This is a genomic window from Lysinibacillus sp. NPDC097214, assembly GCF_050277945.1.
Lineage (GTDB): Bacteria > Bacillota > Bacilli > Bacillales_A > Planococcaceae > Lysinibacillus > Lysinibacillus xylanilyticus_B.
On record NZ_JBNNSS010000001.1, the window covers coordinates 634,388 to 692,058 of the forward strand.

Annotated in this window: 54 protein-coding genes and 1 riboswitch (2 of these 55 running past the window's edge); of the genes, 8 read left to right on the forward strand and 46 right to left on the reverse strand. The window is 38.1% G+C overall.

Annotation, left to right across the window (positions count from 1 at the left end):
• From ACQKMI_RS03070 to ACQKMI_RS03080, 3 genes are all read right to left on the reverse strand, one after another.
• Nucleotides 1-61 carry the 5' end (the start) of an AraC family transcriptional regulator gene (locus ACQKMI_RS03070; protein WP_427487168.1) on the reverse strand. The gene continues 812 nt to the left of window position 1, outside the view, so the window shows 61 of its 873 coding nt (coding positions 1-61); its start codon is at nucleotides 59-61; the stop codon falls past the left edge of the window.
• A gap of 312 nt (nucleotides 62-373) precedes the next feature.
• Nucleotides 374-1,462, reverse strand: a complete 1,089-nt coding sequence (locus tag ACQKMI_RS03075; protein WP_427487169.1) for a M42 family metallopeptidase — start codon at nucleotides 1,460-1,462, stop codon at nucleotides 374-376.
• Nucleotides 1,463-1,558: 96 nt separating this feature from the next.
• Nucleotides 1,559-2,044 carry a dUTP diphosphatase gene (locus ACQKMI_RS03080; protein ID WP_427487170.1) on the reverse strand — a complete coding sequence of 162 codons (486 nt, stop codon included), beginning with the start codon at nucleotides 2,042-2,044 and terminating at the stop codon, nucleotides 1,559-1,561.
• A 103-nt stretch (nucleotides 2,045-2,147) separates the two neighbouring features.
• Between ACQKMI_RS03080 and ACQKMI_RS03085 the strand changes: the two genes are divergently transcribed.
• On the forward strand, nucleotides 2,148-2,543 hold the full coding sequence (locus tag ACQKMI_RS03085; RefSeq protein WP_427487171.1) for a sigma-w pathway protein ysdB: 396 nt from the start codon (nucleotides 2,148-2,150) through the stop codon (nucleotides 2,541-2,543).
• An 80-nt stretch (nucleotides 2,544-2,623) separates the two neighbouring features.
• Here the strand turns inward: ACQKMI_RS03085 and ACQKMI_RS03090 are convergent, their stop codons facing one another.
• The 27 genes from ACQKMI_RS03090 to ACQKMI_RS03220 form a co-directional block, all read right to left on the reverse strand.
• On the reverse strand, nucleotides 2,624-2,884 hold the full coding sequence (locus ACQKMI_RS03090) for a DUF1294 domain-containing protein (protein ID WP_427487172.1): 261 nt from the start codon (nucleotides 2,882-2,884) through the stop codon (nucleotides 2,624-2,626).
• 85 nt (nucleotides 2,885-2,969) lie between these two features.
• On the reverse strand, nucleotides 2,970-3,329 hold the full coding sequence (gene rplT / locus ACQKMI_RS03095; RefSeq protein ID WP_053592414.1) for a 50S ribosomal protein L20: 360 nt from the start codon (nucleotides 3,327-3,329) through the stop codon (nucleotides 2,970-2,972).
• A 58-nt stretch (nucleotides 3,330-3,387) separates the two neighbouring features.
• Entirely contained in the window at nucleotides 3,388-3,588 is a 201-nt protein-coding gene (gene rpmI, locus ACQKMI_RS03100) for a 50S ribosomal protein L35 (protein WP_004226312.1), read from the reverse strand.
• A 31-nt stretch (nucleotides 3,589-3,619) separates the two neighbouring features.
• Nucleotides 3,620-4,123 (reverse strand): translation initiation factor IF-3, encoded by a 504-nt coding sequence (gene infC / locus ACQKMI_RS03105; protein WP_024363824.1) that lies wholly within the window; start codon nucleotides 4,121-4,123, stop codon nucleotides 3,620-3,622.
• A gap of 971 nt (nucleotides 4,124-5,094) precedes the next feature.
• The gene (thrS, locus tag ACQKMI_RS03110; protein WP_427487173.1) at nucleotides 5,095-7,026 is read right to left on the reverse strand and encodes a threonine--tRNA ligase; all 1,932 of its coding nucleotides are present in this window, start codon (nucleotides 7,024-7,026) and stop codon (nucleotides 5,095-5,097) included.
• Nucleotides 7,027-7,578: 552 nt separating this feature from the next.
• The gene (gene dnaI, locus ACQKMI_RS03115) at nucleotides 7,579-8,517 is read right to left on the reverse strand and encodes a primosomal protein DnaI (RefSeq protein ID WP_427487341.1); all 939 of its coding nucleotides are present in this window, start codon (nucleotides 8,515-8,517) and stop codon (nucleotides 7,579-7,581) included.
• 2 nt (nucleotides 8,518-8,519) lie between these two features.
• Nucleotides 8,520-9,902, reverse strand: a complete 1,383-nt coding sequence (locus tag ACQKMI_RS03120) for a replication initiation and membrane attachment family protein (protein ID WP_427487174.1) — start codon at nucleotides 9,900-9,902, stop codon at nucleotides 8,520-8,522.
• 15 nt (nucleotides 9,903-9,917) lie between these two features.
• Nucleotides 9,918-10,388 (reverse strand): transcriptional regulator NrdR, encoded by a 471-nt coding sequence (nrdR, locus tag ACQKMI_RS03125; RefSeq protein ID WP_049667519.1) that lies wholly within the window; start codon nucleotides 10,386-10,388, stop codon nucleotides 9,918-9,920.
• A 203-nt stretch (nucleotides 10,389-10,591) separates the two neighbouring features.
• A complete protein-coding gene (locus tag ACQKMI_RS03130; protein WP_427487175.1) occupies nucleotides 10,592-11,614 on the reverse strand; it encodes a glyceraldehyde-3-phosphate dehydrogenase in 1,023 nt (340 codons plus the stop codon).
• Between the two features lie 1,006 nt (nucleotides 11,615-12,620).
• Nucleotides 12,621-13,214 carry a dephospho-CoA kinase gene (gene coaE, locus ACQKMI_RS03135; RefSeq protein ID WP_427487177.1) on the reverse strand — a complete coding sequence of 198 codons (594 nt, stop codon included), beginning with the start codon at nucleotides 13,212-13,214 and terminating at the stop codon, nucleotides 12,621-12,623.
• Between the two features lie 13 nt (nucleotides 13,215-13,227).
• Nucleotides 13,228-14,100 (reverse strand): bifunctional DNA-formamidopyrimidine glycosylase/DNA-(apurinic or apyrimidinic site) lyase, encoded by an 873-nt coding sequence (mutM, locus tag ACQKMI_RS03140; protein WP_427487178.1) that lies wholly within the window; start codon nucleotides 14,098-14,100, stop codon nucleotides 13,228-13,230.
• A gap of 12 nt (nucleotides 14,101-14,112) precedes the next feature.
• On the reverse strand, nucleotides 14,113-16,740 hold the full coding sequence (gene polA / locus ACQKMI_RS03145; protein ID WP_427487179.1) for a DNA polymerase I: 2,628 nt from the start codon (nucleotides 16,738-16,740) through the stop codon (nucleotides 14,113-14,115).
• A gap of 205 nt (nucleotides 16,741-16,945) precedes the next feature.
• Nucleotides 16,946-17,377 carry a DNA polymerase I gene (locus ACQKMI_RS03150; protein ID WP_427487180.1) on the reverse strand — a complete coding sequence of 144 codons (432 nt, stop codon included), beginning with the start codon at nucleotides 17,375-17,377 and terminating at the stop codon, nucleotides 16,946-16,948.
• Between the two features lie 470 nt (nucleotides 17,378-17,847).
• Nucleotides 17,848-18,858 (reverse strand): protease modulator HflC, encoded by a 1,011-nt coding sequence (gene hflC, locus ACQKMI_RS03155; protein ID WP_427487181.1) that lies wholly within the window; start codon nucleotides 18,856-18,858, stop codon nucleotides 17,848-17,850.
• Nucleotides 18,858-19,862, reverse strand: a complete 1,005-nt coding sequence (gene hflK / locus ACQKMI_RS03160) for an FtsH protease activity modulator HflK (protein WP_427487183.1) — start codon at nucleotides 19,860-19,862, stop codon at nucleotides 18,858-18,860. The genes hflC and hflK overlap by 1 nt, the downstream gene beginning before the upstream one ends.
• A gap of 180 nt (nucleotides 19,863-20,042) precedes the next feature.
• Nucleotides 20,043-20,756: an LrgB family protein gene (locus tag ACQKMI_RS03165; protein ID WP_427487184.1), complete on the reverse strand. Its 714-nt coding sequence runs from the start codon at nucleotides 20,754-20,756 to the stop codon at nucleotides 20,043-20,045.
• On the reverse strand, nucleotides 20,753-21,121 hold the full coding sequence (locus ACQKMI_RS03170) for a CidA/LrgA family holin-like protein (protein ID WP_323649074.1): 369 nt from the start codon (nucleotides 21,119-21,121) through the stop codon (nucleotides 20,753-20,755). The genes ACQKMI_RS03165 and ACQKMI_RS03170 overlap by 4 nt, the downstream gene beginning before the upstream one ends.
• A 367-nt stretch (nucleotides 21,122-21,488) precedes the next feature.
• On the reverse strand, nucleotides 21,489-23,024 hold the full coding sequence (gene pnpS, locus ACQKMI_RS03175; protein WP_427487185.1) for a two-component system histidine kinase PnpS: 1,536 nt from the start codon (nucleotides 23,022-23,024) through the stop codon (nucleotides 21,489-21,491).
• Nucleotides 23,021-23,737 (reverse strand): response regulator transcription factor, encoded by a 717-nt coding sequence (locus ACQKMI_RS03180; protein WP_427487187.1) that lies wholly within the window; start codon nucleotides 23,735-23,737, stop codon nucleotides 23,021-23,023. Before ACQKMI_RS03180 ends, pnpS begins: the two co-directional genes overlap by 4 nt.
• 52 nt (nucleotides 23,738-23,789) lie before the next feature.
• Nucleotides 23,790-24,230, reverse strand: a complete 441-nt coding sequence (locus tag ACQKMI_RS03185) for a MaoC/PaaZ C-terminal domain-containing protein (protein WP_323649193.1) — start codon at nucleotides 24,228-24,230, stop codon at nucleotides 23,790-23,792.
• 428 nt (nucleotides 24,231-24,658) lie between these two features.
• Complete coding sequence (locus ACQKMI_RS03190; protein ID WP_427487189.1) at nucleotides 24,659-25,054, reverse strand: hypothetical protein; 396 nt, start codon at nucleotides 25,052-25,054, stop codon at nucleotides 24,659-24,661.
• 167 nt (nucleotides 25,055-25,221) lie between these two features.
• Nucleotides 25,222-26,220, reverse strand: coding sequence for an anti sigma factor C-terminal domain-containing protein (locus tag ACQKMI_RS03195; RefSeq protein ID WP_427487191.1), 999 nt, complete (start codon nucleotides 26,218-26,220; stop codon nucleotides 25,222-25,224).
• The gene (locus ACQKMI_RS03200) at nucleotides 26,213-26,716 is read right to left on the reverse strand and encodes an RNA polymerase sigma factor (RefSeq protein WP_427487193.1); all 504 of its coding nucleotides are present in this window, start codon (nucleotides 26,714-26,716) and stop codon (nucleotides 26,213-26,215) included. The genes ACQKMI_RS03195 and ACQKMI_RS03200 overlap by 8 nt, the downstream gene beginning before the upstream one ends.
• Before the next feature lie 259 nt (nucleotides 26,717-26,975).
• On the reverse strand, nucleotides 26,976-27,914 hold the full coding sequence (mdh, locus tag ACQKMI_RS03205; RefSeq protein WP_427487195.1) for a malate dehydrogenase: 939 nt from the start codon (nucleotides 27,912-27,914) through the stop codon (nucleotides 26,976-26,978).
• A 174-nt stretch (nucleotides 27,915-28,088) separates the two neighbouring features.
• Nucleotides 28,089-29,351, reverse strand: coding sequence for an NADP-dependent isocitrate dehydrogenase (gene icd, locus ACQKMI_RS03210; RefSeq protein ID WP_427487197.1), 1,263 nt, complete (start codon nucleotides 29,349-29,351; stop codon nucleotides 28,089-28,091).
• A gap of 80 nt (nucleotides 29,352-29,431) precedes the next feature.
• Nucleotides 29,432-30,547, reverse strand: a complete 1,116-nt coding sequence (citZ, locus tag ACQKMI_RS03215; RefSeq protein WP_427487199.1) for a citrate synthase — start codon at nucleotides 30,545-30,547, stop codon at nucleotides 29,432-29,434.
• A gap of 59 nt (nucleotides 30,548-30,606) precedes the next feature.
• Nucleotides 30,607-30,765, reverse strand: coding sequence for a hypothetical protein (locus ACQKMI_RS03220; protein WP_427487200.1), 159 nt, complete (start codon nucleotides 30,763-30,765; stop codon nucleotides 30,607-30,609).
• 71 nt (nucleotides 30,766-30,836) lie between these two features.
• Here ACQKMI_RS03220 and ACQKMI_RS03225 point away from each other — a divergent pair, with 71 nt between their 5' ends.
• The gene (locus ACQKMI_RS03225) at nucleotides 30,837-31,766 is read left to right on the forward strand and encodes an AI-2E family transporter (RefSeq protein WP_427487342.1); all 930 of its coding nucleotides are present in this window, start codon (nucleotides 30,837-30,839) and stop codon (nucleotides 31,764-31,766) included.
• Here ACQKMI_RS03225 and ACQKMI_RS03230 read toward each other — a convergent pair.
• From ACQKMI_RS03230 to ACQKMI_RS03255, 6 genes are all read right to left on the reverse strand, one after another.
• Nucleotides 31,750-32,139 (reverse strand): FxsA family protein, encoded by a 390-nt coding sequence (locus ACQKMI_RS03230; protein ID WP_427487201.1) that lies wholly within the window; start codon nucleotides 32,137-32,139, stop codon nucleotides 31,750-31,752. The genes ACQKMI_RS03225 and ACQKMI_RS03230 overlap by 17 nt on opposite strands.
• A gap of 482 nt (nucleotides 32,140-32,621) precedes the next feature.
• Nucleotides 32,622-34,382, reverse strand: coding sequence for a pyruvate kinase (gene pyk, locus ACQKMI_RS03235; protein WP_427487203.1), 1,761 nt, complete (start codon nucleotides 34,380-34,382; stop codon nucleotides 32,622-32,624).
• A 28-nt stretch (nucleotides 34,383-34,410) separates the two neighbouring features.
• Nucleotides 34,411-35,370 (reverse strand): 6-phosphofructokinase, encoded by a 960-nt coding sequence (gene pfkA, locus ACQKMI_RS03240; RefSeq protein ID WP_427487205.1) that lies wholly within the window; start codon nucleotides 35,368-35,370, stop codon nucleotides 34,411-34,413.
• 286 nt (nucleotides 35,371-35,656) lie between these two features.
• Nucleotides 35,657-36,613 carry an acetyl-CoA carboxylase carboxyltransferase subunit alpha gene (locus tag ACQKMI_RS03245; RefSeq protein ID WP_427487206.1) on the reverse strand — a complete coding sequence of 319 codons (957 nt, stop codon included), beginning with the start codon at nucleotides 36,611-36,613 and terminating at the stop codon, nucleotides 35,657-35,659.
• The gene (gene accD, locus ACQKMI_RS03250; protein ID WP_427487208.1) at nucleotides 36,606-37,454 is read right to left on the reverse strand and encodes an acetyl-CoA carboxylase, carboxyltransferase subunit beta; all 849 of its coding nucleotides are present in this window, start codon (nucleotides 37,452-37,454) and stop codon (nucleotides 36,606-36,608) included. The genes ACQKMI_RS03245 and accD overlap by 8 nt, the downstream gene beginning before the upstream one ends.
• 21 nt (nucleotides 37,455-37,475) lie before the next feature.
• On the reverse strand, nucleotides 37,476-38,117 hold the full coding sequence (locus ACQKMI_RS03255; RefSeq protein ID WP_427487210.1) for a FadR/GntR family transcriptional regulator: 642 nt from the start codon (nucleotides 38,115-38,117) through the stop codon (nucleotides 37,476-37,478).
• Between the two features lie 229 nt (nucleotides 38,118-38,346).
• On the opposite strand from ACQKMI_RS03255, the gene ACQKMI_RS03260 reads away from it, so the two are divergent.
• A complete protein-coding gene (locus ACQKMI_RS03260; protein ID WP_427487211.1) occupies nucleotides 38,347-38,616 on the forward strand; it encodes a hypothetical protein in 270 nt (89 codons plus the stop codon).
• A gap of 116 nt (nucleotides 38,617-38,732) precedes the next feature.
• Here the strand turns inward: ACQKMI_RS03260 and dnaE are convergent, their stop codons facing one another.
• A complete protein-coding gene (gene dnaE, locus ACQKMI_RS03265) occupies nucleotides 38,733-41,816 on the reverse strand; it encodes a DNA polymerase III subunit alpha (RefSeq protein WP_427487212.1) in 3,084 nt (1,027 codons plus the stop codon).
• A 385-nt stretch (nucleotides 41,817-42,201) separates the two neighbouring features.
• Entirely contained in the window at nucleotides 42,202-43,143 is a 942-nt protein-coding gene (locus tag ACQKMI_RS03270) for a DHH family phosphoesterase (protein ID WP_427487213.1), read from the reverse strand.
• Between the two features lie 90 nt (nucleotides 43,144-43,233).
• Here ACQKMI_RS03270 and ACQKMI_RS03275 point away from each other — a divergent pair, with 90 nt between their 5' ends.
• Nucleotides 43,234-43,539, forward strand: coding sequence for a YtpI family protein (locus ACQKMI_RS03275; protein ID WP_427487214.1), 306 nt, complete (start codon nucleotides 43,234-43,236; stop codon nucleotides 43,537-43,539).
• A 99-nt stretch (nucleotides 43,540-43,638) separates the two neighbouring features.
• Here ACQKMI_RS03275 and ACQKMI_RS03280 read toward each other — a convergent pair whose 3' ends face one another.
• Together ACQKMI_RS03280 and ACQKMI_RS03285 are read right to left on the reverse strand one after the other, a co-directional pair.
• Nucleotides 43,639-44,946 (reverse strand): DRTGG domain-containing protein, encoded by a 1,308-nt coding sequence (locus tag ACQKMI_RS03280; RefSeq protein WP_427487215.1) that lies wholly within the window; start codon nucleotides 44,944-44,946, stop codon nucleotides 43,639-43,641.
• A gap of 152 nt (nucleotides 44,947-45,098) precedes the next feature.
• A complete protein-coding gene (locus ACQKMI_RS03285) occupies nucleotides 45,099-45,782 on the reverse strand; it encodes a metal-dependent hydrolase (RefSeq protein WP_323649113.1) in 684 nt (227 codons plus the stop codon).
• A gap of 274 nt (nucleotides 45,783-46,056) precedes the next feature.
• Between ACQKMI_RS03285 and ACQKMI_RS03290 the strand changes: the two genes are divergently transcribed.
• On the forward strand, nucleotides 46,057-47,145 hold the full coding sequence (locus tag ACQKMI_RS03290) for a M24 family metallopeptidase (RefSeq protein WP_427487216.1): 1,089 nt from the start codon (nucleotides 46,057-46,059) through the stop codon (nucleotides 47,143-47,145).
• A gap of 700 nt (nucleotides 47,146-47,845) precedes the next feature.
• On the opposite strand, the gene ald is transcribed toward ACQKMI_RS03290, so the two are convergent.
• Nucleotides 47,846-48,961, reverse strand: a complete 1,116-nt coding sequence (gene ald / locus ACQKMI_RS03295) for an alanine dehydrogenase (protein WP_427487217.1) — start codon at nucleotides 48,959-48,961, stop codon at nucleotides 47,846-47,848.
• A gap of 389 nt (nucleotides 48,962-49,350) precedes the next feature.
• Between ald and ACQKMI_RS03300 the strand changes: the two genes are divergently transcribed.
• Entirely contained in the window at nucleotides 49,351-49,800 is a 450-nt protein-coding gene (locus tag ACQKMI_RS03300; protein ID WP_323649118.1) for a universal stress protein, read from the forward strand.
• 823 nt (nucleotides 49,801-50,623) lie between these two features.
• Here the strand turns inward: ACQKMI_RS03300 and ACQKMI_RS03305 are convergent.
• The 5 genes from ACQKMI_RS03305 to mbcS form a co-directional block, all read right to left on the reverse strand.
• Nucleotides 50,624-51,553 carry a class I SAM-dependent methyltransferase gene (locus ACQKMI_RS03305; RefSeq protein WP_427487218.1) on the reverse strand — a complete coding sequence of 310 codons (930 nt, stop codon included), beginning with the start codon at nucleotides 51,551-51,553 and terminating at the stop codon, nucleotides 50,624-50,626.
• Nucleotides 51,554-51,642: 89 nt separating this feature from the next.
• The gene (gene tpx, locus ACQKMI_RS03310) at nucleotides 51,643-52,146 is read right to left on the reverse strand and encodes a thiol peroxidase (protein WP_197144681.1); all 504 of its coding nucleotides are present in this window, start codon (nucleotides 52,144-52,146) and stop codon (nucleotides 51,643-51,645) included.
• A 339-nt stretch (nucleotides 52,147-52,485) separates the two neighbouring features.
• The gene (locus ACQKMI_RS03315; protein WP_427487219.1) at nucleotides 52,486-53,103 is read right to left on the reverse strand and encodes an RDD family protein; all 618 of its coding nucleotides are present in this window, start codon (nucleotides 53,101-53,103) and stop codon (nucleotides 52,486-52,488) included.
• Nucleotides 53,104-53,115: 12 nt separating this feature from the next.
• The gene (gene sppA / locus ACQKMI_RS03320) at nucleotides 53,116-54,129 is read right to left on the reverse strand and encodes a signal peptide peptidase SppA (protein ID WP_427487221.1); all 1,014 of its coding nucleotides are present in this window, start codon (nucleotides 54,127-54,129) and stop codon (nucleotides 53,116-53,118) included.
• 215 nt (nucleotides 54,130-54,344) lie between these two features.
• Complete coding sequence (gene mbcS / locus ACQKMI_RS03325) at nucleotides 54,345-55,934, reverse strand: acyl-CoA synthetase MbcS (protein WP_427487222.1); 1,590 nt, start codon at nucleotides 55,932-55,934, stop codon at nucleotides 54,345-54,347.
• 240 nt (nucleotides 55,935-56,174) lie between these two features.
• Nucleotides 56,175-56,273, forward strand: a riboswitch (TPP riboswitch).
• Nucleotides 56,274-56,359: 86 nt separating this feature from the next.
• Between mbcS and thiM the strand changes: the two genes are divergently transcribed.
• Nucleotides 56,360-57,115, forward strand: a complete 756-nt coding sequence (gene thiM / locus ACQKMI_RS03330) for a hydroxyethylthiazole kinase (RefSeq protein WP_427487224.1) — start codon at nucleotides 56,360-56,362, stop codon at nucleotides 57,113-57,115.
• Nucleotides 57,115-57,671 carry the 5' portion of a bifunctional hydroxymethylpyrimidine kinase/phosphomethylpyrimidine kinase gene (gene thiD / locus ACQKMI_RS03335; protein ID WP_427487225.1) on the forward strand. Its footprint extends 268 nt past the window's final position, so only the first 557 of its 825 coding nucleotides appear in the window; it begins with the start codon at nucleotides 57,115-57,117; the stop codon falls past the right edge of the window. Before thiM ends, thiD begins: the two co-directional genes overlap by 1 nt.

The following is a 57,671-nucleotide window of genomic DNA, read 5'->3' on the forward strand; positions in this document are numbered from 1 at the left end:
CGCTCAGATGGCTTTCAATATAATCTTCGGATTTGTTCACCAATCGAATGTATTCATCCATGTCTTCACTCCAATCAAGTCTTTTATTCATTATAACACTGGAACATCTATTCAAAATCTTACGATACAAGTACGAACATTATTTTCTATGCGTTCCCATTACAGAAGAAGCCAATGAGAACAACATTAAAAGTGTATCTTTCTTCTAAGCTGTTTGTGTGAATTCTTCCTCTTTCTTTTGAGCTTGAATCGCCAAAATTTTCTTATCAACGTCAATATTTATACCTTTCTTCGGTCTAACCAACGCAAAAAGCCTCCTAACATTTTTGTTAGAAGGCAAAATTATTGTATATCTATTTAATTCTTTCCATGCTTAGTCAAAAATAATTTTATTCACTGCATCACGGTCTAATTTTTTAATAACTTCCACCATTAATTTTACAGCATTATCGTAATCATCACGATGTAAAATGCCTGCATGTGAGTGGATGTAGCGTGTTGCAATACCAATTGATAGTGCAGGTATACCATTTGCAGTTACGTGGATAGAACCGGCGTCTGTACCGCCACCAGCCATTGCCTCGAATTGATATGGAATATTGTGCTCATCAGCCACATCTAATACGAATTCACGTAAGCCACGGTGTGAAACCATTGATGCATCGTAGACAACAATTTGTGGACCAGCACCCATTTTACTAGTTGACTCTTTTGGAGTTACCCCTGGTGTGTCTCCTGCTACACCTACATCGACAGCAAATCCGATATCTGGTTGGATTTTATGCGTAGCTGTTTTCGCACCACGAAGTCCTACTTCCTCTTGAACATTCCCTACAGAATAAAGGATGTTCGGATGTTTTTCATTTTGCAATGCTTTCATAACATCAATGGCAATTGCACAACCAATGCGGTTATCCCATGCTTTTGCTAATAAGTATTTTTCGTTTTTCATCACATTAAATTCGAAATATGGTGTTACCATATCGCCAGGACGTACGCCCCATTCAAGGACTTCATCTTTTGAAGCTGCACCAACATCGATAAACATATCTTTAATATCTACCACTTTATTACGCACATCTGCTGGTAAAATATGAGGTGGCTTTGAACCAATTACCCCAATGATTTCTTCGCCTTTACGTGTTGTAATTGTTACACGCTGCGCAAGCATAACTTGGCTCCACCAGCCACCTACAGTTTGGAATTTGATGAATCCTTTGTCATCGATTTGAGTAACCATGAAGCCTACTTCATCTAAATGACCTGCAACCATAATTTTAGGGCCATTTTCATCGCCAACTTTTTTAGCAATGACGCTGCCTAAATTATCTGTTTCAACTAAGTCTGCATATGGTCCAATGTATTTTTTCATGACCTCACGCGGTGCACGTTCATTACCTGCAATACCATTCGCATCTGTTAAATCTTTAAACATTTGTAGTGTTGAATCTAGCTGTGTCATCCTTTTACCTCCCGACTCTTGTATCTTCTCTATTATACTTCGTTTACCGAAATATTCCTAGCTAAATCGTCAGAAAATTGGTGTATTTCTTACACTTTAATATCCTGAGCGCTGGCGATTATAATTTTCTTCATTTTTCTCTATATATGCCGCAACAACATCCTCAAACGAAAAGCCTAGATTAAACGCAAGCAATCCATAGCATTGCCAGATCGCTAAGTATCTATCCTCTGTTGGTTGACTAATAAAGCTTAAAATATAGTCTTGTGTCATTAAAAATGTCTCTGTTAAATCTCTCTTCTCTTCAATCACAGGCCATTTTTCTATCGCTGTATAACCTTTTAATAGGCCAAGCGATAATATAAAATGAATAGAATCTACATATTCCTCTAAAATCACATCTCGCTCTGAAGCTCCCTTTGTGCTCCAAAACTTAAAGCAACGTGTCTCATTTGCAAGTTCGGCTAGCTCTACCATTAAGGCTAAACCTTTTTCTTTAAATACATCACGTTCAATATTTTGTGTTTTTTCGATGAAATCATCAAGCTCTTTTTGCATTTTAAACAATTTTTGTAAATTCATTTTTTTCTCCTAAATTTCTTAAAAATATTTCTATAAAGTGAAACTAATTGTCCCTTACAATCGTATAGGAAGGAATAACCTTTCTTCAAGGGGGAAATTAAAAATGTTGCCGTTACTTATTCGTCTTGCTGTTATTACGCTTATTATCTATGTATTTTATAAAGCGATTCGTTATATAACCGATCCTAAGCGAAAACTTGATGAAGCCTATGAAAAAGGCCAATATTATTTTTATGATGACGTCAAAAATGTTCGAAAGAATTTCTTTATCTCTTATAAGGGTGCTCTTTTCGAAGGTGAAAAATACCTCGGCACGACTAAAGATGCCTTCGAGGTTGTGACGATTTTTGTTGGCGCCCGTGACGCCGCTACACTGCAGGGTTTTACGAAAAGAGACTTTGAATACCTACAGCAAGAAATTCTATTGAACTATCCGAACGCAAAAATAAATTGGAAGCAACCCATTGAAAAGCTTATGCACAACACATCCTCAGAATGAGGATGTGTTTTTATTTATCGGAATGTTTTCGAGTTTTATCGGAACATTTTCCGGTTTTATCGGAATATTTTCGAGTTTTATCACCATATTTGTACTATGATAAAAATTTGAACAGCTGCTAGCAGTGGGAAACCAAATGCAAAGCTGTTATGACGTGTTTTATGACGGAATAAATACATTCCTAGCACGCCACCTACTGCACCCCCAGCAATTGCTAATGTAAATAACGTACGTTCTGCGATACGCCATTCATGTTTTTTTGCTTTTGATTTATCTATGCCCATCATAACGAGCAGGACTACAGAAACGATCGCCATATAAGCTAATAATGCTTGCCCCATTGAAGTACTCCTTTTTATTTTCTATTTACTACTACTCTAACACAAAAAAAGACTGACGGATAAATCCGTCAGTCTTTGTCAAAAATTATTTAGCTACTGCTTTTTTCGCAGTGTCTGCTAATTGAGTGAATGCTGCTGCATCAGTTACAGCTAGATCAGCTAACATTTTACGGTTAACTTCGATACCAGCAACTTTTAAACCGTGCATTAAACGGCTGTATGAAAGACCGTTCATGCGAGCTGCTGCGTTGATACGAGTGATCCATAATTTACGGAAATCACGTTTTTTCTGACGACGGTCACGGTATGCATATTGACCTGACTTCATTACTGCTTGGTTAGCAACTTTATATAATGTATGTTTAGAACCGTAGTAACCTTTAGCTAATTTCAATACTTTTTTACGACGTTTGCGCGTCACTGTTCCGCCTTTTACGCGTGGCATATGAATTACCTCCTGCTTTTCATTAAAAAATGAATATTAGTTATTTTGTGTAGTCAAATTATTTCATGTAAACAAGTAATGATTTGATGCGTTTGAAGTCACCAGATGAAACGATGTTTGCTTTACGTAGGTGACGTTTTTGTTTTGTAGATTTGTTTGCGAATAAGTGGCTTCCATAAGCACGGTCGTATTTTAATTTACCTGAACCCGTTTTTTTGAAACGTTTCGCAGCTCCACGGTGAGTTTTCATTTTTGGCATGTCGAATTCCTCCTAAACTGTTCGTCTAATATTATTTCTCGTTCTTTGGTTGAAGAACTAAGAACATGCTTCGGCCTTCCATCTTCGGTTTTTGTTCAACCGTAGATACTTCAGCACAAGCTTCAGCAAAACGATCTAACACACGTTGACCAATGTCTTTATGTGTAATCGCACGACCTTTGAAACGTAAGCTACATTTAACTTTATCACCTTTTTCAAGGAATTTAATCGCATTACGTAGCTTCGTTTGGAAATCATGCTCATCGATTGTTGGGCTCAGACGAACCTCTTTCATTACGATGACCTTTTGATTTTTACGAATTTCACGGTCTTTCTTTTGCTGTTCAAACTTAAATTTACCATAGTCCATGATACGAGCGACTGGCGGCTTGGCTTGAGGGGCCACAAGGACAAGATCCAAGTTTACACGAGTGGCGATTTCTAGCGCTTCGTTACGTGTCTTTACACCAAGCTGGTCACCATTGTGATCGATTAATCGAAGTTCACGTGCGCGAATGCCTTCGTTTACATACATGTCTTTGCTAATAGTAATCCACCTCCAAGTAGTTGTCGCGAATACATGGTTTGGGCAAAGCCTTGCCCGGTTGAACGGTACATCATCTTGTCATGTCCATAAAAAAAGGACGGACATTTTTGAAGATGTCCGCCCGCTATATGTGCATGCGCAAGTCTGCGCAAAACAATTCAACGTGTCATACCTGTTCACAGCCCAAGAGCGTTGTATCAGGTGAGAAGCGGGCAGCCTCTACTTCAACCACAAACTTTGTATTCATTAACCTTAATTATATTAACATGTACTTTTATAAGCTGTCAAATGTTTTTTAGTTTATTTCTAAAACAATTTCGCCTTGGCGTAATTGCGTCCGGATTTTGAATTGTGCTAGCACAATTCAAAATCCGTGACATCCGCCGGAGGCTTTATCTTCATTCAGTCTGAGTTTGGATACACACTAAAAAGGAACCACATACCCATTTATCTCTACACCTTTAGAGGTGGGAATCTTCTTCTGAATGAAGATAAAGTAACCTAAAAACTTTTAATCTAAACTATTGTAATGTTTTTCATCATAACGTGAGGTTGATTTCCGTTCCGGCCGGGCGCTTTGTTGCTGACGCTTCGCTTTCGCACAGAGCAAAGCTTCCTGGGGGCGTCCGATGAGCCGCTTAGGGCAACAGGATGTTGGTCACGAAGGCGTTTTCACAGGACGTGATGCTCTTAGCCTTCGTTCCCCTATTTGCTCGCTCCAGGGTCTCGGGCCAACACGATGTTGGTCACGAAGGCGTTATCACAGGATGTGATGGTTTTAGCCTTCGTTCCTCTATTGCTAATCCCCAAGGAGTCGCCCAGCCTTAACGAAGATCAACTTATATAAATGGCATACGATTTAACAAATGTCATCCAAAACTTTTGGTGATTTTGCTCGGCGAATCGAAGTCTAATCATTTTTGAATCTGATCGAATATTCGCCGGCAAAATTACGAATATTATTTTGTGATTTCTGCTTTAATGTTGGCTAAGAAGTCTTGGAAGCTAATTGTTTCTGAATCTTTTGAGCCATAACGACGTACGTTTACGCCACCAGCCTCTACTTCTTTGTCTCCGATAACAAGCATATACGGGATTTTTTTCATTTGTGCTTCACGGATTTTGTAGCCTAGTTTTTCTTCACGGTCATCCATTTCAACACGTAAGCCTGCTGCAGTTAATTGCTCTTCAATTTGTTTTGCATAATCAAAGTGTGCTTCGTTTGAAACTGGGATAACTTCAACTTGTACTGGAGCTAACCATGTTGGGAATGCACCTTTGTACTCTTCGATTAAGAAGGCAACGAAGCGTTCCATTGTTGATACTACACCACGGTGAATAACAACTGGACGATGTGGTTTACCGTCTTCTCCTACATAAGTTAAGTCAAAGCGTTCTGGTAATAAGAAGTCAAGCTGAACTGTTGATAAAGTTTCTTCTTTACCAATTGCAGTTTTTACTTGTACGTCAAGTTTAGGACCGTAGAATGCCGCTTCACCTTCTGCTTCAAAGTAATCTAAGCCAAGCTCATCCATTGCCTCTTTTAACATGCTTTGTGCTTTTTCCCACATTGCATCGTCGTCGAAGTATTTTTCTGTATCTGCTGGGTCACGGTAAGATAAACGGAATGAGTAATCCTTTAAATCGAAGTCTTTGTAAACTTCTAAAATTAATTGTACTACCTTTTGGAATTCGACTTTAATTTGGTCTGGACGAACGAAAATATGTGCATCATTTAAAGTCATCCCACGTACACGTTGTAAACCTGAAACAGCACCTGACATTTCATAACGGTGCATTGTACCAAGCTCTGCAATACGTAATGGTAGGTTACGATAAGAATGCATGCTGTTTTTGTACACCATCATATGATGCGGGCAGTTCATCGGACGCATAATTAATGTTTCATTGTCCATTTCCATTGGTGGGAAAATAGAATCTTGGTAATGATCCCAGTGACCAGAAGTTTGGTACAGCTCTTTAGAACCAAGTACTGGTGTATAAACATGCTTATAACCAAGCGATAATTCTTTATCTACAATATAGCGCTCAATTACACGACGGATTGTCGCACCGTTTGGTAGCCATAGCGGTAAACCTTGACCAACTTTTTGAGAAGTTGTAAATAACTCTAATTCTTTACCGATTTTACGGTGATCACGTTCTTTTGCTTCTTCAAGCATTTGTAGGTGATGTTTTAATTCTTCTTTTTTAAAGAATGCAGTACCATAAATACGTTGTAGCATTTTGTTATCTGAGTTACCTCTCCAGTAAGCACCCGCTAATGAAAGAAGTTTGAACTCACGAAGCTTGCCAGTCGATGGTGCGTGGATACCACGGCAAAGGTCGAAAAATTCACCTTGATGGTAAATAGAAACTTGTTCATCGGCCGGAATCGCTTCAAGTAATTCTAATTTATATTCATCGCCGATTTCTTCATAGATCGCTTGTGCTTCTGCACGGCTAACATTTTTGCGCTCTATCTCTAGGTTTTCAGCGATAATTTTTTTCATTTCTTTTTCAATTGCAGGTAAGTCTTCAGCAGTGATTGGTGTTGGTGAATCGATATCGTAGTAGAAGCCACCTTCAATAACTGGACCGATACCAAGTTTAACATCTGGGAATAAACGTTTAATCGCTTGTGCTGTTAAGTGTGCAGTAGAGTGACGTAAGATTTCCAGTGCTTCCTCATCATCCTGTGTAATAATTGAGATTGTTGAATCCTCTTCAATTGGTGTTTTTAAATCGACTAAGACACCATTTACTTTACCCGCATATGCCTTTTTACGAAGTCCTGGGCTAATTGATAATGCTACGTCATCAGTAGATGTACCTTTTGCAAATTCCTTTACAGCGCCATCTGGGAAAGTTAATTTAATCATATCTGACATTTTTTACACTCCTTATAGTTTTGTTGTGATGCTTGATTGAAGTTCAAGAATCCCGGAATTGATCCTCATTCAATAGGTGTTTGGACATCCACTGAAAAGGAACTACATCCGCATTCACTTCACCACTATTTTCCACTGAACAAACATAAAAAAGCTCCGTCCCTATGAAAGGGACGAAGCGTATGCTCGTGGTTCCACCCTTCTTCCTTCCGACTTTTTATAGTCAGACGAAGCTCAAGGCTAGCTAACGGGCTAGGGACCGGCGAAAGATTATCCCTTTCGCTGCTCAGTAGGTAGTAAATAGTGTGCTCAAACTAGGAAGCTTACAGCCAATGACTTCCCTCTCTAAAAGCCTTACACAAAATTCATGTCCTCATCAATGCATTTAATCAATTATGCCTCGGCATAATCCGGAGGCTTTTACTTTTTCAGCAAGTGTTTTTTGTAGCGAAAGCGAAGCATCAGCTACAAGTGTTTGAACACCGATTGAAAGAAGTTAATTATTATATGTGACAGTATACGCTCGATTGTCATAAAATGCAACTGCCAATCTTACATACGTCTATTTTTCCCACTCATTTTAATCGGCTCTGTCAAGGCTTTGATACGTTCCATAACACGTCCAGCCTTCACGACCTCAATGTCACCTTTTTGTGACTGTGCTAAATGATGCTCCAACTCATCGTAATTAAAATTAGATGTAATGAATGTTGGCAATTGCTCTGCCATGCGGTAATGGAAAATAGTCCCCAAAATTTCATCTCGCGTCCAAGCAGTCATTGTTTCGGCTCCTAAATCATCAAGCATTAGTACTGGTGCCTTTTTCACATAGTCTATTTTTTCATGCAATGTGTTGTCGCCAATTGCATTTTTCATTTCTCGTAAAAATTCAGGCACGAAAACTACAACTGACTTTACTTTAGCCTTCGCAAGTTCATTAGCTAATGCGCCTAGCACAAAAGATTTCCCCACGCCAAATTGACCATATAAATAAAAGCCCTTAGCAGGCAAATTCCCTGTATCTAGTACATTTTGAACAAAATCAGCCGCACGGTTTGCAATGTCAATACGTGTATGATCATCAATAAATAAATCACTTATAGTAGCTTGTAGCACATCCTTTGGCATATGCATACTTGCTATCATATTAGCAACATCTCGGCGCTCATCTTCACGTATCTTTTGCTCGCATCGTACATAATCAATTTCAACAGTACTCCTTACTACACGTAAAGTAGGTAAAAAACCTTTTAAGTAATTTGTACAACTTTCTGTATTGTCACAGCCACAGCAGACTGTAGATTGGCTAATAAATTCATGGAGCTTCGGTAAATTACGTTCAACCGCATCATAGCTTAACTCATCCATATGCTCAGCTAAAAACTCTTGCACACGAGGGTTTTCTAAAATCTCTCGACGCATCGCTTCATATCGTTCTTGAAATGATGGTACAGAAATTGCTCTTTTTAATGGTCCATTAATCGGTTCGATTGTCATTCACCTACCTTATTTTGAATATTACCTAATTTTTCTAATATCTTTTGTCTTTCCTTTTCAAAATCAGTAGTGTCAGTATTCGTTGTATCTTTTAATACTTCCTCTGATTTTTCATTACGCTTATAAAACCAATCTGGCACTTTTTCCTCTCGGCGATTTTTTGTATAAGAGTTCTTTTTTGCCGAAGACTGGGGTTTATTTTTCCACGTAGTGTACTTATCATGCTCTTTACGTGCTAGCTCCATTGCTTCTTTTGCTGTTTGAATATTTTTACGTACCCAATGATCCGCAATCGTTTCCACATATTTCTTAGGTAGCTTCATATCAGTTGTTAGCATTACATATTCCAGAAGAGCATTAACAACCCCTACTGGCATTCCATGCTGGACAATTAAACTCTCAGCAAGCTGTACGGAGGTCTGTAGAGGTTCTTTGCCATTATTGATATCTCGCAGCACTTGCACTGGGGGAGTCGTCTCTAAATATTGCTGAAGCTCCTGATCCTTCGTTTTTTGGCCTGATTCTTCTATGGCTGACGGCTCACTCACTCTAGCGAGCTTTGGTGGTTCTTTTGATACCGTTAGCTTATAAAAATCCGCAGCAGCCTTACGTAAACGTTCCAGTGAAATACCTAGATCATCATCTAATGCCAGAATCACTACTTTTTGCATATCAAGTGCCGTTAAGCGGTATAAAAATGCTAATTTCGCTATTGTTTCACGCACCTCAAATGTTAGTAAGCTAGCCGGTACTAGTTGCTCCGATAAGCCCGCTTGCAGCAATTCAAAGTCAAACTGGTCAAAATAAAACGGATATATCTTTTGCTGTGTATCCTTACGACTAGTATCAACTTGTAAATCATCTGGAATCCTTGTACTTACAGGCTTGAAAACATCAATGAAGGCACGCGATACATCTTTAAATTCTGCATCTCTCGCAGAAGGAATAAAACGCTGACGTAACTTCCGATAAGCTTGCTCCCCAATTTTACTAAACAAAAACATCGACAGCAGTGGGTCTTTCATAAAACTATCCGCATCAAGTGGACGTATCAGCTCATATAAAAAGCTTCGCTCGTCATCATCCTCTTTTTTCCATGTGCGTAACAAGCCAATTGCTTCAAGCGCAATTCGTGCTTCAAATACTTTTCCAATTGGAAGCCCTAGCACATTCATTAAATAATAATGTGTCATTTGCTGCTTTGGCATTTGCTCAGCCTCTGCCCATAATGTTAAATAAAGGCTGATTGGTTCCGCTCCAATTAAAGGCTGATAAAAAAGCGTTACTAATTGACGCTCCTGCGTAGAAAGTGCATGAGGTAGACGAATGTCAAAAGAATCAGCAGGCTGTAATTCCTTATACAAATGGATCAACGTCATTCCCCTCTCTGTTTCCTATAATTTCTGCTCTGTCTGGCGTTGGATAATTTCTTTAATTTCTTCAATAAAGACATTGATATCCTTAAATTGACGATAAACCGATGCAAAGCGCACATACGCAACCTCATCGATTTTCGCTAAGCGATCCATTACCATTTCTCCTACATCCTCAGATCGGACTTCAGAATTCCCAATACGGCGAAGATCTTTTTCAATAGACATTACTAGTCCTTCAAGTACTTCAAGAGAAACAGGTCGTTTTTCGCAAGCACGAATAAGTCCACGAAGTACCTTTTCACGGCTAAATTCTTCTCGTGAACCTTCTTTTTTCACTACAACTAACGGTGTCTCTTCAATTTTTTCAAACGTTGTAAAGCGGAAGCCACATGACTCACATTCACGACGTCTACGAATTTCTTTATTATCATCAACCGGCCTCGAATCCACAACACGCGTTCCGTTAAATTGGCAAGATGGACATCTCATATATTTACTCTCCTGATTTCACAACAATTTAATATTTCTATTATAACAAATTTCCTATGTATAAGAAAAGCGCATTGACGCTAGTGTGCTCATGATAAACCTTGAAAGTAGAAAGTACAAGCGTAGATTCTGCAATCTAATAAAAAAAGCACATTGAAATCACTTGGATTTCAATGTGCTTAGTTTAATGATTATGATTATAATTAAGCATTAACCGTTTCTAATGCTTTTGCCACTTTTTTCACAAGATCTACAACGCGTGCTGAATAACCCCACTCATTGTCGTACCAAGCAAGTACTTTCACTTTACGGTCACCCATTACCATTGTAGAAAGTCCATCTACTGTAGAAGAGTAAGTTGTTGTATTGTAATCAGAAGATACTAGAGGCTCAACTGAGAAGTTTAAGATACCTTTCATTGGACCTTCAGTAGCTGCCTTAACGAATGCAGCGTTGATAGAATCTACAGTTACGTCTGTGTTTAAATCAACTACTAGGTCAACTAATGATACGTTTGGTGTTGGAACACGAAGTGCCATACCATGAATTTTGCCTTCTAATTCAGGTAACACTAACTTTAATGCTTTGGCAGCACCTGTAGATGTTGGAATGATTGATTGTGCGCAACCACGTGCACGACGTAAATCTTTATGTGGATTGTCTAAATTCTTTTGGTCATTTGTATAAGCGTGAACTGTTGTCATTAATCCGTTTTCGATACCAAATGTGTCATTTAACACTTTAGCAACTGGTGCTAAGCAGTTTGTTGTACAAGAAGCATTTGAAATAACATCATGTTTTGCGATATCAAGTTTCTCATCATTTACACCTAAAACAATTGTTACGTCCTCGTTTTTACCAGGTGCTGTTAAGATAACTTTCTTTGCGCCTGCTTCTAAGTGCATTGCTGCTTTTTCACGATCATTAAATTTACCAGTTGCTTCAATAACGATATCCACACCCATTGTTGCCCATGGTAATTTTAATGGGTCGCGTTCGCTAATAATTTGAACACGTTTACCATTTACAATTAAAGCATCGCCTGCAGGCTCCACTGAACCTTCGAATGTTCCGTGATTTGTGTCATACTTAATCAAATGTGCTAACGTTTCAGCTGGATAGCTAGCGTTAATTGCAACGATATTTAAACCTTCTTGCACGATCGCTTGGCGGAAAACCATACGTCCAATACGTCCGAAACCATTAATAGCAACTGATACTGTCATTTATAAAATCCTCCTGTGAGTCATACTCAAATTAATTATATACTTTATGGTGATTAGTATAACACAATTTCAAAAAAGATGAACATTATATATTCATAATATTAAAGTTCTTATTTTCTGAAAAATAAGAACGCCTAAATTAGTCCTTATTATGGTATAAATCCATAAAAAGATGCATAACAAAGTGTTCTTGCTTCGCATTTAATAGTGAATGTTGTGGCACATTAAATAAGGTGATTTCCGTTCCAGGCTACTCGCTTTCCTGTGGGCGAGCGTCGAGCCGCTTCCTCCGCTAAAGGAACGAAGGCTAAATGCGTCACGTCCTGTGACAATGCCTTCGTGACCAACATCATGTTGGCCTCAGGGTCTCGCCTGTCTCGCTTTCCCACGGGAGTCGAGTAGCCTTCCACTCCAATCAGCAATAGCGTAGAATTTTTATAAATTTTATTCATTTCAAAAGTAAACACTATCGCTACTCACCTTAATCGAACAGAAAAGACTTATAACAATAAAGCAATTGCAACCTGCTATTGCCAACGCAATGTTTCGTTTTTTCCAAAACCGCTGTAGTTTCGTTTTATAATTATAAATTAAAGTACCATGTCAGAAGATACACGCTATGTGAAATGGTTGATTGAAGTGGAGGCTGGGCGACTCCTTGGGGATCAGCGATATAGAGGAACGAAGGCTAAAAGCATCACGTCCTGTGATAACACCTTCGTGACCAACATCGTGTTGGCCCGAGACCCTGGAGCGAGCAACGCGAGTGAAGCGGCTCATCGGACGCCCCCAGGAAGCTTTGCTCTGTGCGAAAGCGTAGTGTTAACGTAGCGGCAGCAACAAAGCGCCCAGCCGGAACGGAAATCAACCTCTCGTTTTGCCGAAAAGTCATACTATTTTTAATGTGACACCTTAATTTCATTGATTCAATAGTTTTCCAAGAATATAAAATGCGTAGCAATATGTCATTGCTACGCATCGAATGATTTTATAGATTTTTAATTAATTATAATATGTCCCAGTATGTCAGGATTTTTTTCAGTTGTTGCTCTGTTTGTTCTAAATTTTCATTGTTGTAAATAACCGCATGAGCACCTTTTTCTTTGACTGACATAGGTAACTGAGAATGCATTCGAGCTAGTGCATCTTCCTTCGATAAGTTGTTACGCTCCATTAATCGACGGAGCTGCACCTCTTCACTAACCGATACCACGATAATACGCTCGACAAAATGCTGTAACTTACTTTCAAATAAAAGCGGAATATCCATCACAACATGCTTTTCTCCGGCCTCTATATACGCATCGCGCTGGCGTAACATTTCCTTGCGAATAGCAGGATGCATAATATCATTTAACATTTTACGCTTTACAGGTTCGTGAAAAATAATATCGCCAAGCTTAACACGATTTAAACTCCCGTCTTCTAGCAATATATCTTGTCCAAAATTTTCAGCTATTAGCTTTAAAGTCTCCGTTCCTGGTTCAACAACATCACGCGCTACTATATCTGCATCGACAATCGGTAAACCAAGTGCTGTCATCATTTTTACTACTGTACTTTTTCCGCTCGCTATACTTCCTGTTAGTCCGATAATCATAGTTAAATCCCCTTTAATGTTGACAATTTGGGCAAAAGACTGATGTGCGCCCACCTATCGTCATTTGGCTCGTTGCAGTTCCACACGTTGGACACATCTTCTTTCCATACATCTGCAGTCGATTCTGCATACTTCCAGCCTCACCATTTATATTACGGTAATCTGAAATTGTTGAACCTCCTGCTTCAATGCTTTGGCGTAAAATAGCGACAATCGCCTCGAATAATGCACGCTTACGCTTTTCACTGATACGGTTCATTGTGCGGGCCGGATGAATTTTTTGCGCAAATAATGCTTCTGTTGCATAAATATTGCCGCAGCCCGAAATGACCTGCCCATCCATAATTACATCCTTAACGGCCTTTTTCTCATATTTCGGCAACTTTGATTTCGCAATAAAATAATCACATGCTATTTCATCGAATGGCTCTGGTGCCATTTTTGTTAATGGTGCATGATCCTCAATTTTAGTTAAAAAACGTAGTTCACCAAAGCGGCGTATATCTGAATAAATTAAATAGCCACCATCTACCATTTGAAATGTAGCATGAATATGCTTTTTAAATTTCGCCTCTTGGATTTCCTCAGGTGAATTTACCACAAACCAAGCACCCGTCATCCCTAAATGACTAACAAGCACATAAGGGACATCTTCCTTCAGTAAATGAAAAAAGATGTATTTCGCACGTCGTTCGATGGTTGTAATCGTCATTTGAGACAACGATATTTCAAATGCATCAGGCTCAGCTTGCTTCACGATACATTGCTTTCCCTCCCCAAAGGAAAAACGAATAATTTCTGATAGTTGAACTTGTTGAATTGTCCGCCCTTCAATTTTAGGTTTTAATGCCTGGACGACACCTTCAACCTCTGGTAATTCAGGCATTTTAACCTCTCCTTACTTTGCTTCGTACCAAGTTGCACCGTAATTAAAATCTACTTTTAATGGTACTGAAAGCTCGATTGCAGTCTCCATAACTTCTGGTACTATTTTTTCAAGCAATGCAATCTCCTCTTTAGGTGCTTCAAATATTAATTCATCATGCACTTGTAAAAGAATTTTTGCCTGCATATTTTCTTTTTTCAAACGAGCATCCATATCAATCATTGCTTTTTTAATAATATCAGCTGCACTTCCCTGAATTGGCGTATTCATAGCAGTACGCTCTGCAAAGCTTCGTAGATTGAAGTTCGAGCTCGTAATGTCAGGTAAATATCGACGTCTATTTAAAATCGTTGTCACATAACCATTAAACTTCGCATCTTGGACGATATCATCCATATATTGTTTCACACCTGGGAAACTTGCAAAATACTTCTCGATAAATGTAGCCGCTTCCTTACGAGTAATATCCAAGTTTTGTGATAAGCCATAATCACTAATCCCATAGACAATACCAAAGTTCACCGCTTTTGCAGCGCGACGCATATTACTATCGACCTCTTCTGCTGAAACATGGAAGACATCCATTGCTGTACGTGTATGAACATCCATACCTTCACGGAAAGCTTCAACTAAATTTTCATCGTTCGACATATGGGCTAATACACGCAATTCGATTTGCGAATAATCGGCAGAAAATAATATCCAATCTTCATTCGATGGCACAAATGCCTGACGAATTTTTCGTCCTTCTTCTAAACGAATCGGGATGTTCTGCAAATTCGGATCCGTTGAGCTTAAACGTCCAGTAGCTGTTAATGCTTGCTGGAATCGAGTATGCACTTTTCCATCCTCTGTATGGATTTCCTTTAGCAAGCCCTCGATATAAGTTGACTGTAATTTTCCAAGCTGACGATACAAAAGAATATGCTCAATAATAGCATGCTCTGGTTTTAATTTTTCCAAGACATCTGCTGCAGTGGAATAGCCTGTTTTCGTCTTTTTAATAACAGGAAGGCCAAGTTTATCAAAGAGAATAACACCTAATTGCTTTGGTGAATTAATATTGAAGGTTTCTCCTGCTTCAGCATAAATTGCTTGTTCGATAACAATTAGCTTGTCATTTAATTCCTGACCCATTTTCTCTAATGTGGCACGATTGACCGTGATACCCTCACTTTCCATTTCCCCTAAAATAGAGGCAAGCGGAAGTTCTAAGTTTTTATAGAGTTCGAACTGTTCATTTTCCTTTAACAATGCCTCAAGCTTTGGCTGTAAAGACCACACAGCAAAGGCTTTGCGGCTGGCATGCTCAGCGAGTGCATCAATGGCTGGTATAGCTCGTTTCGCCCCTTTACCATAAACGGTCTCATTTGCCTGCACATTACGATAGCCCAGTTCTTTCGCAAGAGTTGCCACATCATCTCCACTTAGCGCAGGATTATTAATATAAGACGCAAGTAATAAGTCAAATTCCACACCAGCTAAATGTATTCCCGCACGTTTTAACGCAGCCTGAGATGCTTTTGAATCAGACATGTACTTTATTTTTGTAGCATCTTCTAACCAGAGGCGAAGGACATCGGATTTAGCCGCAAGATCAAACGGCACGTACATTGTTTTCGCTCCATCTGTTAGTGCAAAACCTAGTTGCTGACATGTATGATAATGCTCGTCCTCTAACTCTAAGTGCACTGCCATTACATCTTTTAAATGCTCTTGCTTTACTTCTTGCACAATTTCATAGTCAAAAGGCGCTTGTTCCTCTTCTTGGACAGTAAAATCACTTTTATCTAGTAATGATTTAAAACCAAGCTCTTGCCATACACTAATTAATTCTTCCTCATTCGGACCATTATAAACAAGATCAGAAAGCGTTATATCAATCGGTGCTTTTGTAAAAATAGTAGCTAGCTTTTTACTCATTAATGCCTGTTCTTCATTGGCAACTAATTTTTCTTTCATTTTAGAAGCCTTCACCGTATCCATTGCCGCATAAAGTGACTCCACCGAACCATGTTCTTTCAGTAATTTAACAGCCGTTTTTTCACCGACACCTGGTACACCAGGGATATTATCTGAAGAATCCCCCATTAAACCTTTCATATCAATAATTTGCCCGGGCGTTAAGCCGTATTTTTCTGCAATAAAGGCTGGTGTATTTTTTTCAATTTCAGTAATACCTTTTTTCGTAATGTATACTGTTACTTGCTCAGTCGCGAGCTGTGTTAAGTCACGATCTCCCGATACAACGACGACATCCATATCGTGTGACGAAGCATCTTCGGCAAGTGTCCCTATAATATCGTCCGCTTCGTACAATTCAAGCTCATATCGCTTAATACCATAAGCATCGATAAGCTTACGTATATACGGGAACTGCTCAGATAATTCTGGTGGAGTCTTTTGTCGACCACCCTTATATTCCGTAAATGTCTCATGACGGAAGGTTGTCTTACCCGCATCAAAGGCAACCAAAATTTTCGTTGGTTGCTCTTCCTCTAATATTCTTTGTAACATTGTTGTAAAGCCGTACACTGCATTCGTATGAATTCCACTATCATTCGTCAATAATGGCAACGCAAAAAAAGCGCGATATGCTAAACTATTGCCGTCCAATAATAGCAATTTTTCCTTTGTCATGATTTTATCCTCCTGCGTTTTCGTCTTCTTAATTGTAAAACGAAAACGTATGTTTGAAAATGCCTCTTCCATTTACTTTATCGAGAAAACGGTTATTTTACCAATCATAACATTGAAAATCACCAAATTTCCTACATCAATAACTTAACTCAGGATTGACTACAAAAAAAAAGCCAATCACTCATTGTAATTGACTTTTCCGATATTATTCACTAGCTTTACTTGTTTTTTCTTTACGATAGAAAATCTCTTCATATATGACTGTCAAAATAAAGGCATTCATAAACGCAAATACTAAAAATAATGGCATACCACCAAGCTGTGGATGTGTAAGCTCTGTATCGAACACCATTACAGTGCTGATTTGCGCTAAGAAGATAATAAAGCCAATCCCTACTTGCCATATAGGACGTTTAACCTTGCGTTTCTCGTACAAAAATATTCTTTTAAATATCTTGCGTATATCCTCAGCAATGACTAAACCTAATAAAAACAAAATGACAAAAAATACTGGTATATGATAAACACTTTTTGTGATCCATGCAAAATCTGATAGACGGAAGAAAAGTGTAAATAACGATGCAATACTACAGGCTATCCCTAAATTTTGGAGCCACTTGCTAATTTGCAACTTCACAACTATTACCCCCATTTTTTATTTTTCAACATTATCATTCTATCAGATTATTGTCATATACGAAACACAAAATTATAAATTTCTATCATTTTTATAAAATATCATTGATAACTGAAAGGTTTTTTAAAAAATATGATTAAAAATACCTAAAATCATACTATAAAGGCTCCTCACCATAACGTAGAGTTGATTTCCGTTCCGACTGGGCGCTTTCCTGGGGGCGTCCGATGAGCCGCTTCGCTTCGCTGCAGGGTCTCATCTGTGACGCTGATCCCCAAGGAGTCGCCCAGTCTCCACTCCAATCAACTTATATAAATATTGCTATTCATTAAACAACCCTTCCACAAAATAGTAATAATTATATAAAAACACCACACAAAACTTCTTGTCAGTTTCATGAATAGTGTAAAAAAGCCGTCTCAAAAAAATTGAGACGACTTCATATACTTATCCCTGCAAGAATAATAGTATTATTTTATATAGCCAGATAATATTTTTGCATATGGTGAAGTAGATGGCAAAATAATGACCGTATCTTCACCTACAGTTTTCTTATATGATTCTAATGTACGGTACAATGAATAGAATTCAGGATCTTGTGAGAACGATTTATTGTAAATCTTAGCTGCTTCTGCTTCACCTTCCGCTTGAATCAATGCTGCATCCTTTTTCGCTGTTGCGAGCATTTCTTGAACTTGTTTATCTGTTTGTGCTTCAACACGACGTTTCTCAGCATCACCTTCAGATAGGTATTTCTGTGCGATTGATTCACGATTTGAAATCATATTCGTAAACACGGATTGCTCATTCTCAGTTGGCAAGTCGATACGACGCAGACGAACATCCACTACTTCAATTCCATATTTATCGTTTGAGAGCAATTCATTAACACGTTTTGTGACTTGGTCATTGATACTACCACGCGAAGAGTTTTCGTCGTTTATAATCTCCTTATATTCTATTCGACCAAGCTCTGAGCGAATAACTGAATAGATAAACTCTTCCATACGTGTTTCAACTTTTTCTATTGTTCCTGCATTGGAAATTAATTGCTTTGGATCTGTGATACGCCAAACTGCATAATTATCAATGATTATTCGTTTTTTATCCTTTGTATTAATTTCCTCTTCAGAAATTTCATAAGTCATTTGGTTTTTTGGAAGCTTTGTGACGCTTTGAATAAATGGAACCTTTATTTTCAGGCCAGGCTCACTCTGAAACTTCACTACTTCCCCAAACTGTCTAACAACTGCGTATTCGGATTCTTTAACAATATAAACATTCACAAATACTATAATAGCCATGGCGAAAACGGCAGTTAAAGTGACAGCAAGAGAAATATATTTTTTGGGATTCATCGGGCTTTTTTTCGACATTTTAATTACATTATCCTCTGTATTCCCTTCTTTCGAAGCAGTATTTTTGGATTTACCCGATAAAAAATTCAGGAATTTTTCAAGATCCTTATTTTTTTGATCCATTAGTTACCGCTCCCTTCTTTTTTCTCTTTTGGTGTTTCCTGTGTCGTAGTTGTTTCCTGTGTTGTAGGTGTCTCCTGTTTTGCAGGTTGCAATGCTTGAAGAGGCAAGTATTTCATTGTATTCCCATCATCATTCATAATATAAATTTGTGCTTTAGGTAATACATTTTCAAGTGTTTCCAAAATTAAACGCTCGCGTGTAATCTGTTGATTGCCCTTATATTGCTCATACATTTTATTAAAGACAGCTACATCCCCTTGAGCCTGTTCAATACGCGCTGTTTTTTCACCTTCCGCCTTCGAGATAATTGCATCCTTTTCACCTTGTGCTTCACTAATTCGCTGATTCTCATATTTTTCTGCTTGATTTATTTTTGTATTCTTCATTTCTCGTGCGTCTGTAACAGCTGTAAAGGCTGCTCGCACATCTGCATTCGGTAATTCAACATCCTGTAGTTTTACCCCTAAAACACTTATACCTATATCGTATTTTTCAATAAGAGAAACGAGTAAATCTCGTGATTTTGCTTCTATGTCTGCTTTTCCTTCAGTTAACGCAGCATCGATTTTGGAACTTCCGATAATGGAGCGAATCGCACTCGACGTAGCGCTATGTAATATTTTTTCTGGATCTTGTGAGCTGAATAAAAACTTGTTCGGTTCTGTAATCTTCCATTGAACTACAAGGTCTGTTAAAACAATATGCTCATCCCCTGTAATCATTTTTGTTTCGGCATCATAAGCTTCCAATTCCCCATCTTTATTTTGCTTATAGCCGAACTGCAAACTAAATGTTTCCTTCGATAAAACCTCAACCGATTGTACAGGCCAAGGTAACTTAAAATGTAAACCCGGTTCTGTTACTGTATCATCAGCACGACCGAACGTAATGACAACTGCTTGTTCTGATTCATCTACCGTGTACCACGATGTAAATACAGCAACAAGTGCAACAATAGCAAAAATCCCAAGTCCCACCATCATTAGTGACCTTTTCACACTCATGTCTAATCCTCCCTTAAGCTTAGTACTATTGTATACGGGACACTTACCGAAAAGTTTCAAAATATTTTAATAAACTAACACTTTATTTTAGGCAGTTTGACATAAGGAACAATATGGAGCTCACCAAACGTTTATGAACTGGTCCTCCGTCTAAATCCAAAAAAAATATCCTGTTACCAATTAAGGCAACAGGATATTGACAACTAGATGTTCAAATGCTGGGAAAAAGGTTGTTGATAAAACAATGCTAATTAATGCCGCTACAATCATAGCAAGACTCGCAAAAGTACCTTCAAGCTCACCAAGTTCAAATGCTTTAGAGGTACCTGTGCCATGTGCTCCCATTCCTAACATTAACCCTCTAGAGGATGGTCGATGGAAACGACATACTTTAATCACTAACGGTGCTATGAGACTCCCTAAAATACCAGTTACCATAACGAAAACAGCAGTAAGCGTAGGAGAGCCACCAATCATATTGGAAATGTCCATTGCTATTGGTGTAGTAACTGAACGTGGAACTAAGCTATGCACAAGCTCATTATTTAATCCAATTACTACGGCAATGATAAATGAAGATGTAATGGCAACGGCTGAGCCAACTGCAATACTTAGAAAAATTTCAAAAGCATGTTTCTTTAATAGATTAAAATTTTTATAAATTGGTACCGCAAACGCAACTGTTGCTGGTCCAAGTAAATTTGATAAAATACCGGCTCCTGCAGTATAGGATTTATAAGATGTACCCGTTAGTAACAAAATAATAATGACCACTAACGGTGTGATCAGTATAGGTGTTAACCATTCCTTCTGATACTTTTTATAAAACATTTTACTACTATAAAAAACTGCCATAGTACCTAGTAAACTTACTATAGCTATTAAAAAGCTCATGCAGTATCACCTTTCTTTCGTTGCCCTAGCAATTGTGCTGTGAAACCTGTTGCAAACATGACAACTATGGCACTCAATACAATAACAAGAACAGCTTTCACACCTTGCACACCGAATAATGCAGTATAATCGATTACTCCGATTGCAGATGGAATGAAAAATAGTAATAGTTCACTAAGTAATAAACCTGCACCTAGCTCAATCCATTCAAGCTTAATAATATGAAACTGCAAAAGTAAAAACAATAAGACTAGTCCAATTATGCTCCCTGGAATCGGCAAGTGAAGTAGGCGTGCAATGCTATTTCCAACAAATAAAATTACATAAAGATAGCCGATTTGCACGATACTATTGACGATTTTCATGGTCATCCTTCTCTCTTTTTTATCCAGCTTTATCGGTCAGAATATAGATCTCTTCTAAATAAGTACTGACCATATAAGCCTGATTTGTTCATCTAACTAGTATCGCTACTTATTAGTTGAACATTATGCTACTATACTTTACACCTATTTGCGTTACGTGTAAAACAGAAAAAGAATCTATTACCAAAAAGTTTGGTAATAGATTCTTCCTATTGGCGATAACTAATCAACACAATTAAAAAATCTTCTTATTATATATAAAGATTTTTTAGGCTATTTTAAAGTCTTAACAATTATATAGGGGGTTTCTACTGACAAGTATACGACCCCATTGTGAATTTAAAATTGTGCTATTGTAAAGAATTCGTTAATTTTTCGGAATCATGACAATCATTTTTGTCCCTACACCAACTTCACTTTCTACCTGAATGCGACCATGATGCGCCTCTACTAGGTGCTTCACAATAGCAAGCCCTAAACCTGTCCCCCCAGAATTCCTACTTCGCGCACGATCCACACGGTAAAAACGCTCAAAGACACGAGCAATTTCATGCTTTTCAATCCCTATACCTTGGTCTTCTATTTCAAGAATGCCGTGCGTTTCATTTTCCTTTAATCGAATCGTAACGGTTGTATTTTCTGGAGAGTACGTAATGGCATTGGTAATTAAATTAGTGACAATTTGAATAATACGATTAGCGTCACCCATAACTTGAACATCACGTTCTATATCAACATAAAAGCTCATATTTTTCTCATCTAGACGAGGTCCTGTCAGCTCTGCCCCACGTATAAGGACATCTTGCAAGCCCATCGGCATAATATTAACGGTAAAACCATGCTGTTCAATTTTCGATAACTCTAATAAATCCTGGATAAGCATCTGCAGACGGTTACTTTCTTTATAAATGATCTCTAAAAAAGATAGGAGCATTTTTTCATCCTTATACGCACCATCCAGTAATGTTTCAGAAAAGCCTTTAATAGATGTAATAGGTGTACGCAATTCATGGGATACGTTTGCTACAAAGTCCTTACGAATTTGCTCTAAACGAACAAGCTCCGTAATATCATGCATAACGATAACGACACCAAGCCATCGACCATGATCTCCTATAACAGGTGCTCCGTACACTTCCTTATTATATAGCTCCTGTTGGACCTCCATTTTAATTTGTTGTCGATAAGGCATTTCTGTTAGAAACACATGGTCGATAAATTGCTCTAATGATTTAGGTAAGCCTATTGTACGAAAAACTTTCCCTTGTACATCGTCAATTTGCATACCGAAACGCTCTAAAAATACACGGTTCACGATAGATATATTTCCCTCACGTCCAATCATCATGAGGGAGCTTCCCATGTTTTCAATTAACGTTTTAAGCCTTTCCTCTTCTACCTCGCGAATCGTCGTTATATCCTGTAAATTACGCGCTAAAATATTGATGGAGTGACTAAGCGGCATCATGCGTGCATGCTCATTTTCATGGGCACGAGCACGATAATTTCCCTTCGCCAACTCAAGTGCTGTATCTGTCACGTTATCAATAGGTGCAGTGAAATTTCGAATCATATAGCGACTTACAATAGCCATCAACATAAGCGCTATGATAAATAGAATCGCTAGCACTACATAAAGTCGTGCATGAACAGTCGATAATAGAGAATCTTTAGTCTCAATGTTTTGCGCAGCATATAGCGCCTCTTTATCTTCCTTAGATAGTTCAATCTTTCGTTCATCTAATATTTGGTTAGTAGATTCTTGCATCTCTACACTAGCCTGCTCGTTGTACTGTTCTATATAAACAGGAAAAAGCTGACCTATTACAATCATTAGGACAGCTAATATCGTTCCAAGCAATAGCATGAATGTCAAGAATAAGCGGTTGCTCATTGATTTCATGTCGTTTTCGGCTCCTCGAATTTATAGCCAAGGCCGCGAATTGTTTTGATGAATATCGGCTTACGGCTATTTTCCTCGATTTTATCGCGAAGGTGGCTTATATGCACATCCACAATTCGAGTATCGCCAGCAAAATCATACTTCCATACAGCACTTAATAGCTGATCACGCGTTAAAACACGGTTTTTATTTTCAAGTAAATAAATGAGTAGCTCAAATTCCTTTGGTGTAAATTCCAGTGCTTCATCTTGTAAAAACACTTCAAAACGCTCTGGAAAGACACGTAATTGTCCAAATTCATACATTTTCTCTTGTGGCCCATTCCTATCTTCAGCCACTACGTTTTGTGTAAAACGTCTTAAAACAGCCTTTACCCGCGCTAACACTTCGCGTGGACTAAAGGGTTTCGTCATATAATCATCTGCCCCTAGCTCTAGACCAAGTACTTTATCGAACTCGTCATCCTTTGCTGTTAGCATAATAATAGGTGTATTCATACGTTGTTGACGAATTTGCTTACAAACCTCCATACCATCAAGTCTTGGAAGCATCAAATCTAATAAAATTAAATCTGGCTGTAAGTCAATTGCCTTATCAAGACCCTCTTGACCATCTGCAGCTGTTTCTACAACATATCCAGCCTGCTCTAAATTATATTTCAATAATGTCGCAATAGAAAATTCATCTTCAACTACTAAAATCGTTTTTGTCATGTGTAATGCCTCCGTTAGTGATTTGAAACCCCCATTTCAAATCTCAAGACGTCTATAAAGTAAGTGGTGGTGTCACCAGTAAAGTACCTTCAATGACAAGCTGCTTTTGCTCATTATATGAGTGTACAGATACAGTAATCGTATTTTGTAATTTATTTACTTCTGTTACCTCTAAAAGAGTATCAAATAATTCATAATGATAGAGCGGTCCTAAATATTTTATATGTTGCTCAATAATTCGTGCACCTGGTCCAGGAATATACTTTGACACAGCTGAAGTAATAATGCCATTTAACATGATTGTTGGTACGATTGGCTTTTGAAAAGGTGTCATTGCAGCATAATCATGTTGAATATAAAGTGGATTATTATCATTCGTAAGACCTAAATAAAGCAATAAATCCTTATCTTCTATCTTTTCGGTTATATGAATCTTCTCGCCAACTGTAATTTCATCAATAGTGAGACCAAGCTTACTGTTTTTTTGAAGCAATAATACGCCAACCCCTTTTCTATCATATACCTTCATAGTATCAATTTTATTCCAAAAGTACAACGAAAAGCAGAATAACCATTTTATCTTTAGCAAATGTTTTCTGTGCGAAAGCGTAGTGCAACGTAGCGGCAGCAATAAATGTTTTCTACAATGAAAACAAAGGGCAGCTACCTTTACGCCAAGGCGAAATTAATTACAGTTTTTTACCGTAACTTGGGTTGATTCCTGTTCCAACTTGGCGATATCCTGGGGGCGTTCAGCAGAAATGAAGATCAACTTATTTACTTAGCAAACGTTTTAACAAATTGTCTCCTCAACTCTTAAGCAATGGCACCATCCAAAATAAAAGAAACCACCTCATATGAGATGGCTACCTCGTAATTGTTATTTAAAGCACTTGTTTGTTGAATAAGATTTGTAAGGACTTATTCCTCTTCAACTTTAAGATTTTTATAGAAGTCATCAATAATTGAATGAATATCTGGCTCTGTATAATAGTAATGACCATTTACTTCATTTAAAGAAAATGAAAAAGTAATTTCTTCATCTCGGTAAAATGCAATAGAATATGTGAACCCACTCTTATCGTCTTGGTTTTCTTCTGGTATAAACTGAATGTCCTTTATTTCGCTTAAAAAATGATCAATAATATTTTTATCATTGATGACTTTTTTATATCCTGTACTTCCATCAATTATTTTAATTTTAGTTACATCTTCAAGCTCGTCCTCATAAAATTCAGGAAGTGTTTTTGTTTCTAAACCGCAACCAGCTAAAAGAAAAAATAAAAACAAAGGTATCAATAGCTTTTGAGCATTCATTACACCCCCCCTCGTATTTAAAGCATGTATTTTATTTAAATTTCGCTATTGAAGTAAACTACTCCTTCTGTTTATGTAATAAAAGGCTCTACTCAGTAAAGCCCCGTTTCACTCAATTGTTGAATGTCTTTTTTATAGGAAAGCTACCTTATGGCCTTTCAAGTCCCCTATTTTCGATTAGATATTACCCCAAATGTAGATGCTTTAATGTATGTTTGTCCTTGTAATGACTCCAATTGCTTTGGCGTGCCAGATACTACGGCCCCAATAATTTTCACATCACTACTATCCAGGGTTCCATTTTTCCCGATTAAAGATTGATAAACTTGGTTTATTTCCCACTGAAAGTTCTTCCTTCCTCGAAGATACTCAATGTTTGAAATAAAGGTGTCAACCCCGCTTGGAGAACGTCGTACTTTTGGTTTTGATTGCTCTGATTGAAATCCATAAATGAACGGAGATTTAGCTCCAATAGTACCTTGGCTTTGCTTCATAAAATTCAATCCTTCCCCTGTAAAGGTATCTACCCACCACCAATCTACTTGCACATTAGAAGGTAACTTGCTTTTAATGTCGTCAAAGCTATATGCATTATCAAAAGATATTGCTAGTTCTACTAAAGTATTTTCTTCCAATTGATTGAGTTCACTGATACTGTCTTTATAAACATCGTATGAAATCTTAGGATGATAAAAAAACATTTCTCTATCGCCAGTGTATTCATTAAAATGTTCAATTTGATTTGATTCTGCTAGTGATTCTGAACATTCTATTTGGATTGTGTCCGAAATGTAATCATGTGAAATAGTTCCGAATAGATTGTAATCACTTTCGAGAGGTTCCCAAATATAAGGTCTATTCTTATCTCCAAGTACCTTATATGTTGTTGCTTTTATTTTCCCTCCGAACAAATTATCATCAAACATCTGTTTGCTAATTTGAACATTTGGGGAACTAATTTGGTTATAGAACCAAATATCATCCATTACTTCCACGGCACTATTTAATGATAAATTCCTGAGATTGTACCATACTGCTACTAGAACAATTGGCGTAACGATAATCGATATTCCGATAATTTTTATCGTTGACCAAAACTTCGCCTTTCTCATTATTTTTTTCGTCTGTTTTTCATCAAATAAAAAATTATTTTGTTCTTTATTCATAATCAGTGTCCTCCTTAAATCGTTCAGTAAATTCTTCCCTAGCACGTCTGACATGCGTTTTTAGTGTGTTTTCATTCTTATTCATGAGGGCTGAAATTTCTTTGTACGATAATCCCAGCTCATATTTCAGGACTAATAATTCCTGATGCAAGGTGGATAGCGTTTCAAGCGTGTCTCGGATGTCCTGTAATTTTTCTTTTTTTAGGACCTGAATCTCAGGCATGTTAATCAATACTGTCAATTGAACTTCATCAAATTCGGTTGTTGGATGGCGCTTTTCTTTTCTCTTGAGATCATAAAACTGATTGGTGGCCACACGATATAACCAACTCATTACTTTGTCTGATTGAATTCCATTTTTATGTAATAAAAATTTATAACATGTATCTTGTACGATATCCTCTGCATCCTCATGGGCTAATCCACGTTTTCTCAAATAACGGTATAATATGGTCCCTGCTTGCTGCAAAAATTCATTCATTGATTGCTTGGCCATGACTACCTCCCTTCTGCCTATACAACGCAGAACTCTAAGAAAAGTTTACATATTATAAAAAATCCCTCATAAATTATTTTGTTTACCAAAAAAATACAAAAAAGAAGGGAACTTATGCTACTCATCTCTATTTTCCGGTATCCCGTATTTTGTAAGAACATCTTATTTTGTCGCATTATTTGCCCTACTTTTTGATACTTAAATACTCAAAAAAAAAAATCGAGTAGGAATGAATCCTACTCGATTTCATAAACTTTTATTAAGCTAAAACTTTCATAACATCGCGGACTGCTTCTGCCGATTTATCTAAAGCTGCTTTTTCATTGTCTGTTAATTCAAGTTCAAAGATTTTTTCTACACCATTTGCACCTAATAATGTCGGAACACCTAGGTATAAATCATTGTAGCCATATTCGCCTTCTAAGTATGCAATAGATGGAAGTATACGTTTTTGGTCTTTAATGATAGCTTCCGCCATCTCAATAAGCGCCGCTGAAGGAGCATAATATGCAGAACCATTACCAAGAAGGTTAACGATTTCAGCGCCACCTTTACGTGTTCGGTCAACAATCTCTTCAAGACGATCTGCTGGGATTAATGATTCTAATGGAATACCACCAGCGAATGAGTAGCGAGTTAGTGGCACCATTGTATCACCATGTCCACCTAAAACAAAACCTGTGATGTCTTTTACTGAGATATTAAGTTCTTCAGCTACAAACGCACAGAAACGAGCCGTATCGAGTACACCTGATTGACCTATTACACGATTTTTTGGGAAACCAGTTTCTTTGAACACTGTGTAAGTCATTGCATCAACTGGGTTTGTAAGTACGAGGATTGTTGCATTTGGTGAGTATCTAGCAATTTCCTTGGAAACAGCTTTCATCACATCTTGGTTAATTTGAACAAGATCGTCACGGCTCATACCTGGCTTACGAGCAACACCAGCAGTGATAATTACTACATCAGAATCTGCAGTATCCGCATAATTAGAAGTTCCTTTAACATAAGAATCATAACCTTGCACTGGTGCAGCTTCCCACATATCAAGAGCTTTACCTTTTGTTGGGTTTTCAGCTTGAGGGATATCCACTAACACTACATCACCAAGTTCTTTTTGAGCTGCTAAAAATGCTGCAGTAGCGCCTGTAAAACCGCTACCGATTACTGAGATTTTTTTTCGTTTCAGAGACATTCGAATACGCTCCTTTAAAATTAGGTTTTATATTTTAAAAAAAGGAGGAGAATAAATTCTCCTCCCTCGATTAAACAAGTTCATCGTAAATATTTTATTAAATTTACATTTCACCCTAATTATATCGGCAGAATATACTTCCGCTTTAACTAAAATTTCTATTTAAAATAGAAATTATAGGTTTTTGATTAATTCAGTAGCGAATTCTGAACATTTTACTTCTGTAGCGCCGTCCATTAAACGAGCGAAGTCGTAAGTTACAACTTTAGAAGAGATTGTTTTCTCTACAGATTTAGTAACCATGTCAGCTGCTTCTTGCCATCCTAAGTGCTCAAGCATTAATACGCCTGAAAGTAATACTGAAGATGGGTTTACTTTATCTTGACCAGCATATTTTGGAGCTGTACCGTGAGTAGCTTCGAAGATCGCGTGTCCAGTTACATAGTTAATGTTTGCGCCTGGAGCGATACCGATACCACCAACTTGAGCAGCTAATGCGTCAGAGATATAGTCACCGTTTAAGTTCATTGTAGCAACTACGTCGAACTCATTTGGACGAGTTAAGATTTGTTGTAAGAAGATGTCAGCGATAGAATCTTTAACTAAGATTTTACCAGCTGCTAAAGCGTCAGCTTGTGCTTTGTTCGCTGCTTCTTCACCTTGTTCAGCTTTAATAGCATCATATTGGTTCCAAGTGAATGTTTGATCAGCAAATTCTTTTTCAGCTAATTCATAACCCCATTTTTTGAATCCACCTTCAGTGAATTTCATGATGTTACCTTTGTGTACTAAAGTAACAGATGGGCGTTTATGAGTAATAGCATATTCGATAGCAGAACGTACTAAACGCTCAGTACCTTCTTTAGATACAGGTTTTACACCGATACCAGAAGTTTCTGGGAAGCGGATTTGGTTAACACCAAATTCAGTTTGTAAGAAGTTGATGATTTTTTTTGCTTGTTCAGAGCCAGATTCGAATTCGATACCAGCGTAGATGTCTTCTGTGTTTTCGCGGAAGATAACCATATCAACGTCTTCTGGACGTTTAACTGGAGAAGGTACTCCATCAAAGTGACGTACTGGACGTAAGCATACATATAGGTCAAGCTGTTGACGTAATGCTACGTTTAGAGAGCGGATACCACCACCGATTGGAGTAGTAAGAGGACCTTTGATTGCGATTAGGTATTCGTTAATTTTGTCTAAAGTTTCTTGTGGTAACCATTCACCAGTTTGGTTGAATGCTTTTTCACCAGCTAAAACTTCTAACCATTCGATTTTCTTTTCACCGTTGTAAGCTTTTTCTACTGCTGCGTCGATTACTCGTGATGCTGCAGCCCAAATATCAGGACCGATTCCGTCACCTTCGATGAAAGGAATCACTGGATTGTTTGGTACATTAAGTACGCCATTTTCAACTACAATTTTGTTTGACATGGATGTTGCCTCCTAAATTCATAATCATAGGACTGTGTTATAGGTAACACAGTCCCAAATATTCTAGCATATTTTCCAAATTAGCGCTCGCTGATTGGAACATATTTTTGCATACCTGGTCCAACATACTCTGCACGTGGACGGATTAGGCGGTTGTTAGCATATTGCTCTAGAATATGAGCTACCCAACCAGAAGTACGTGATACTGCGAAAATTGGTGTAAATAGGTCATGATCAATACCTAAAGAATCATACACTGACGCAGAGAAGAAGTCTACGTTTGCAGGTAATTTCTTTTGTTCTACGATCATGTCATGGATTTTAACTGACATTTCATAAAGCTCTGGTTTACCAGTAAGCTCAGTTAATTTTTGTGACATTACACGTAAGTGTGGTGCACGTGGGTCGCCTTTACGGTATACGCGGTGACCGAAGCCCATGATTTTTTCTTTGTTATCTAATTTATTTTGAATATAAGATTCAACGTTTTCAAGTGAGCCGATTTCAGTTAACATTTTCATAACTTGCTCATTTGCACCACCATGAAGTGGTCCTTTTAATGCACCGATAGCTGAAGTTACACCAGAATAAACATCTGATAATGTAGCTACACATACACGTGCAGTGAATGTAGATGCATTTAATTCGTGGTCAGCATGTAATACTAACGCTTTGTCGAATGCTTCAACTTCGATTGCCGCTGGCTCTTCACCTTTAAGCATGTATAAGAAGTTTGCAGCATATCCTAATTCTGGTTTTGGAGCAATTGGCTCTAAACCTTTACGAACACGTGCAAATGCAGTTACTACTGTAGCAATTTTAGCTTGTAAACGGATAGCTTTACGATAGTTAGCTTCTGTATCCATAACATCCGCTTCTTCATCGAATACACCAAGTAAAGATACTGCAGTACGTAGTGCAGCCATTGGATGTACAGTTGAAAGTGGGTATGTTTTGAATTGGTCTACAATTGCTTGCGGAATAGACATGTTGTCTGCCAATTGTTGTTTTAATTCAGCTAGCTCGTCTGCTTTTGGTAAACGAGTATGCCATAATAAATAAATTACCTCTTCGAATGACGCATTCTCTGCTAAATCATCAATGTTGTAACCAACATATGTAAGTGTGTCATCGATAATTGAACTGATTTTAGATTCCGCTGCTACGATACCTTCTAAACCTTTAGTTGCTGACATAAATTATCGCTCCCTCATATTTATATTTTTTAGTTGTAAATGCATTTATTAGGTCGCATTTACGTTTTTTGCTCATATGAACCATTAAGTAAATCGCTTACAATTGCTATTATAATCATTTTTGACAGCTTTGTGAATGAAAAACCTCCGAATAAAGAAAAAGGTGCACGAGCGATTATATATACGCCTGAAAGAGATTCTTTTTCACGTTTTGACATTCATTTATCAATTGAAACGGGGTGAATTTGTAAAAATGAGGAATATTAAATATTTTTCATACGAAAGAACTATGAGTGTTTTGTTTTTTATATTTTACTTAGTAATATTATGGTTCGTATTACCCGTATCTCTCGCGATTTTTTTGTCTTTTTCTACGTATCCTATCATAAAATTTCTTAATTCTTATTGCAGGATTGCCTATTGGCTTGCAGCAATTATCGTGGAAGCACTTATTCTAACTTGCATTTTCCTTCTCGTTATCATTTCTATAAACAGCATTATTCTTGTCTTCCCTGAAATCCGAGAAACACTACAAAATTTCCCACTTTTCAACGAATATGAATCAATGTTTATCCAAGTTTTAAAGGAAAAATCGCTTTCTATTTTCGATTCAATCTTTTTATACATGGCTAATATTTTCCAACTATTCATGAAACATGTAATTGAAGTATTTATATTCCTTGTCGCTTACTATTTCGCCCTATTGGAAACTCGCAAATCCCGGTATTGGTTTTTTCAATATGTGCCCAAAAAATTTCGCAATGAGTGGCAATCGCATTTTTCTAAAATTATGCAGCTATTTCATTACTTTTTGTATGTGGAGTTTCAGCTGTTCACGATTACACTGCTCATTCTTTGTGCTGGATTCATGATTCTCCAATTTGAACAAGCCATCATCAAAGCTTTTATAGTAGCATTTGCAGATGTACTTCCATTCTTTGGGATTGGAGTATTCCTTGTACCCATGAGCATTTATTTTTACTTAAAAGGCAATACCTTTTTATGTGTAGCTATTTTACTTTTGTATCTCTTCGTTCAATTAACAAGGCAGCTAGCTGATTCCATGCTTTGGTCAAACACATTACAATTACGGACTTTCCACACCTTTTTCATCAGTGCTGCCTCTATTTTATTATTTGGTTTTTACGGAATTTTACTTAGCCCCATCTTTTTATTTTTGGCTGTTAAACTAAAGGAAAATTCTATTTTTGAACGATGATAAATTGACCTTTTTTCATTTTTTTTCGCATCCAATAATAAAAGATTGGTTGAAACATTTTACGAGAAAAAGGCAGCAGCAATAATAAACCAACAAGATCTGTTATAAAACCTGGTAATACTAGAAGTACACCACCACTGAAATTTAAAACTGTGTTAACTAATGCTGGCCCTGGAGCCTCTCCTCGTGCTATCGTATTTTTAACCTTTTGCACAGAATTCATACCTTTATTTTTCACTACATAAATACCTATAATACTCGTAGCGACTATAAGAAGTAATGTATTTAAAATACCAATATTTTGACCAATTACTATTAATAACGCCAACTCGGCTAATGCATAGACAATGAAACCAAGAAAAATTTTTCTCATATTTTTCTCCTTTCTAGCTAAAAACGCTATACCTTATATACGTTATTATAACCCATTAAGTTTCATTAAAAAATTAATGAACCCTATTAAAGAGAAAACGACATTATTCTTTTTATAGTAAATTCTCATTCCATGAGGTAACGATTAACTAGGCAAAATTAGCCATAACGTGTGGTTGATTTCCGTTCCGGCTGGGTGCTTTCCTGGGGGCGTCCGATGAGCCGCTTCGCTTCGCTGCAGGGTCTCGGGCCAACAAGATGTTGGTCACGAAGGCGTTATCACAGGACGTGATGCTTTTAGCCTTCGTTCCTCTATATCGCTGATCCCCGAGGAGTCACCCAGCCTCAACTTATACACATGACATATGTTTTAACAAAATGTCATCTCTATATTTCGATGATAAGCCGAAAAATACTATTTACTTCATCTTTATAAGAAAAGCTCTAGTACAATAATTTGCACTAGAGCTTTTTTATTATAGATTAAAGAACACTTGCATGCCCTTTGTAAATAACTCCCGTTTCGGCATCCATTGTAATTTCTTGACCGTGGCGAATCAAAGTAGTGGCTTCTTTTACTCCGACGATAACAGGGATACCAAGGCTTAGTCCTACAACTGCTGCATGACTTGTAAGCCCGCCCTCTTCTGTAATAAGACCAATACAATTTTCAAGTGCTGGCATCATATCACGATCTGAACCAACCGTTACTATAATACATCCTTCTGTATCATAAGCCAGTGCCTCTGCTGCATTTTTAGCAACAACTGTTTTACCTACTACCGAAGCTTTACCGATACCTTGACCACGAGCTAATAAATCTCCGATGATGTGTACCTTCATTAAGTTAGTAGTACCTGCTTCACCTACTGGTACACCTGCAGTAATGACAACTGCATCACCATGCGTTACAAAGCCATGTTTCAAGCTTTCATCAACAGCTAGCTCTAAAATTTCATCTGTTGTCGTAACACGTTGACAAACAACTGGGAATACACCCCAAACTAGTGTTAATGCGTGAGCTGTATTGGCCGAACCCGTTACAGCGACAATTTGTACACCAGGGCGATATTTCGCAATCATTCTAGCTGTATTACCACTTTCTGTTGGCGCAAGTACTGCCTTTACACCTAAGTTAATCGAAGTGTATGCTACTGCCTGAGAAATCGCCTCCGTCATGTTTGCCTCTTTTTCACGACTACGTGTAGAGACGATGGCCTTATAGTCTAATGAATTTTCTGTACGCTCTGCGATTTTATTCATTGTTTGTACGGACTCTACTGGATAAAGCCCTGCTGCAGTTTCACCAGAAAGCATAATTGCATCTGTACCATCGATAATTGCGTTTGCTACGTCACTAGCCTCTGCTCGTGTCGGACGTGGATTACGCTGCATCGAATCTAGCATTTGTGTAGCCGTAATAACCGGTTTACCTACTTGATTACATTTTAAAATTAATTTCTTTTGTACAAGTGGTACTTCTTCCGCTGGGATTTCTACACCAAGGTCACCACGTGCTACCATTAATCCATCTGAAACTAAGATGATTTCATCGATATTATCGACACCCTCTTGATTCTCGATTTTCGGGATAATTTGAATGTGGTTACCACCATTTTGTTCAAGTAATTCACGAATTTCGAGTACATCCTTTGCTCGACGAACGAACGAGGCTGCAATAAAATCAACACCTTGCTTAATACCGAATAGAATGTCCTGTGCATCTTTTTCTGTAATTCCAGGAAGTTGTACAGAAACGCCCGGCACGTTAACACCCTTTTTATTTTTTAAAACACCTGCATTTTCAACAATCGTATGAATAAGACCTTTTTCCATATCTTTTGCTAATACACGTAGTTGAATAAGTCCATCATCTAATAAAATAATGGAGTTTTGCTCAACATCCTCGATTAAACGATCGTACGTTACAGAGAAGCTAGTTTCTGTTCCTTCAACTTCTGTCATTGAAATATCAATGACTTGCCCTGCTGCTAAATGCAATTCTCCGTTTTTCATATTGTGTGTACGAATTTCAGGACCTTTTGTGTCCAGCAAAATCCCAACTGGTTTACCTAATTTCTGTGCTACTTCGCGAATTAAATTAATACGTACTTCATGCTCCTCATGGGAACCATGCGAAAAGTTTAAGCGGGCAACATTCATACCTGCTTCAATTAGTTTTTCTAAAATTTCTGGTGTCTCACTTGCTGGACCAATTGTACATACGATTTTTGTTTTTCTCATTTTCTGCCCACTCCGTTTTTATTCCAATTTATATTGATAGTTCTTTCATTAAAGTATATAAGCTTACATCTGCCTCATGATTTTTTTCGAAAGCCTCAGGCATATCATAGTCAATCACTTGATGATTACGGATACCTACCGCCCTGCCAGACTTTCCTTCCATTAGCAATTCAACTGCATGTGCACCGAATTGACTTGCTAGAACACGATCACGCGCAGTAGGTGAACCACCACGTTGGATATGTCCAAGAACAGAAACACGCGTCTCTTTTCCTGTTTTTTCATACAATAGTTTTGCCAATTCATTACCAGACATGACACCTTCAGCGACAATAATAATGTTATGTTTTTTGCCACGCGCTGCACCACGATCTAAGCGTGCCACAATATCATCCAAATTATAATCTTCTTCTGGAATTAAAACTGTTTCAGCACCGGCTGCAAGACCCGCCCATAAAGCAATGTCTCCTGCATCTCGCCCCATTACCTCAACGATAAAGGAATTTTCATGGGAAGTTGCTGTATCGCGGATTTTATCAATGGATTCCACGACCGTATTTAGCGCAGTATCAAATCCTATCGTATACTCGGTTCCTGGTACGTCATTATCAATGGTTCCTGGTACGCCAACAACAGGAAAGCCTTTTTTCACTAAATCCATAGCTCCACGGTACGAACCATCTCCGCCGATAACGACTAGTCCTTCAATGCCAGCTTCACGCATATTGTCAATGCCTCGCTGCTGAACAGCGTCTTCTTTAAATTCAGGACATCTTGCAGAATTTAAATGTGTACCACCACGTTGAATAATGCCACCTACTGAACCTAAATCAAGATTTTCCATACTTCCTTTTATTAAGCCATCATAGCCGTGCTTAATTCCGACAACATCAATTCCATGATATGCTGCCTTTCGAACGACTGCACGAATAGCTGCATTCATACCTGGCGCATCTCCACCACTTGTTAATACGGCAATTTTTTTCATTGTCGAACCTCCTGCAGATACTATTATTATTCACATTAACATGAAAAAACAAACTATGTAAGGGTTCTGGTACTACAAAAACATAACTTTTACATAAAAAATAAAAAGAATGCGCTTTCACACACTCTTTCTATTTAAAAATATCCTAAATCTAACACTTTAATGAAATGTTTGGTAATATTTTTCTCATTATTTATTCTTCCATCATTAGGTTATTTATTTATTGACGAAACAATTTTTATCTCTTTACGAGCAAATTCACATGCCCAAAAACCTAAAAATGAATTTAAGCTTCTGTATATTGTCCAATCTTTCTGAATTTCTCATAACGGTCTTCAATTAATTGTTCGCCATTTAAAGCATTCAATACTTTTAGTGTGTCGCTTATACACTCTTTTAAATAAAGTGCTTGCTTCGCTACATTGCGATGAGCTCCACCTGTTATTTCAGGGATAATTCCATCAATAACGCCAAGCTCTTTTAAGTCAGGTGCTGTTATACGCATTGCTTCTGCCGCTTGCTTCGCAAGGCTACCATCACGCCATAAAATCGACGCTGCCCCTTCCGGCGAGATAACAGAGTACGTCGAGTTCTCTAACATAAAGACACGATTTGCTACACCTAGTGCAAGTGCACCGCCACTTCCACCTTCCCCAATAACGATTGATATAACCGGTACTGTTAAGCCCGCCATTTCGACGAGGTTTCTAGCAATCGCTTCACTTTGACCGCGCTCCTCGGCTGCCTTACCTGGATAGGCACCTTTCGTATCAATAAAACAAATAATTGGGCGCTTAAACTTTTCAGCCTGTTTCATTAAGCGTAAAGCCTTACGATATCCTTCAGGGTGTGGCATACCAAAATTCCGACGAATGTTTTCCTTTGTAGATTTTCCGCGTTGGTGTCCAATAATTGTTATCGGCTGTCCCTCAAAAAAAGCAATTCCTCCAAGAATAGCCGCATCATCACCAAACGTACGATCTCCATGTAACTCAATAAAGTTTTCACACATAGCTTCTATATATTGTAAAGTTGTTGGTCGTTCTGGGTGTCTAGCAACCTGTACACGATCCCATGGCTTCATATTTGCATATATAGATTGTTCTAGCTGTGTTAGACGTGTTTCAAGCTTTTCAATTTCGCCTGTCATATCTACATCTGCCTCGGTAGCAATCGTTTTTAATTCATCAATTTTTTCACGTAATTGTACTACTGGTTCTTCAAAAGCTAAATTTTTAGACATGTTGCACGCCTCCTTTTGTATGCATTTTTACAAGCACTGCTACTTGGTTTCGTAAATCTTTTCGATGGAAGATTGCATCAAGCTGACCATGCGCTAATAAAAATTCTGCTGTTTGGAAATCATTTGGTAGTTTTTCTCTAACTGTTTCTTCGATTACACGACGACCAGCAAAGCCAATTAATGCTTGTGGTTCCGCAATATTAATATCTCCAACAGAGGCAAAGCTTGCAGAAACACCACCTGTTGTAGGATGCGTTAGTATTGAAATAAATAATAGCCCGTGATCACTATGACGTTTTAAAGCCACACTCGTTTTCGCCATTTGCATTAATGATAGTACGCCTTCTTGCATGCGCGCCCCACCACTTGCAGTAAAGATAATAAACGGTACTCCTAATTCCGTAGCTTTTTCTACGGCGCTTGTGATTTTTTCTCCGACAACGGAGCCCATTGACCCCATACGGAAATGAGAATCCATAATTGCTACAACAATTTCTTCTCCATCAAGGGTTCCCAATCCTGTCAGTACAGCTTCGTTTAATCCCGTTTTTTGTTGGTCCGCTGAAATTTTTTCAACATAAGCAGGGAAATTAAGTGGATTACTTGTTTGTAAATGATCGTCCATTGAAACAAAAGAACCTTCATCTAAAAAACATACTACGCGCTCCTGTGCAGTCATTTTGAAATGATGGTCACATTTTGTACAGACTTTATGATTTTTTTCTAATTCCTTCGTTAATTGTATATGACGGCATTCTGGACATTTTGTCATAAGTCCTTCTGGAAATCCCTTTTCTTGTCCATCCTCTTTCTTTTTGCTAAATATGCTGCGTATTGCCATGTTCGTCTCCCCCTTTGTTGTCTACATGCTTTGTACAGTCTTCATCCACTGCTCGTAAGCTTGTAATGCTTCTTTTTCATAGCCAAGCTGCATCGATTTCAACATAGTTTGAATGATTAATTTTTCTTCTTCTGTTGAGTTTCGATTTAAACGGTCACCATCATAAGCTGCTAACTGAAACCAGACTTTTAGTGAAAGACGATTTCCCGCCGTGATGATTATTTCTCGTAATACATCTCGACAATTAATCGTACCTTCTATCTCTAGCTTTACAAAAAAACTGTCCCACACAGGTAGTGTTCGCAGAGTCTCTGTACAACTTATTACGCGAATGGCTTCCTTTTCATGAATTTGTCGCGTTAATTCGACATCCTTTTTTGATTTTTCATCTTCTAATATAAACATCGACAGTATTTCTACGAGCTGATGCTTATGTGTGGAAGCTAGGAACGTACCTCCCCCATGTTTCGTTTCAATAAGACCTAACAATTCTAAGCTTCGCAATGCCTCTCTCACAGAGGATCGCCCGACACCTAGACGCTCTGAAAGGACTCGTTCAGAAGGTAGTTTTTCTCCAGCTTGTATTTCTTCCATTTTAATAAGTTGTCGTAATTGTTGGACGATATCTAAAAACACTTTCTTTTGCTCCGTTTTTTTATCCATACGATCAACTCTCCTTACTATCAATTTCGCCTTGGCGTAATTACGTCCGGATTTTGAATTGTGCCCGGGCCTGCTCGAGGACCGACACGATGTCGGTCATTTCGGTAATGCCACAGGACGTGGCGTTTTTACCGATGCAGGTCAGTTAGCCGTTTTCGCAGGATGCGAAGGTTTTAGGCTAACATCCTTTTTTCATTCCTTTGAAAATCCGTGACATCCGCCGGAGGCTTTGGGCCAACAGATGACTTTTGCGCGAAAGCGTAGTGCTAACGCAGCGGCAGCAACTTGTTTTGTCTGTGCGAAAGCGAAGCGTCAGCAACACGGTTTTAACTGTGCGAAAGCGAAGCGTCAGCAACAACAGCACAATGTTGGTCACTCAGTCTTTGCCACAGGACGTGGCGTTCTTAGACTGAGTTCTTCTATTTCAGTTCTATTTGGAAAAGGAACTATATCCACTTTCGTTACAACATTAGCAGAAATGGAGTTTTCTACTGAATGAAGATAAAAGTGGTCTGGCCACTTTTGAACATTGATTATAGCTTACAAAATAACTGTTAAAAAGTAAAGAAAAAACTGCATAAAAAATTTATGCAGTTTCTAAAATTTTCTTCAATTTCATATTCTTTTCGTCGCTTGCGCATGTTTTACTTTCACTTGAGGTCTACCAAAGCGCTTTTCAAGTGTCCCCTCAATATAAAGCAATTCATCTTCGAGTAACAGCTCTTGAACAAGATGAAAAACCTGTGGGAATAAAGTTACAGATACCGTTCCAAACTCATCCTGAAGCTGAACAAAGGCCATTTGCTCACCTTTTTTTGTGCGTATTTTTTTTACTTCTTCTATCATGCCAATCATTTTTACATATGTTCCGTCACGCGCTTGTTTTAACTCTCGGCACGTACTATTTACTTCATTCCAAAAAGTTCTTTCCTCTGTGACCGGATGGGCTGATATATAAAAACCAAGACTTTCCTTTTCATGTAGCAATTTTTCCTTTTGTGGCATCGCTTCCACTTCCATATACTTTGGCTTGCCAAAGCTAAAGGTAGTAGTCGATTCAATATCAATATCCTCAGTCGGTCTTAGCAATTCTGCATGCTTCAAAGCTGCCTCCAATGTTGCTATCAGTACAGCACGATCTTTATCTAAATAATCGAGAGCCCCTGCGAAAATTAAAGACTCCATTACTTTTGGTTTAAAATGCTGTGCACTTAATGCAACTGCCAAGTCAAATAAATTATCCAATGCTTCCGGCTTCGCTTGGCGTAAGGCGTATACTTTTTCTATAAATGTATAGGGGACACCCTTTATTCCGGATAAGCTATAGCGAATTCCATCCTTCTCAACAGTAAAATATTTTGTACTTTGTTTTAATGATGGAGGAAAAAATGAAATCCCTTTCTCTTTTGCCTCATTCTCAAGCTGCAGAATTTTTTCCACATTTCCTGTTGCATTTGATAATAACGCAGTATAAAAACTTTGCGGGAAATGTGCCTTTAAATAGGCCATTTGGTAGGAAATAACGCTATATGCGACAGCATGGCTTTTAGGGAAACCATAGTCTGCAAAACGTACAATTAATGCATACACTTCTTCCGCCACATGGACGTCAAAGCCTTGCTTCATTGCTCCATCTACAAATGCAGTACGTTGCTCCTCTAATACTTGACGATTTTTCTTACTTACCGCTCGACGCAATAAATCCGCTTGTCCCATCGTAAATCCAGCCATCACCGAGGCAATTTGCATGATCTGTTCTTGATAAACTATGACACCAAATGTCTCTCGTAAAATGGGCTCTAATGCTGGATGAGGCATAGTAACCGATTCCCTTCCTGCTTTCCGTCTAGCATACATCGGAATAAAATCCATCGGACCAGGGCGATACAACGCATTGACTGCTACTATATCTAAAAAATGGGTTGGTTGAATATCACGTAAAGCTTGCTTCATGCCTTCCGATTCTAATTGAAAAATCCCTAATGTATCTCCTATTTGAAGAAGTTGGAATGTTTTTTCATCTTGCATCGGTATAAGCTCAAACTCTACCCAAGGACCACCGGCTTTATAAATTGACCAACGTACTTGCTCTAAAATTGTCAGGTTGCGCAATCCTAAAAAATCCATTTTGACAAGTCCACAGGCTTCTACATCTCCCATCGGCCATTGCGTACAATATATTCCATCATGCCCTTCTTCAATCGGTATCGTATTAACTAATGGTGAAGGTGACAGCACAATTCCTGCGGCATGAGTGGAAGAATTCCTTGGCACTCCTTCAAGTTTTAACGCCACCTCAAACCAGCGACGATGTTTTTCATCCTCAGCTAACCATCCTTGTAAGCCTTGCGATTCGGCCACTGCTTTTTGCAATGTTATTCCAGGTTTATTTGGAATCATTTTTGAGATTTTCTCCAACGTTTCAGCGTCAAAACCAAAAACACGCGCAACATCTCTGGCAACTGCCTTTGCAGATAAAGTGCCAAACGTAATAATTTGCGCTACATTTGCCTTTCCATATTTCTGAGCGACGTAGTGGATGACTTTTTGTCTTTTACTGTCGACAAAGTCGATATCGATATCTGGCAGTGTAACACGTTCCGGGTTTAAAAATCGTTCAAATAATAAGCCGTAAACTAATGGATCTACTTGCGTAATAGATAAGCTATAAGCTACAAGAGAACTTGCTGATGATCCACGACCAGGACCTGTTAAAATACGATTTTCTTTAGCAAAGTGCATAAAATCTGCAACAATTAAAAAATAATCCGCAAAGCCCATTGAACAAATAATCTCAAGCTCGTATTGAAGTCGCTCCTTATAAACTTGAGGAATCTCTACTTGCTTTAATCGTTCTGCCAATCCTGCAAAAGTCTCTTTGACAAGCAAGCTTTCGGCTGTTTCACCTGTAGGCACAGGAAATTTAGGCATTTGTACGTGCATTTCAGGAATTTCTGCCGTACAACTAGCTAGCATCATTGCACTAGACTCCAGCCATTCTGGATGATCCGTAAACCAATTTCGCCATTCCTCTTCTGTTGGGGCGAAATAACCTTGTAAATGAGCTGATAGCATTGTATCTGTAAGCTTTTCACCTGAATCTATTGCTCTTGCAACCTCAAAGGCAAAATGATCTTCTGGGCGTAAAAAATAACAGCTTTGGGAGGCAACCAGCGTGATATTCATAGTTTCACACCATGCAACAAATGGTTCTTCTTTTTCAGCTATCATTCCTGCTGGTCTTGCTATACCCATAAATAAATACTTACCAAATACCCTGTTTAAAGCACTTACTACTTCTGTCCAATCCTCAATTTCTACTAAATCATCCGAAGAAAGTAACGCCACACAGCCGGCCGCATATCCTTCTAGCCATTTCCACGGAAGCGCATCATCCTCTCTAATAGAAACTGCACTACTAATCTTTAAAAGATGCTGGTAACCTTCTTGCGTCTGAGCATATAGCACAAGTGGAACCTTTCTATCTTGCCACTGTACGTTTATCGAGAGCCCTAATACAGCATGAATATTCGCTTGCTGCAATGCTTTACAAAAAGGCAAAAGCCCGTACAATTTTGAATTGACGATTGCACAGGCCTGAGTATTTTGCTCTTGTAAAAAAGGGATCAATTGTTCAAGCCGAATCGTACTTTGCAATAAATCCGCACTCGTATGCATTTTCGTGTATACATGTGTCAAATGAATCCCTCCCTTTCTAGGTATTGAAAAATGTTATTTTCAAGCTTTATGATTATGGCAGAAGCACGTTCTTATTCTCTTAAGTTTACAAGTTGTATCCAAATATTGGATCATACCATAACGTGTAGTTGATTTCCGTTCCGGCCGGGCGCTTTGTTGTTGCTGTCGCTTCGCTTTCGCACAGAGCAAAGCTTCCTGGGGGCGTCGGGGCAACAGGATGTTAGTCACGAAGGCGTTATCACAGGATGTGATGGTTTTAGCCTTCGTTCCTCTATCGCTAATCCTCAAGGAGTCGCCCAGCCGTAACGAAGATCAACTTATATATGAAATACGTTCAACAAATATCATCCACACTTTTAGTGATGAACCCTAATATTCATATTTATTAATATGACTTACAAATTTGCTGTAACCTTGTTATAACACGCTCTGCTTCTTCCCATGAGTAAGCTGTAGCCCCTGAAGCGAGCGGATGTCCACCACCATTAAATTCCTTCGCCAAAGTGTTAATAATAGGGCCTTTTGAGCGTAGACGTACACGAATCTGATCGACCTCTTCAATGAAGACTACCCATGCACAAATACCTTTCACACTTCCAAGACAGCCAACTAACAGGGAAGCCTCTGACGGTACAACATTGAATTCTGCCAGCAATTCCTTTGTCAGCTTGATATGTGCTGCTCCGTACTCATCCATTTTGAAATTTTGATATATATAGCCCTGTAAATTTAACAGCTTTTGATCCATTTCATACATTCCATCAAAAATTTGATTTCGATCAAAATTATATGCAATAAGCTCCCCTGCAATTTTAAACGTTTTTACGGTCGTGCTAGGGAATTGGAAACGTCCTGTATCCCCTACAATACCAGCAAATAATAATCTTGCTGAGGCATCAGGAAGAATCCAGTTTGCTACTTGTTTCCCTTCCTCAAAAAGCTCATAAATCATTTCACTACAAGAGCTCGCATTCGTATTTACCCATAGTAAATCACCATACGCATCATCATTTGGATGATGATCTATTTTAATGATCATTTTACCTTTTATATAGCGTTGATCGTCCACACGTTCTGTATTTGCCGTATCTGTCACAATAACTAAAGCATTATCGTAAATTGCATCTGTAACATCATCTGGATTTGCTAAAAATGATAATGATTCATCATGCTCACCTACAGCAAAAACCTTCTTTTCCGGATAATTTGCTAAAATAAGCTCTTTTAAGCCTTGCTGAGATCCATAAGCATCTGGATCTGGGCGCACATGGCGATGAATAATGATTGTTTCATATGAAGCAATTGTGTCGATGATTTGTCTTTTCAAATTAATTTCCCCCAACTTGATAGTAATAACCGTTAGCATTTTTCTACAATAATCGTTACAATAATGACTAGTTATGCTAGGAGGTTTACTATGATCAATTTAATATTTGTGTTTGCAATAATCATATCATTTGTTTTTTATTTTTATTTTAAAACAAAACAGTTCCGTTCTCCATTACCAATTGCTAAAAATTGGTACAAAAGCAAGGCTAATGTAAGTCTTGGTGTATTTATTCTTTTATTTGGTTTAAACCAGGCATATTTATTCCCTGGGTTATATACATTTATTATTGTAGCAATTCTTGTCGTTTTAGGCATCTTTGTTATTATCGAAAATAGTAAGAAGGTTCGTCACTACGGTCAATTTGTTGAAGAAGAGTACCGTATTAACCAATGAATAATCAATTATGCCTCGGCATAATTGCGTCTGGAATCGGCTGAAAAAAGTGAAAGGGATGGTCTAGCATTTGCCCTAGACCATCCCTTTTTCTGTTTTTTAACGTTCCAGTAGTTGGAACATCATCATTGCCTTCCCAACAAGCATTTGTTGATTAAACACTTCGAAGTCCATTTTCACAAACTTACGACTCATGTCTAATATTCGTGGCTTTACAGTAAGTGTGCTTTCCATTTGCACAGGCTTGATGAAATAAATCGTCATGTTTTCAGCAACTGCATCCCCACGTTTACGACGCTTTAAAGAGAATGAACCAACTTCCGCTAACAAAGTTGTAAATGCTCCATAAGAAATTGCCCCATATTGGTTTGTCATTTGAGGGGTTACTTTGAATTCTACGATTAATTCTTCATCGCCAAGCACCTTCATCTCATTTTTCACTAAATCATCAATCGTTTCACCATGCTGTGGTTGTCTTTGAGCAAGCTGAAGCGCTTTAAGTACATCTTGTCGACTAATTACACCTTGCAAAATATTATCATCATCGACAATTGGTAACAGGTCAATCCCTTCCCAAATCATACGATGTCCTGCAGAAGCAACACTCATTTTCATCGATCCAGCAATCGGATTTTTCGTCATAACCTTTTCGATAAGCTCGTTTTCTTCGCGACCAATAACGTCTTTTACTGTAATCATCCCAACAAGCTTATTGTTTGCTGTCACAACAGGAAATGCACCATGAGTTGTTCGTTCATTTAGCTTGTGGAAATGTTGAATTGTTTCATCATTTCGAAGAACAGAAGTATCAGTCATCGGCACAAAAATATCTTCAATAAATAAAATATCCTTTTTGATTAATTGGTCATAAATTGCACGGTTAATCATTGTCGCCACAGTAAAGGTATCATAGCTTGTTGAAATGATCGGTAAGTCCAGGGAATCTGCAAGTAACTTGTTTTCCTCAGTTGTATCAAAGCCCCCTGTAATTAAAACAGCTGCACCCGCTCGAAGTGCATTTTCATGTGCTTTAATACGGTTACCAACGATGAGCAAGCTTCCTGCATCTGTATAACGCATCATATCTTCTAATTGCATGGCACCAATAACAAACTTCGTTAATGTTTTATGTAGACCTGTTTTCCCACCTAAAACTTGGCCGTCTACAATATTAACGATTTCAGCGAAAGTTAATCGCTCAATATTTTCTTTCTTTTTCTTCTCAATACGAATTGTTCCAACACGTTCAATAGAGCTTACTAAACGGCGATTTTCCGCTTCTTTAATAGCACGGTATGCCGTTCCTTCACTCACCTGCATTTCCTTTGCAATTTGACGTACTGAAATTTTATCACCCACGGGTAATGATTCGATGTATTGTAAAATTCTTTCATGTTTTGTAGACAAAATATCACCTATTTCTCAATCATCAATTCTGCTCTTAGTGTACCATATTTTTTATGAAAATATTTAATATAAAGTGATGAATTTGTTTTACTTTTCCCATCGTTTCAACTACGCACGTGGTGCCAACTCATATAGTACAGCAGTGTCGCTGACTAGGAACAGTTTACTTTTTCACCCGCTTTTAAAATTTGAACCTCTGCATTTTGCACTAAATCTGCAAAAATTTGTGGATCCTGCTCGATAGGAGGGAATGTATTGTAATGAACTGGTACGACAATTTTCGGCTTCAAAAATGACACTGCACAAGCCGCATCTTCTGGACCCATCGTAAAATTATCACCAATTGGTAAAAATGCAATGTCGATAGGATGGCGTTCTCCAATTAATTTCATATCACTAAACAAAGCTGTATCCCCTGCATGATAAATTGTTATTCCTTCGATAAATAATAAAATTCCAGCAGGCATTCCCATATAAATAATTTCGTTATTTTCAGTTACATACGACGAACCGTGGAAAGCTTGCGTAAACTTCACTTTACCAAAATCAAATTCCTTGGCTCCCCCGATATGCATTGGGTGCGTTTTCACTCCTTGCCAAGAAACCCAATTGGCTAGCTCATTTGGCGCAATGACAAGTGCATCTTTTTTCTTTGCAAGCTCCACTGTATCACCGACATGATCATTATGGCCATGTGTAAGTAAGATTATATCCGGCGCTTCCTCAGCAACCTTTAAATCTGTTTGCCCATTCCCATTAATGAATGGGTCTATCAAGATTGTTTTCCCATTTGATTGAATTTTGACAACAGAATGTCCATGATAACTAATTTCCATCTAAGTTTCCTCCCTGCGGTACATATTGTTCTACATCATTTTTATTCGCTATCCATGCGTTTTTTCCCTTTTTTTGATATGCTTGTACAGAGAATAATAGATTCTTCCCGAACAAATCTATACCTTGTGGGGGGACAATTATTCATTCGTACAAAAATGAAGCATCGAATTAGAGTTTATAGATCGCTCAAAAGTCGAAGCCTCATCCCGGTTATGCTATTAGTTTAGCCAAGCACATGGAAATTTTTCAGTGCAATAAGAGGAGGAACTGTTTATGTCAAAGGTTAAAGAAATTCAAAGCTATTTACAACAAAACCAAATTGATGCCGCTTTCGTAACGACACCAGACAATGTTTTTTACGTTTCAGGCTTTAAAAGTGATCCACATGAGAGATTACTAGGCGTGATGATTTTTAAAGAGGCAGAACCTTTTTTAATTTGTCCAAAAATGGAGATCCCAGATGCGAAGGCTGCAGGTTGGTCTTATGAAGTCATCGGTCACCAAGATACTGAAAACTCCATGGAAGTTCTTGCACAAGCGATAAAAGCTCGTAATGTTAACCCACAAACGTTTGCTATTGAAAAAGGTCAACTTATTGTAGAGCGTTTAGAAGCCCTACAACAATCATTTCCGCAGGCAAGTTTTGTCCGTCTCGATGAAAAAATCAATGCTATGCGCGTAATTAAAGAGGAAATTGAATTAGAAAAATTACGTAAAGCTGCATCACTAGCTGACTATGCTATTGAAATCGGCTGTAAAGAAATCGCTGAAGGCAAAACAGAAATGGAAATCTTAACAGCGATAGAAAGTGCTATTCAGGATAAAGGCTGCAAGATGTCCTTTGAGACAATGGTATTGAGCGGTCCAAAAACAGCCTCTCCACATGGTAAACCAGGTGCTCGAAAAATAGAAAAAGGCGATATGATCTTATTCGACCTTGGCGTAATTTACGATGGTTATTGTTCTGACATTACACGTACAGTTGCCTTTGGTGAACCGAGTGAGGCACAAAAGGAAATTTACAACACAGTACTAGCTGCTAACACAAATGCTATTGCAGCGGTGAAACCAGGTGTTCGTGCAATGGATTTAGATAAAATCGCTCGTGATACTATTACTGAAGCAGGCTACGGCGAATATTTCACACACCGACTTGGTCATGGACTCGGCATTTCTGTACATGAATTCCCATCTGTTACAGGCGCAAATGAAATGACTATGGAAGAAGGCATGGTCTTCACAATTGAGCCAGGCATCTATAAATCCGATGTGACAGGTGTCCGTATTGAAGATGATGTAGTAGTAACAAAAGACGGGGTAGAAATACTAACAAAATTCCCAAAAGATTTGATTGTGCTGTAAGTTTATTGAATCATATAGAAAAGGAAGCAACCAAACATGGTGCTTCCTTTTTTAATGTAGCTAATGCTTCGCTTTGGCAAAAAAAACATTGTTGCTGAAGTTTTTTATAACTATAAATTAGAGTACCATGCAAGAAGATACATGCTATGTGAAATAGTTGATTGGAGTGGAAGCTGGGCGACTCCTTGGGGATTAGCGTCACAGATGAGACCCTGGAGCGAGCAGGTAGGGGAACGAAGGCTAAAAGCATCACGTCCTGTGATAACGCCTTCGTGACCAACATCGTGTTGGCCCAAGCGGCTCATCGGACGCCCCCAGGAAAGCGCCCAGCTGGAACGGAAATCAACCCCTCGTTTTGCAGAAGAGCCATACCTTTTTTAATAGGCAGCTTAATTTCATTTGAAGTTTAGTTTTATAACTATAAATTGAAGTGCCATATTTGAATATACACGCTATGTGAATTAGTTGATTGGAGTGGAGACTGAGCGACTCCTCGGGGATCAGCGTCACAGATGAGACCCTGGAGCGAGCAAAGCGAGTGAAGCGGCTCATCGGACGCCCCCAGGAAAACGCTCAGTCGGAACGGAAATCAACTCCTCGCTTTGCAAAGAGCCATACCTTATTTAATAGACACTTTAATAGTTTTCAACAACATAAAAGGAAGCAACCATAAACATGGTGCTTCCTTTTGTTATTTTACTTATTGAATTAATTCATCAACATTTACATATGGCAAACCTTGCGAATCTGCAACAGCCTTGTAAACAAGATGTCCATCTATAGTATTAACGCCTAGTTTCAGTGAAGCGTTTTCAACACATGCTTGTCTGTAACCCTTATTAGCAATTTGAAGTGCATAAGGAATTGTATTATTTGTTAAAGCAATAGTTGATGTACGTGGTACAGCCCCTGGCATATTCGCTACTGCATAATGCACAACTCCATGCTTTACATAAGTTGGATCATCATGTGTCGTCACTCGATCGGATGACTCAAAAATACCGCCTTGGTCAATAGCAATATCGACTACTACTGAGCCTGGTTGCATTGACTGAATCATTTCCTCAGAAACAAGCTTTGGTGCTTTAGCTCCAGGAATTAAAACAGCTCCCACTACTAAATCTGAGTTTTTCACTGATTCTGCAATATTATAAGGATTGGACATTAATGTTTGAACATCACGACCAAATAAATCTTCTAATTGACGTAAACGCTCTGGGCTTAAATCAATAACCGTTACATCAGCACCCATTCCGACAGCTATTTTCGCCGCATTTGTTCCAGCTATACCGCCGCCGATCACTGTAACTTTACCACGTGGTACACCTGATACACCACCTAGTAAAATACCTTTACCTTCATGATTTTTCTCTAAGAATTGTGCACCAATTTGCGTTGCCATTTTACCAGCAACTTCACTCATTGGTGTTAAAAGCGGTAAAGAACCATTTGTTAATTGCACTGTTTCATATGCAATACCTACGACTTTTTTATTTAAAAGTGCCTGCGTTAATTCAAGCTCTGGCGCTAAATGTAAATAAGTAAATAAGATTTGACCTTCATAGAAGTAATCGTATTCTGATGCTACAGGTTCCTTTACTTTCATGATCATTTCTTGCGCCCATGCTTCCTTTGCTGTATCCACAATATGAGCGCCTGCAGCAAGGTAGTCTGCATCTGTAAAGCTTGAGCCTAATCCTGCTCCAGTTTCAATGTACACTTCATGACCTGAATTTGTTAATGTAACAACCCCTGCTGGTGTCATGGCTACACGATTTTCATTGTTTTTAATCTCTTTTGGAATACCAATCTTCATCTTCCCTATCCCCTTCCATTACCTAAAAAATAAGCACATTTTGTTACATACACTTTGATGTATTGATGCACCCCTTGCATTTCCATATTACCAAACATAAACAAAAAATGCTTTAATTAAAATAATAATAGATAAAATTAACAACATTCTTATAATACTAAATATTCTAATTGGTTAGGTAGTAATTTTCCAACATTTATGTTTCTTCGAAAATAAAGCTGAACAGTATTCTAGACGAGACCTTAGAGGAATGTGAATCACCCCATGTTCTGATGAAAAACAAAATCGCTGTAATCGCCTTCATTTTTTCACATTTTTATTCAGGAAAGTATTTCCTTTAGAAAATCATTTGGTATAATCAACATATACAAATCAGGGAGGTAATTCAAATGGCTAATAAATATAAAAGCATTGTAGTTGCAGTAGACGGTTCAAAGGAAGCTGAATACGCTTTCCGTAAATCGATTGACGTAGCAAAACGTAACGATGGTGCTGTATTAAATTTAGTAAATGTTATTGACACACGTTCTTTCGCTGCTATTGAAGCATATGACCGTTCGATTGCAGAGCGTGCTCAAGCATTCTCTGAAGAGCTATTAAATGGTTATAAAAAGCAAGCTGAAGAAGAAGGCTTAACAAATGTTAACCTTGTAATTGAATATGGCTCACCAAAAAATATCATTACAAAAGAGCTTTCTAAAATTGTAGACGCAGACTTAATCATCTGTGGTGCAACTGGTTTAAATGCAGTAGAACGCTTCCTAATCGGTTCAGTTTCTGAAGCTATTGTACGCTCAGCTAAATGTGACGTACTTGTTATCCGTACACCTGAAAATTAATTTTGTATTACATAAAAGGTATCCAATTTTGGATACCTTTTTCTTATTGTTAAAACTATTATGTCAATGATATTAAAGTTCCTATTAAATAAAGTATGACTCTCCGGCAAAAAACGAGGGGGGGTGATTTCCGTTCCGACTGGGCGCTTTGTTGTTGCTGTCGCTACGCTTTCGCACAGATAAAACATTTGCCGCTGCCGCTTCGCTTTCGCGCAGAGCAGAGCTTCCTGGGGGCGTCCGATGAGCCGCTTGGGCCAACACGATGTTGGTCACGAAGGCGTTATCACAGGACGTGATGCTTTTAGCTTTCCTTCGCCTACCCGCTCGCTCCAGGGTCTCAGGCCAACATGATGTTGGTCACGAAGGCGTTATCACAGGATGTGATGATTTTATCCTTCGTTCCTCCATTGCTGATCCCCAAGGAGTCGCCCAGTCGGAACGAAGATCAACCAATCCACATGGCATGTACCTCCTGGCATTTCACTCTAATTTATAATGACAAAGTGAAGCGAATCGAAGGGTAGACAAACACTATATAGACCCTGCTTTTAGCACTTCGGGGCGTAAATTTCCTGTTTTTTCTATAAGGAAGACAATTAATGCAGAAAAAATAATCAAATCTATCCATTTATAATTTAAGCTGGATCTCTTTTTAGTTTTTAATTATAGTCTATTTTGGCTTAAACTTTTCACCTATTCTATGGTGTAGAACCATTGATTTTAGCGCAAAGTGGAGATTCAGGGTAAAAATCAACAGTTGTTCATTGATACATATTTTATTATAGACAAACTAAAAGGTATCCAATATTGGATACCTTTTTACTTATTTCCCTTCTTGCCACATCTTCACTTTTTCAAAGAACATAGCTAGAGCTTGTTTATTTTGCATATTTGGTACTTTTGCTAATAGCACCTCTTTTGGAGCTTTGAAATCGTTACCTTGCTTTTGTAAAATGACAATGCTCTTTTCAAGTGCTTTATTGGCGAACATTGTATCTGGCAATTGAATAATTGCTTGAATCCAGGCATGCTTTTGAATGTATTTATGCAGTTGTTTCGACTGCTCAGATTCGAAAAGATGGGTTGGAGCTAAGAAAAATAAATAGCCTCCATCCTTTGTGTAGTTAATGGACTGCTCAATAAATAAGTGATGTGCATAACTCAATCCTTCTGAAGGACATAGTTCATAATCTAATGCGATATCTTCATTTGGATAATATCCGACTGGTAAATCACAAACAATTGCATCTGCAGGACTTACTAATAAATCTTGTAACGCATCTTGACGGTATAAAGAAACAGGCTGCTCTGTCAAATCAGCTGTAGCAGCAGCTATACGAATAAGTAGTTCATCAACCTCTACACCTGTTGCCTCTATTTTCTCGTCTAATAAATTCATAACTGTTAGGAGTAAATTCCCTGTACCTACTGCAGGATCTAAAATCGAAATCTTTTCGGTTTTTAGACGATCTACATATAGTTGCTCTACAAAATAACCAACTAATAATCCAAGAGTATCCGGTGTCATTTGGTGATTCGGCTGAGAACCTTTTCGCATCCCCTTTAAAACAGTAATTTGAATCGCTTTGCGCACATCTTCCTTAGTAGCACCGTCTTGTGAAAAATCAACTTCCCCATCTAGCCATGCTTCTAAGCCATCTAGAATACCCTCTAGCAATGTAACATTATGTTCTTTTTCTATCTTTTCAGCATGTTCATTTAGCATACCAAACAACTTCTCGATATTTTCCATACACAACTTCCTTTCACACAGAAAAGAGCCGTGACAAAAACTTGTCACAGCCCCTTTGTCTAGTAATATCTTAGCCTAAAATCAATAAATTATGCTAGTGCTTTGACAGCTGCAATTGCCGCTTCATAGTTTGGATGGTCTGTTGCTTCAGGAACATATTCCACATATGTCACTTTGTCATTTGCATCCACAACAAATACTGCACGTGTTAGAAGACGTAACTCTTGAATATAGACACCATATGCTTCGCCAAATGACAGGTCACGGTGATCTGAAACTGTTTGAACAGCATCAATACCCGCTGCTCCACACCAACGTTTTTGAGCAAATGGAAGGTCAACAGATACTGTATAGATTACTACATTATCACCTAAGCCAGCTGCTGCTTCATTAAAACGACGTGTTTGCGCATCACATACACCAGTATCCAATGATGGTACAACGCTAAATAAACGAATTTTTCCCTCTGAATCTTTTAATGTAACAGGTGACAGGTCATTCGCTAATATAGTGAAATCTGGTGCTTGATCTCCAACCTTTACTTCGTTCCCTACAAGTGTTACTGGACCATTTTTAAATGTTACTTGTGCCATATAAACGCCTCCTAATCTTCATATGTACATAATATTACTAAATGGAGGGAATTAATTGCAACTGAGACAGCTTATCAAAAATAGTTTTGAAAAATCTTTTCGCACCTATTCTGCCATGTTTACTTAAAGTTGCATCATTTTCCAAGTTCATCATCATAATGTAGAGTTGATTTTCGTTCCGACTGAGCGCTTTCCTGTGGGCGTCAACCTTCACTCCAATCAACTTTATACACGGATTACGTAAATGTCATCCCAACTTTTGGAGATAATCGATTTCCCAACTAACAAATCATGTATCAAAAATAAAGAGCCGTCTCTGTAATGAGACAGCTCTAGCTATTATTCTTCGTTTTTTCCCTCTAGCTTTTCAGGTTCTGATTTTTGCTCTAGAGATACAGGTTCAGTCTTTTCCTCTTTCATTGGCAAAGAAGGTTCCTCAATATTTTTTTCTATATATATTTTTTCATGAACGACTGTTGTATCCGCGAAAAAATCATGTATACCTTGATTGTTCGGTAAAATGCCTACAAGAATATAAAGTGGCATAAAAATGCTGTTGATGATACGCCCAATCCAATCACGGAATAACACGTCTGACCAAGTCAACTTCTCATGCTTTAATGAAATAACACGTAATCCAAATATCATTTTTCCTAATGTTTGCCCAAAAAACCTCGTCATTACTACGAAATAACTGTAATAGAGAATAGCGGATATAATCGAGATGGGTGCATACCACACTGTGTCAGATAATGACCAATCCATTAAATAAAATATTGGGTTAACGAGAATTCCACCTACTGCTGCAATAATAATTCCGTCTATGAAAAATGCCCAAAAACGTATCCAAAAGCCTGCCGTTTTTAATGCATAATTTTTATTCGTAATTGGCTTATCCATTAGGAGAGTATTCTCCATAGAGGGTGACCCTTGCATAACAATTTCATTGTTTGTCATAGTACTCCCTCCTTAGTATTCGCCATATAAGTACATCATTTTAGGTGCTTTATAGTCCGCCATAATTTTCATCAACATTTTTTCCTCTGCTGATGGACCAAATATAGATCCAATTTTCATCCCAACATATGATTGCCAGCCACCAACATCATATGAATACTCAAATAATTCGGCGCCCTCTAAACCAAAGTCTTTACGCAATGCTGTAATTGCTGCTTCTTCATCACCAATCTCATCAACTAAGCCTGCTTCAAGAGCCTTCTTACCGCTAAGAATTCGACCATCGGCCACTTTTTTCACATCTGGTTCAGACATATTACGTCCTTTTGCAACAATACCAACGAATTCTTGATACGTTTCATTAATCATGTCTTGCATCATAGCACGCTCTTCTGGTGTCACTTCACGCATTGGACTAAGCATATCCTTATGTTCACCAGATTTAAATGTTTCATATTTCACACCAACTTTTTCTGCTAACGCCTGATAATTAATAGATTGCATAATGACACCAATCGAACCTGTAATTGTATCACGTTGCGCAAAAATTTTATCTGCTGGTGCTGAAATGTAATAACCACCTGAAGCTGCCATCGAATCCATAGATACATAGATTGGAATTTGTCGCTCTTCTTTAATTTTCAACAGTTTTTTATATATTTCTGCTGATTCCTTGACACCGCCACCTGGTGTATTAACACTTAAGACGATACCTTCCACAGTATCATCATATAAAATATTATCTAATTGATGTAAGAAAAATTGATGATCATAAGAAACTGGTTGCCATAATGTACTTGAGCCAACATCTTGAATCGTACCATCAACCTTTAAGTATGCTATACGTTTATCCATATTGCCGTCTTCTTTAACCTTTTCCATTACCGTCAAGTCGTTTCCAGCCGCTAATCTATCAAAACTGCTAAAGAAATCTGATTTAAATATTGCAAAAACAGTGTTGATTCCTAATGAAAATACTAATAGCACACCTGCAATTATTAAAGCAGCCCACCTTTTACCATTCATATCTTTCCGCCTCCTCATAACGTTATACGATTGATATCCTAATTTGTTTCATACTTATTGCAATAATATAGCTCATGCCATAACACGGGGTTGATCCCAACACTTTGCAAAAGCTTTAACTTATTCAACCTATAATACATTACCTAATACTATAAAAAAATCAAAGTTCATAAAAAAAGCAGGAACTTTGATTTTCGACATTATTTCCTAGGAAATTAACGATGAGTGATAGAATGGATTTTTTCTTGCTCTCGTAATTCGACACGACGAATTTTGCCTGATGCAGTCTTTGGTAGCTCAGTAACAAACTCGATCACACGAGGATATTTATAAGGGGCTGTTAAAGTTTTTACATGGCTTTGTAGTTTTTTTATAAGTGTTTCATTACCAACTTCTCCTTCACAGAGCACAACAAACGCCTTTACGAGATTTCCACGAATCTCATCTGGACTCGCGACAACGGCAGTTTCTTTCACTGCAGGATGCTTCAATAACGCATCTTCTACTTCAAATGGGCCAATCGTATACCCAGACGATATAATGACATCATCTCCACGTCCTTCAAACCAATAATAGCCATCTTCATCTTTATATGCACGATCACCGGTAATATACCAATCGCCTCTAAATTGTAAATTTGTCCGTTCTGGATCGTTTAAATATTTTTCAAATAACGCGGGCGTTTCACAGTGTACAGCAATATCTCCAACTTCTCCAACCGCAACAGGACTTCCAAAATCATTGATAATTTCAACAGAATTACCCGGGGTAGGTTTACCCATTGAGCCCATTCTAGCCTCCATGCCTACCATTGTACCAACAAGTAATGTATTCTCTGTTTGTCCATAGCCATCTCGTACTTGTAAATTAAAAACCTCGGAAAATACTTTTATCACTTCACTATTTAAAGGTTCGCCCGCTGACACAGCCTGACGTATTGTACTTACATTGAAATCTTGTAAATTTTCAAGACTCGCCATAAATCGATATTCGGTTGGTGTGCAACATAGAATATTAATATTGAATTTTTCAATCAGTGCAAGGTAAGTACCCGCATCAAAGTGACCTTTGTAAACAAATGCTGTTGCACCACTTCCTAAAGTAGCGAGGAACGGACTCCAAATCCATTTTTGCCAGCCAGGAGCTGCGGTAGCCCATACTATGTCACCTTCTTGAACACCTAACCAATTTGGTGCAGTAGTTCGTAAGTGTGCGTAACCCCAGCTATGTGTATGTACTGCTGCCTTTGGATTGCCTGTTGTACCACTTGTATATGCTAAAAATGCAATGTCTGTACTCTTAGTTGGTGTAGAATTAAAGTAGCTTTTTGGTTGGCTTTGCATTTTTTCAAGCAATGGCTGCCAAGGTTCATGTGCATGACCAATGACAAATTGCTGTATTTCTTGTAAATTTTCAACACTATCAAATTGTTCAATATAAGGCTCAAATGCAACAACTCCTTTTGCTTCAGCATGATTGATTCGATATTCAATATCCTTAGATCTCAACATTTCTGAACTAGGTATAATAGTTAAACCTGCCTTTAATGCCGCAATGTACACAATATACGCCTCCACTGATCTCGGTACCATGATTAAAATTACATCACCTTTTTTCAAACCTTGAGAGGTAAATACATGTGCTGCCTGATTCGCCTTTTCAAGTAAGGCTGTATATGTAATGTACTGAATTTCTCCGTTTTCGTTATAAACTAATAATGCATTTTTGGTAGAATCCTGTGCATATTTTTCAATTTCCTCTGAAATGTTATACCATTCTGGTGCGATTAAATCTTCTCTTTTCATGGCAAATGCCCCCTTTTGTTACGCCCAATATAAACTCAATTTTTATCGATTTCAATGGAATACACTCTAATTTATGAAAGTCGTGACAACTATCATGCTCTGCTATATGGCATCAGTCACTTATTGCTTCTATCCATTTTAATTTGGCGTAATGGTCGCTTTTGCACAGAAAATCTGAATGAAGAAAAAACTCCCTATTGAACACAAATGAATAATATGGTACATTTTGGTCAACTAAATGCATGATTGCAGGGGGACTCATTTAGAGTTGAGAAGGTAAAACCTGACCCTTTGAACCTGTTAGTTAATACTGACGTAGGGAGCAATTTACATCGAATTACTGATGAAAGGCTCTTTTACGTGTTTTTTGCACGAAAAAGAGTCTTTTTTGCACGCTTACGTCCATCCAACGAGGAGGACTTAAATTGATATTTCAAACGATTCGTAAACAAAATCCACTTATTCATTGCATAACTAATTACGTTGTGGCTAATTTTCAAGCAAATGGCTTATTAGCAATAGGCGCTTCTCCAGTCATGGCTGATGACGGTCACGAGGTTGAAGAAATGGTGACAATCGCCTCAGGCTTATTGATCAATATCGGTACCCTTAATGAACGAATGAAAGAATCCATGTTACTTGCAGGGAAAAAAGCAAATGCTCTTGGCATTCCCGTTATTTTAGATCCTGTTGCCGCAGGTGCAACATCTTACCGAAAACAAACGGTACAGCAATTACTGGAGGACATTAAATTTGCGGCAATTCGTTGCAATATCGGAGAGCTTGCGGCAATTGCCAATGTAGACTGGCAACAAAAAGGCGTAGATAGTGGTAGTGGGTCAATTTCTGTAGAAGTGGAGGCACAGAAAATAGCTCAACAATACAATTGTATTGTTATTGTGACCGGTGAAAAGGATTTTATTACTGATGGCACACATCAGCAATGGATTACGGGTGGAAATTCTCAAATGACAGAAGTTACTGGAACAGGTTGCTTATTGAGTGCACTGTGTTGTGCCTCTTACGCCGCAGGAGATCAACCGTTTGACCAATTGCTAGAAACATTATCACTTTATAAGAAGTTAGCAGAAAAAGCTGCTTCTTCTACTCGATTCATTGGCGATTTTCAAATTGCTGTATTGAATGAGCTACATCACCTTTCCAAGGATGGTGATGAATAATGGATATTGTAACGACGATTGCTGGTTCAGATAGTGGCGGCGGTGCAGGCATACAGGCTGATTTAAAAACATTTCAGGAATTAAAAGTGTTTGGAACATCTGTTATTACAGCTTTAACTGCCCAGAATACACTGGGTGTATCGGGTGTTTTACCAATTGAAGTTAGCTTTATTGAAAAACAACTTAGAGCGCTAATCGAGGATTTTTCAATTAGTGCTATTAAAACAGGAATGCTGTTTTCCTCCGAGATCATCCAATCAATTGCACATATTTTAGCAGAAGTAAATATTCCGCTTATTGTGGATCCTGTTATGATTGCAAAAGGTGGCGAAAGCTTATTACAGCAAGAAGCAATTGAGGCATTACGAAGTTATTTGCTACCTTTAGCAACAATTGTAACGCCAAACATCCCTGAGGCTGAGACCCTTTCTGGAAGGAAAATCAATTCTTTAGCTGATTTAAAAGAAGTAGCTCAGATCTTATTACAAACAGGCGTTCAATGCGTCGTTATGAAAGGCGGTCATTTAGAGGATACATGCTATGCTACTGATTATGT

What these genes read in the sequence shown, in the direction of transcription:
- ACQKMI_RS03075 (WP_427487169.1), bottom strand. Translation starts at nt 1,462, where the DNA reads ATGACACAGCTAGATTCAACACTACAAATGTTTAAAGATTTAACAGAT.
- ACQKMI_RS03080 (WP_427487170.1), bottom strand. Translation starts at nt 2,044, where the DNA reads ATGAATTTACAAAAATTGTTTAAAATGCAAAAAGAGCTTGATGATTTC.
- ACQKMI_RS03085 (WP_427487171.1), top strand. Translation starts at nt 2,148, where the DNA reads ATGTTGCCGTTACTTATTCGTCTTGCTGTTATTACGCTTATTATCTAT.
- ACQKMI_RS03090 (WP_427487172.1), bottom strand. Translation starts at nt 2,884, where the DNA reads ATGGGGCAAGCATTATTAGCTTATATGGCGATCGTTTCTGTAGTCCTG.
- rplT (WP_053592414.1), bottom strand. Translation starts at nt 3,329, where the DNA reads ATGCCACGCGTAAAAGGCGGAACAGTGACGCGCAAACGTCGTAAAAAA.
- rpmI (WP_004226312.1), bottom strand. Translation starts at nt 3,588, where the DNA reads ATGCCAAAAATGAAAACTCACCGTGGAGCTGCGAAACGTTTCAAAAAA.
- infC (WP_024363824.1), bottom strand. Translation starts at nt 4,123, where the DNA reads ATGTATGTAAACGAAGGCATTCGCGCACGTGAACTTCGATTAATCGAT.
- thrS (WP_427487173.1), bottom strand. Translation starts at nt 7,026, where the DNA reads ATGTCAGATATGATTAAATTAACTTTCCCAGATGGCGCTGTAAAGGAA.
- ACQKMI_RS03120 (WP_427487174.1), bottom strand. Translation starts at nt 9,902, where the DNA reads ATGACGTTGATCCATTTGTATAAGGAATTACAGCCTGCTGATTCTTTT.
- nrdR (WP_049667519.1), bottom strand. Translation starts at nt 10,388, where the DNA reads ATGAGATGTCCATCTTGCCAATTTAACGGAACGCGTGTTGTGGATTCG.
- ACQKMI_RS03130 (WP_427487175.1), bottom strand. Translation starts at nt 11,614, where the DNA reads ATGACAGTATCAGTTGCTATTAATGGTTTCGGACGTATTGGACGTATG.
- coaE (WP_427487177.1), bottom strand. Translation starts at nt 13,214, where the DNA reads ATGATTATCGGACTAACAGGAAGTATAGCGAGCGGAAAAAGTACAGTA.
- mutM (WP_427487178.1), bottom strand. Translation starts at nt 14,100, where the DNA reads ATGCCTGAATTACCAGAGGTTGAAGGTGTCGTCCAGGCATTAAAACCT.
- polA (WP_427487179.1), bottom strand. Translation starts at nt 16,740, where the DNA reads ATGACAAAGGAAAAATTGCTATTATTGGACGGCAATAGTTTAGCATAT.
- hflC (WP_427487181.1), bottom strand. Translation starts at nt 18,858, where the DNA reads ATGGATCAAAAAAATAAGGATCTTGAAAAATTCCTGAATTTTTTATCG.
- hflK (WP_427487183.1), bottom strand. Translation starts at nt 19,862, where the DNA reads ATGAGTGTGAAAAGGTCACTAATGATGGTGGGACTTGGGATTTTTGCT.
- ACQKMI_RS03165 (WP_427487184.1), bottom strand. Translation starts at nt 20,756, where the DNA reads ATGAGCTTTTTAATAGCTATAGTAAGTTTACTAGGTACTATGGCAGTT.
- ACQKMI_RS03170 (WP_323649074.1), bottom strand. Translation starts at nt 21,121, where the DNA reads ATGAAAATCGTCAATAGTATCGTGCAAATCGGCTATCTTTATGTAATT.
- pnpS (WP_427487185.1), bottom strand. Translation starts at nt 23,024, where the DNA reads ATGAAATCAATGAGCAACCGCTTATTCTTGACATTCATGCTATTGCTT.
- ACQKMI_RS03180 (WP_427487187.1), bottom strand. Translation starts at nt 23,737, where the DNA reads ATGACAAAAACGATTTTAGTAGTTGAAGATGAATTTTCTATTGCGACA.
- ACQKMI_RS03190 (WP_427487189.1), bottom strand. Translation starts at nt 25,054, where the DNA reads ATGAATGCTCAAAAGCTATTGATACCTTTGTTTTTATTTTTTCTTTTA.
- ACQKMI_RS03195 (WP_427487191.1), bottom strand. Translation starts at nt 26,220, where the DNA reads ATGAATAAAGAACAAAATAATTTTTTATTTGATGAAAAACAGACGAAA.
- ACQKMI_RS03200 (WP_427487193.1), bottom strand. Translation starts at nt 26,716, where the DNA reads ATGGCCAAGCAATCAATGAATGAATTTTTGCAGCAAGCAGGGACCATA.
- mdh (WP_427487195.1), bottom strand. Translation starts at nt 27,914, where the DNA reads ATGTCTCTGAAACGAAAAAAAATCTCAGTAATCGGTAGCGGTTTTACA.
- icd (WP_427487197.1), bottom strand. Translation starts at nt 29,351, where the DNA reads ATGTCAAACAAAATTGTAGTTGAAAATGGCGTACTTAATGTACCAAAC.
- citZ (WP_427487199.1), bottom strand. Translation starts at nt 30,547, where the DNA reads ATGTCAGCAACTAAAGGTTTAGAAGGTATCGTAGCAGCGGAATCTAAA.
- ACQKMI_RS03220 (WP_427487200.1), bottom strand. Translation starts at nt 30,765, where the DNA reads ATGTCAAAACGTGAAAAAGAATCTCTTTCAGGCGTATATATAATCGCT.
- ACQKMI_RS03225 (WP_427487342.1), top strand. Translation starts at nt 30,837, where the DNA reads ATGAGTGTTTTGTTTTTTATATTTTACTTAGTAATATTATGGTTCGTA.
- ACQKMI_RS03230 (WP_427487201.1), bottom strand. Translation starts at nt 32,139, where the DNA reads ATGAGAAAAATTTTTCTTGGTTTCATTGTCTATGCATTAGCCGAGTTG.
- pyk (WP_427487203.1), bottom strand. Translation starts at nt 34,382, where the DNA reads ATGAGAAAAACAAAAATCGTATGTACAATTGGTCCAGCAAGTGAGACA.
- pfkA (WP_427487205.1), bottom strand. Translation starts at nt 35,370, where the DNA reads ATGAAAAAAATTGCCGTATTAACAAGTGGTGGAGATGCGCCAGGTATG.
- ACQKMI_RS03245 (WP_427487206.1), bottom strand. Translation starts at nt 36,613, where the DNA reads ATGTCTAAAAATTTAGCTTTTGAAGAACCAGTAGTACAATTACGTGAA.
- accD (WP_427487208.1), bottom strand. Translation starts at nt 37,454, where the DNA reads ATGGCAATACGCAGCATATTTAGCAAAAAGAAAGAGGATGGACAAGAA.
- ACQKMI_RS03255 (WP_427487210.1), bottom strand. Translation starts at nt 38,117, where the DNA reads ATGGATAAAAAAACGGAGCAAAAGAAAGTGTTTTTAGATATCGTCCAA.
- ACQKMI_RS03275 (WP_427487214.1), top strand. Translation starts at nt 43,234, where the DNA reads ATGATCAATTTAATATTTGTGTTTGCAATAATCATATCATTTGTTTTT.
- ACQKMI_RS03285 (WP_323649113.1), bottom strand. Translation starts at nt 45,782, where the DNA reads ATGGAAATTAGTTATCATGGACATTCTGTTGTCAAAATTCAATCAAAT.
- ACQKMI_RS03290 (WP_427487216.1), top strand. Translation starts at nt 46,057, where the DNA reads ATGTCAAAGGTTAAAGAAATTCAAAGCTATTTACAACAAAACCAAATT.
- ald (WP_427487217.1), bottom strand. Translation starts at nt 48,961, where the DNA reads ATGAAGATTGGTATTCCAAAAGAGATTAAAAACAATGAAAATCGTGTA.
- ACQKMI_RS03300 (WP_323649118.1), top strand. Translation starts at nt 49,351, where the DNA reads ATGGCTAATAAATATAAAAGCATTGTAGTTGCAGTAGACGGTTCAAAG.
- ACQKMI_RS03305 (WP_427487218.1), bottom strand. Translation starts at nt 51,553, where the DNA reads ATGGAAAATATCGAGAAGTTGTTTGGTATGCTAAATGAACATGCTGAA.
- tpx (WP_197144681.1), bottom strand. Translation starts at nt 52,146, where the DNA reads ATGGCACAAGTAACATTTAAAAATGGTCCAGTAACACTTGTAGGGAAC.
- ACQKMI_RS03315 (WP_427487219.1), bottom strand. Translation starts at nt 53,103, where the DNA reads ATGACAAACAATGAAATTGTTATGCAAGGGTCACCCTCTATGGAGAAT.
- sppA (WP_427487221.1), bottom strand. Translation starts at nt 54,129, where the DNA reads ATGAATGGTAAAAGGTGGGCTGCTTTAATAATTGCAGGTGTGCTATTA.
- mbcS (WP_427487222.1), bottom strand. Translation starts at nt 55,934, where the DNA reads ATGAAAAGAGAAGATTTAATCGCACCAGAATGGTATAACATTTCAGAG.